This window comes from Vibrio sp. 03_296, assembly GCF_002265885.1.
In genome coordinates this window covers 1-45,118 of sequence record NZ_NPKW01000112.1, presented here as the reverse complement: position 1 = coordinate 45,118, position 45,118 = coordinate 1, and the positions used below count along the sequence as shown (strand labels likewise).

Here is a 45,118-nt window from a genome sequence, read left to right as displayed (position 1 = left end):
GGCAGCGGCAGCCCAAAACATCAAGAAGATAGCGTTGGTGGTGAACTATCTACGAAAAATGGGCTTAAATATGGCAGAAATAAGGCAGATACTTGCTTCTGTATACCCGTGTAATGAATGGAAACTTCATGCGCACGATATAACAAAAAAAATCACGATCGCGACCTACGGTCGCTTCCAAAAAAGAACCCCACTTAAAAAGCGGGGTTCGTCATCAATCTGACACCCCGCAAGCGCGGGGTGTTTTTTGAAGCTTCAATCTAAGCGATTAATTCAATGAAGAATTAAGCTTGGCCTTTCACTTCTTTAAGACCGTTGAAAGGAGCACGACCAGCTAGAGCTTCCTCGATACGGATTCGTTGGTTGCTTTCTTTTAGGCATAGCAGCAACACGGTCAGAACGGCTCATCGCTCTTTAACTCTATTCTCTAAAAACAAAACCCCCGCCGTAGCGAGGGTTTTACAGTTAGATAACCAACGTTAATTCTGTTGCGAATTAAGCTTGGCCTTTCACTTCTTTAAGACCGTTGAAAGGAGCACGACCAGCTAGAGCTTCCTCGATACGGATTAGTTGGTTGTACTTAGCAACACGGTCAGAACGGCTCATAGAACCAGTCTTGATTTGACCTGCTGCAGTACCTACCGCTAGGTCAGCGATAGTTGCATCTTCAGTTTCGCCAGAACGGTGAGAGATTACTGCTGTGTAACCTGCGTCTTTAGCCATCTTGATTGCAGCTAGAGTCTCAGTTAGAGAACCGATTTGGTTGAACTTGATTAGGATAGAGTTAGCGATGCCTTTCTCGATACCTTCAGCTAGGATCTTAGTGTTTGTAACGAATAGATCGTCACCAACTAGTTGGATCTTGTCGCCTAGAAGTTGAGTTTGGTGTGCGAAACCAGCCCAATCAGACTCGTCTAGACCATCTTCGATAGATACGATTGGGAATTGCTCAACTAGACCAGCTAGGTAGTGGTTGAACTCTTCAGAAGTGAACGTTTTGCCTTCACCTTTCAAGTTGTAGATACCAGCTTCTTTGTCGAAGAACTCAGATGCTGCACAGTCCATAGCTAGAGTAACGTCTTTACCTAGTACGTAACCTGCTGCTGCAACTGCTTCTGCGATAACTTCTAGCGCTTCAGCGTTAGACTTAAGGTTAGGAGCGAAACCACCTTCGTCACCAACTGCAGTGTTGTAACCTTTAGACTTAAGAACTTTAGCTAGGTTGTGGAATACTTCCGCACCCATGCGAACTGCTTCTTTCAGAGTTTTTGCGCCAACTGGTTGGATCATGAACTCTTGGATGTCAACGTTGTTGTCTGCGTGCTCACCACCGTTGATGATGTTCATCATTGGTAGAGGCATAGAGAACTGACCAGCAGTACCGTTTAGCTCAGCGATGTGCTCGTATAGAGGCATGCCTTTAGAAGCAGCAGCAGCTTTAGCGTTAGCTAGAGAAACAGCTAGGATAGCGTTCGCACCAAACTTAGATTTGTTTTCAGTGCCGTCTAGCTCGATCATGATAGCGTCGATTGCTGCTTGATCTTTCGCATCTTTACCAACTAGAGCGTCAGCGATTGCACCGTTTACCGCTTCAATAGCTTTAAGAACACCTTTACCTAGGAAACGTGCTTTGTCACCGTCACGTAGCTCAAGCGCTTCGCGAGAACCAGTAGATGCGCCAGATGGAGCTGCTGCCATACCTACGAAACCGCCTTCTAGGTGTACTTCAGCTTCAACAGTTGGGTTACCACGTGAGTCGATGATTTCACGACCTAGAACTTTAACGATCTTAGACATTAATGTTTCCTCTCGTTCAAATATAAATGTCAAATTTAAAGGGCGGCAGCACAACCTTTGCAACCGCCCGTATCCTTTTACTTCAGTTCGCCGCGCGCGTTTTCACCCGCTGCTTTAATAAAGCCAGAGAACAGTGGGTGACCGTCACGTGGCGTAGAAGTGAACTCTGGGTGGAACTGAGCTGCCACAAACCATGGGTGGTTCGGGTTTTCGATCATCTCAACCAGTTTCTTGTCCGCAGACAGACCTGATACTTTTAGGCCTGCTTTTTCAATTTGTGGACGAAGATTATTGTTCACTTCGTAACGGTGGCGGTGACGTTCATGAATCGTATCGCTACCGTATAGCTCACGAGCTTTAGTGCCTTTCGCTAGGTGACAGAGTTGCGAACCTAGACGCATAGTACCACCAAGATTCGATGATTCAGTACGTTCTTCAACGTTACCTTCACTATCCACCCATTCAGTGATCAAACCTACCACAGGGTACTTGGTGTCTTTGTTAAATTCTGTTGAATGTGCACCTTCCATACCCGCAACGTTGCGCGCGTATTCAATCAGTGCCACTTGCATACCTAAGCAAATACCTAGGTAAGGAACTTTGTTCTCACGAGCGTATTTCGCCGCAAGAATCTTGCCTTCGATACCACGGTCGCCAAAGCCACCAGGTACAAGGATTGCGTCAAGCCCTTGAAGAACTTCAACGCCTTTGGTTTCTACGTCCTGAGAGTCTACATATTTAATGTTAACGCTCAAGCGATTTTTCAAACCTGCATGTTTAAGCGCTTCGTTTACTGATTTATACGCATCAGGTAGTTCGATGTATTTACCCACCATACCGATAGTAACCTCGCCAGTTGGGTTCGCTTCTTCGTAAATCACCTGTTCCCATTCAGACAGGTCCGCTTCAGGAGCAGAAATGCCGAAACGCGCACAAACGAGATCATCAAGACCTTGAGATTTGATCAGTTGAGGGATCTTGTAGATAGAGTCTACATCCTTCATTGAGATTACCGCTTTCTCAGGAACGTTACAGAACAGCGCAATCTTCTTACGCTCGTTCGCTGGGATCATGCGATCTGAGCGGCAAACTAGAATATCTGGTTGGATACCAATTGATAGCAGCTCTTTAACAGAGTGCTGAGTCGGTTTTGTTTTCACTTCGCCTGCAGCTGCAAGGTAAGGAACGAGTGTTAGGTGCATGAACATAGCGCGTTCACGGCCGATTTCAACGGCTAGCTGACGAATCGCTTCCATAAATGGTAGAGATTCGATATCACCAACAGTACCACCGACTTCAACGATCGCAACGTCGTGGCCTTGAGAACCATTGATCACGCGGTCTTTGATATCGTTTGTGATATGAGGGATAACTTGGATAGTTGCACCTAGGTAGTCACCGCGACGCTCTTTCGCGAGAACGTCTGAGTAAACACGACCTGCAGTGAAGTTGTTGCGCTTAGTCATCTTAGTGCGGATGAAACGCTCGTAGTGACCAAGGTCTAGGTCTGTTTCGGCGCCATCTTCTGTAACGAACACTTCACCATGTTGAGTTGGGCTCATTGTGCCTGGATCAACGTTGATGTAAGGGTCAAGCTTCATCATAGTCACTTTAAGACCACGAGCTTCTAAAATCGCTGCAAGAGATGCTGCTGCAATACCTTTACCTAGAGAGGATACAACCCCGCCAGTAACAAAAATGTAATTTGTCGTCATGTTTAACCTGAAATTGGTTGAATGAGGGAAACGGATTTCTTCTGGACGGGACGAAAATATACCAGAAGACCCTAACCGCCACAACGTGAAATCTATCACACGCCAATTTTTTATTTTTTGCTTCAAATCAAAGTGGATAAACACCAATCGAGTTGAATAAAAAATAGTTGAGTCAAATGTGTCTCAAATTTCTACTCGGCCACTTGACCGCGTTCCGCGCGTTTCACTTGCTCCCAAATGGCATCTAACTCTGCTAAATCACACTCTTCAAGCTTCTTACCCTTCGCGTGCACACCTTGCTCTACTTGTTTGAATCGATTAGAAAACTTGAGATTTGCCTTACTCAATGCGGCTTCTGGATTGACCTGTAAATGGCGCGCTAAGTTGACGGTGGCGAACAGTAGATCCCCCAGCTCAAGCTCCACTTTTTCCTCATCGACATCGACTTGAAGCGCCTCTTCCACCACTTCATCAATTTCTTCTTTGGCTTTGTCGACCACAGGCCCAAGTGAATCCCAATCAAAACCATAATGGGCGCATTTTTTCTGGATCTTTGTAGCACGCATTAATGCAGGTAGAGAGTTTGGTATTGAGTCTAGAATACTTTGCTCATTTTTGCCTATTTGCGCTTTCTCTTTGGCCTTTTCCGCTTCCCAATTGGCATTTATTTCTGCTTCTGTCTCAAATTCGACTTGGCCGAACACATGGGGATGACGGCGGGTAAGTTTTTCGTTCACGGTTTCGACCACGGCGGAAAAATCAAACAACCCCTGCTCTTTTGCTAACTGGCTGTAGAAAATCACCTGGAACAACAGATCGCCCAACTCTTCCTGCAAATTAGGCCAATCGCGATTATGAATCGCATCCACCACTTCGTACGTTTCTTCGATAGTGTGAGGAACAATGGTGTCGAAGCTCTGCTTTAAATCCCAAGGACAACCACTTTTCGGGTCGCGTAGCTTCGCCATGATTTGCTCTAATTGTTCAATTGGATGACTCATTTCTTGTCCCTTAAACACAAGTTTTCTCACTAGGAGCTCTTTTAAACAAAAAGGTGAGCAGCATAACCACTCACCTTTATTTCTCATTCTTCCCGTACGTTAGGGAAAGAGTACTTTTATTTTTACTAAGTAGTTGGCTCTTTTAACAAGGCGGTAATCTTGTAAGTCTCCTGAGCATAGCTCGCCTATGTGATGGAGCGAAACAAGTGAAACCAACGCAGTTAGAAAGCCAAATACGACGTAAAAATTAGCCTAGGCGTTTCACCGACATCACATCCTTGATCTGCTCAACACGCTTCATGATGCGAGTCAGCACCTCGATGTTGGTCACTTCGAGTTCGAAATCCATCACATTGAGATGGGTGCGGTAATCAAGCCTACTCTTCATGCTGATGACTTTGATTTTCTCATTCGCCAACATGGTGGTGATGTCTTTTAGCAAACCACTTCGCTCCATCGCCTCAACGCGCACGGTCAGCATGTAAGAGCCCACAACATCACTTCCCCAAACAGTATCTATGATACGTTCTGGGGCGTGGTGGCGCAGTTCTTCAAGCTGTTCACAGTCGGCTCGGTGTACTGAAATGCCACGACCTTGCGTAATGTAACCACAGATCTCATCACCCGGTATTGGTTGACAGCAGCGGGCTAAGTGAGACATCAGGTTATCAACCCCTTGCACAACCACGGCATCTTTGCGTGGACGTGTTGGGCTAACTGCGGCTTTATTGCCTGCTTCTTGCAGTCTTTCGAGCGCTTGACGATCTTCTTCTTCAGCCGTTGGTTTGTTCACCAGGGCATTAATGTGATTCAAGATTTGGTTAATACGCAAATCACCACTGCCGACCCCCACGTACAACTCATCGGCTGACTTCACGTTAAAACGTTTGACGGCGTATTGCTCTGCGTCTTTTAACGTTGCACCAATTTTCGCCAGTTCGTTTTCAAGGATCTCACGGCCAGCTTCGAGGTTTTTCTCACGGCTTTGTTTGCGGAACCAAGCGTTGATTTTCGCCCGAGCACGACCTGAAGTCACAAACCCCAATGAGGGGTTTAACCAATCGCGGGACGGGTTCGGCTCTTTCTGGGTGATGATTTCAACTTGATCACCCATGTTGAGTTTGTGGGTGAATGGAACGATGCGCCCTGCCACCTTGGCACCGATACAGCGATGACCCACCTCTGAGTGAATATGGTAAGCAAAATCGAGTGGCGTTGCGCCCATTGGCAAATCGACGACATCACCACGCGGGGTAAAGGCGTAAACGCGGTCATCAAACACTTGGCTGCGCAGCTCGTCGAGCATTTCGCCCGAGTCTGACATCTCTTCTTGCCAATCCAGCAGTTTACGTAGCCAAGTGATTTTCTCATCGTAACCACTGCGGCCACTGCTGCTGCCTTCTTTGTATTTCCAGTGCGCGGCTACCCCGAGTTCCGAATCTTCATGCATCTGCTTGGTGCGGATTTGAATCTCGATGGTTTTGCCTTCTGGGCCGAGCACCACGGTGTGAATCGACTGATAACCATTCGGTTTTGGGTTGGCGACATAGTCGTCGAACTCGCTTGGCAGATGCTTATATTTGGTGTGCACCACACCTAATGCGGCGTAACAATCTTGCAGTTTATCGGCAATAATCCGCACCGCACGCACGTCAAACAGCTCATCAAACTCTAAGCTCTTCTTCTGCATTTTGCGCCAAATACTATAGATATGTTTAGGGCGCCCACTGACTTCGGCGTTAATGCCGCACTCTTTCATTTCTTCAGAAAGGTCATCGACAAAGTCTTTGATGTATTGTTCGCGCACAATACGACGCTCAGACAACTGCTTAGCAATTTGCTTGTAGGTATCTGGCTGTTGATAGCGGAAAGCGTAATCTTCAATTTCCCACTTTAACTGACCAATGCCTAAACGGTTGGCCAGCGGCGCATAGATATTGGCACACTCTTTGGCTGCGGCGCGGCGCACTTCATCTGGTGCTTTTTTCACTTCAATCAGGTTGCAGATACGCTCAGCCAATTTGATGACCACGCAGCGGAAATCATCCACCATCGCCAGCAACATACGACGTACATTGTCAACTTGCGCCGAAGCCGCACTGCCTTCAAGAGTGATGTTTAGCTGGCCAATCGCCGCCATCTCATCCACGCCATCAATCAGCTTGATGATCTCTTTACTGTAGTGCTCTTCTAATGGCTCGCGTGCAAAAGCGCCACTTGAGACTAATGGGAACAGTTGCGCGGCAACCAAGGTGGCCTTATCCATGGATAAGGTGACGAGAATTTCAATCATTTCTCGCCCCCGCCACAACAGAAGTTCGGCGTGTTCGTGACCTTGCAGAATGGTCTGACAGTGGCGATAGACTTCAATAAGACGCTTGGAGACGCCCGCGTCTTGTTTCAGGCTTGCCACCCAGCTTTCCAGCTCAAACTGTTCGTTTTGATTCAAATGTGCGCTTCTTACCGCAACCATCTTATTATCCTAATATTGCTTTTTCAGTTTCGACTAACAACATCCCAGTTAGTTCGTTTTGTCCCAATCAAACGATGGCTTTCTCACCATATGGTTTATTTTTCAAACAGCGCCATCGATTCGAGGTGACTGGTATAAGGGAACATGTCCAACATACCTAATTTGGTTAAGCGATAACCTTGCTCCAACAGGCTTTGGCTATCCCTTGCAAGGGTAGCAGGATTACACGAAACATAAACCACTCTTTTCGCACCGAGTGCTGAAACCTGCTCGATGATACCACTTGCTCCAGCCCTTGCTGGATCAAGTAAAATCTTATCAAACTTCTCGCTCGCCCAAGGCTGCCCGACAAAATCCTGTTCCAGATTAGCGTGGAAAAATTGCGCGTTATTGATTTGGTTCAAAGACGCGTTGATTGCTGCTTTTTGCACCATTTCATCCACCCCTTCCACCCCGGTCACCGAGTTAGCTTTACTGGCGATCGGCAAGCTAAAATTTCCTAGACCACAGAAGAGATCTAACACACGGTCGCTGCTTTGCGGGTCTAACCACTCAAGCGCTTGAACCACCATCTGTTGGTTTACCTTTTGGTTCACCTGAATAAAGTTGTTGGGCTCAAATGGCACTTTAAAGCCAATTTCTTGGTAGTACGGTGCTTCGCCAGAAATACGCTCGAGCTGATCGCTTGCGGGCATAAGGTAAAGCGTGGCTTGATGTTGTTCTGCGCATTGACGCAACTTAGCCACGTCTTCATCCAACAATGGGCCTGTATGTCGCAGCGTGATGACCGCACCGTTGTCTGCCGCCACCAGTTCAACATGGCCTAAGTGCTCAGGATGATGGAAATCGCTCAAGATCGCTTTAAGCTCTGGCAGCAAGCACTCAAGCTCAGCAACTAATACCGGGCACTGAGTGATATTTTCGATTTGCTTGCTCTGTTTACGGCGAAATCCAAACTGCAACTGACGCGATTTTTTGTCCCACAACAGGCTGACGCGCGCACGACGACGATACGCCTTCTCAAGCCCCGTTACTGGTGGTGATAAAAGGATCTCACTGCCGGAAAATTTCTTCATTAATTGCTGCAGAGTGCGCTGCTTATAAGCCAGTTGGGCTTGGTAATCCATGTGCTGCATGTCGCAACCACCACACTGATTAAAATGAGGACAGAATGGTTCAACACGCTCCGCCGCCGGTTTGAGCAATTTGATCAATTTGCCGCGCGCAAACTTACTCTTGCTCTCCGTAAGCTGTGTCACCACCTCTTCCCCTGGCAAAGTGCCATCAATAAAAAGCGGCTTTTTGTTGAGATAGGCGATCCCCGCCCCTTGATGGTCGAGTTTTTCCACCAACACCTGCTGATGTTTGCTTTCGGGTTGAAGTTTCTTTTTCGGTTGGAAAAAACGTGCCATGCTCAATTACCTGAATGATTTACTCAAATTTGTTTTACCGCTTCACTATTCTGCTGCGCAATCGTTGTGCCGGTGAGCGGTTGTGATTATGCTTAGCGACTATCCGGCTGGGTCACTGACATACTAGTGGCGCCTATTTTCCCATATCCAGACCTTGATGTAATTAGATAACATGACCAGATATGGCTTACGAGCACGTGTAATTACGCTCACCCTAGCGCCAACCTTGATCATAGGGTTGTTGCTCAGTAGTTTTTTCTCTTTCAATCGCTATCAAGATCTGGAACGTCAGGTGATCACCACTGGCAACAGCATTATTGAGCCGATCGCCATCGCCAGCGAGCCTCATCTGCTTTCTGAAAGCCGAGAGGCCGTGAGACGCTTAGTCAGCTATGCCCACCGCAAAAACTCCAATTTGGTGCGCAGTATTGCGGTCTTTGATGGCAAACACGAACTGTTCGTTACCTCTAACTTTCATCCTGATTTTGAGTCGTTAACCTACCCGAAAGACCAACCGATCCCGCTTTTGGGCAACGCAGAAATCCGCAGCGACACCATGATTTTGCGTGTTCCTGTCCTCTCCGAAGGCCACTATTTGAGTGATTTGGCCGAACCAGGTGAAGCCACCCGAGCCATTGGTTACATTGCCGTTGAGTTAGACCTCTCTTCGCTGCGCCTACAACAGTACCAAGAAGTCTTCTCTGCTTTCCTCGTGCTAATCCTTGGTTTGGGCTTAGCGAGCGTGTTTGCTTCGCGACTAATGCAGGATGTGACCCAACCGATTACGCACATGAAGAACGTGGTCGATCGCATTCGCCGTGGTCAATTAGATGTGCGAATTGAAGGCAAAATGCACGGCGAATTGGATTCGTTGAAAAACGGTATCAACGCGATGGCGATTTCGTTGTCGGAATATCACGTTGAGATGCAGCACAGCATTGACCAAGCCACCTCCGACTTACGAGAAACACTCGAGCAGCTCGAGATTCAAAACGTTGAGCTGGATATCGCCAAAAAACGCGCCCAAGAAGCGGCAAGAGTGAAATCCGAGTTTCTTGCCAATATGTCACACGAGCTTCGTACGCCACTCAATGGCGTGATTGGCTTTACTCGTCAGATGCTCAAAACGCAGCTGACTAACAGCCAAACCGACTATTTGCAGACGATTGAAAAGTCGGCCAACAACCTGCTCAATATCATCAATGACATTCTAGACTTCTCGAAACTGGAAGCAGGCAAGTTAGCACTGGAAAACATTCCATTCGATTTCCGTGAAAGCCTAGAAGAGGTTATCAGCCTTCAAGCCACCAGTGCACATGAAAAAGGTCTGGAGATTACCCTTAAGATTGATCCGAGAATCCCTGAAGGTGTCGTGGGCGATCCACTGCGTATTCAGCAAGTGCTGACAAACTTGGTGGGTAACTCGATTAAGTTTACAGAGCGCGGCAATATCGATGTCAGTGTGGAAATGCGTGCTCAATCGGGCGACAGTATTGACCTGCAATTTATGGTGAAAGATACGGGTATCGGTATTTCTGAGCGACAGCAAGCGCAGCTTTTCCAAGCCTTTAGTCAGGCCGACGCCAGTATTTCTCGTCGCTACGGTGGCACTGGGCTTGGGTTGGTTATTACCCAGAAACTGGTCAGTCAAATGGGCGGTGAGATCAGCCTTACCAGCCGACTTCACCAAGGTTCAACCTTCTGGTTCACCTTGCGTCTGCACTCCACACAAATGCCGATGAGCGATTCGATAGAAGCCGACTATCTGCAAGGCAAAGAACTGCTGTTGATTGAGCCAAACATGCAAGCGGCGGCGGTCACCCAGCAAGTCCTAACGCAAGAAGGCATCAATGTCACCTACCGCTCGCTCTTACCAGACAATGCCAAAGGCTACGATTTTGTCCTGCTGAGTTTAGCGGTAAACCAAGTGTACGAATTAGAAACCATTGAAAACTGGTTAAGCCGAGCACTGCACATCTCTGCCAACACCATTTTGGCTATCCCTAGCACTGAGTTAGCTCTGGCGGATCAATTGACCGAACGTTTTGGCATTCAATGCTTAACCAAGCCGCTAGGTCGAAGAAAACTGCTGCAAAGCCTCGCGGCAAAACAAACCTTACAACCTTTGCTTCCGGCGCCTGAAAACACGCAAGCAGAACGTTCTTCCCTGTCGGTACTGGCCGTGGATGATAACCCGGCCAACCTAAAACTGATCACCGCGCTCCTCGCAGAACGAGTGGTTTCGGTCACCTCTTGCAGTTCAGGTCAAGACGCCGTCGATATTGCCACCAGCCGCCAATTTGATCTGATCTTTATGGATATTCAAATGCCGAAAATGGATGGGGTGACGGCTTGTAAGTTGATTAAACAAACCGAACTCAATGCCAACACGCCAGTCATCGCGGTAACGGCACACGCCATGAGCGGTGAGCGTGACCGCCTACTCAAGGCTGGCATGGATGATTACCTCACCAAACCCATCGAAGAACATATTTTGCAGCAAGTGCTGATCCACTGGAATCCCAACACCTGCGATAGCCAAGTTGAAAAGATCTCTCCAAGCTATATTGCGGCCGAAGAGAGCAGTGTGGATCAGAACATCGCACGCAGCAGCGACATCATCATTGATTGGCAAGCAGCACTGAAGCAATCTGCTAACAAGGAAGATTTGGCAAAAGATATGCTGAGAATGTTGGTGGAATTCATTCCTGAAGTGGAGAGCGTTGTCGAGCTCGCGTTAGAGCAGGAAGACTACCCGCGTGACGAACTGATTCATGTCATCCATAAGCTGCATGGCAGCAGCTCTTACTGTGGTGTGCCACGCTTAAAGGCGCTCTGCGCCACCATAGAACAATCTTTACGCAGTAATGCAGAGCTGATGGATGTCGAGCCAGAACTGTTTGAACTGCAAGATGAGATGCTCAAGGTATCCACCACCGCGCAGTTGTATCTCGCCTAATGCCATTAAAAGAAAACCGCCGTCATGGCGGTTTTCTTTTCTTTCTCAACAACCACTCTATTCACGGCCTTGCGACAAACCATTTAACGGATCAGTTGCCTACCGACTGGCTAACCGGTCGGCGAAAAAAACGCGCAGTGTTTTTCCCATCCTGTTTGGCAAGGTACATTGCATTATCAGCTTGAAGCAGCAACTTCTCCATATCGGCTTTTGCGGCCGTTGCCGTCGCAATGCCGATACTGCAACCAACATGTACTTGCAGTTGTTTCACTTCAATCGGCGTATTGCTCGACTCAATTAACTGCTCCGCAAACGCCAATAAAAAGGCTTCCATTTTTTCTGGCCCATCACGATGTGGCAAGTAGATAACAAACTCATCCCCACCAATCCGACCCACGACACTTTGATTAAAATGCTCTTGGGTCAGATGAAGGTAACGATTCGCAATGGTGGATAACACGGCATCACCCACTGCATGCCCATGGCTGTCATTGACGGCTTTAAAACCATCCAAATCAATGAGTAACAGTGACAAATAAGCCTCACTGTGTTTCATGTGTGAAAAGTATTTTTCACAACCCAAACGGTTTTTGAGACCGGTTAAGGTATCTTGCTCCGCCATACCACGGTAGTAGATTTCCCAACGTTCAATCTGAGAGCGTAGCTCTTTCTCTCGGATCAGTGCCTGGTGCGAGTTTTCAATAAAGGTGTTGATGCTATTGGCCACCAAACCAATTTCGTTATTGCGATTAATATCATCCACTTCAACGGTTTTCACCTGCCCAGGAGTGGCACGAGACACCGCAATAGAGAGTGCTCTCAATGGCTTACCGATGATGCGTTTTACCACCAACGCAATGACCACAAACGTCATCAAAAACTGCAGCAAAACAAACAAAATCTGGTAAAGCACTTTGTCGAGAGTTTTACGTTGAATCACCAAATGATTGTCGTGCACATACAGAATCCCCAATGGTTTGGCATCCACTGGTGAGAGTAAAGGGTATTGATTCGCGTGCAGCCACATGTCTTTTTCAAACTGCCCCGGTTTGATTTTGTCAAACGTCACGCCCTCTAAACTTTCAAGACGTACAGCATTGATTTCATCATGCAGCAGCAAAGAGTCAATCACCTCTTCAGCAATCTCATGGTTATTGACATACAACGCGATGGCCGCCGAGTTAGAGAGAGACAACACCAATTTTTGTTCTAACTCCGTATGCGTTTGCATCGCATTTTTAAAGCCAAACGGAATCATCAGCGCCAGCAAAAGCACTAGATAGACAATCGCGCATATCGAGACAAATCTCAGCAGGCGATTCGCTAATGAATGTCTCGGCAAGTTATTCATAAATTGTGGCAACCACCTTTAACTCCTTAGGAGGCGAAGTTTGCATATAGCCAATGGCATTTGGGTTGGCAAGCAAGTGCTCAACCAGTTCAATGTCGGTTTCAATCACATCAGGCGCTCGCATCCGTCCTGAAAACTTAAGCTTAGCCCAATACGCGTTAATCTGACTGGTGCGCATATTGGCCACTTTGCCAAAAAAACGCGCTCGAACCTCATCACTGCGGTCAAAAACTTGCGTAATGTCTACGCGGCCAAAAGAGCGTTTTCTGCCTAAATACACATCCGCCACTTCACTTTCGTGCATTTGATGAATGGCGCTCTCATGGCTAACGACCACAAAAATTTCGCCGTAAACGGGCATCATCACTAAACTGGCTAGGAGGGAAACTAGATATCTCATCTTCACCTCCCCTAAAAAATAAAGTTCACACTAAGGGTGTAAAGCTGAACGTCGCGCCCTTGAGTTGATGAACGACCGTCAGCCGCCCAAAGGCCATACCCCACATCTTGAATCTGGATGTAGTCAAATTGCCCTTTGATCGCGACTTGCGGGTGAATATCCCAGCGTATGCCTAAGGAGTAGGTATTCTGATCGATGTAAGTGGAATTGATGCCGCTAATGATGAGTTGTTGAAATTGCCCTAACTGAGGAGAGATGCCCCCCCAATCGCTTTGTGCTTTAACGATGTCTCTTGCTGGCTCAAAAAACGATACGGTTGCATAAGGCGTAACGCGATGAATGCTTCGCCCTAACATCAGATAGCCACCGCTACCTTGCGGGATGGCTTGTTTCATACCCGCCACATAAAAAAGCTCGGACTGCATCTGCCACTCGCCATCAAAGTAACCAAGCCCGACCTGCCAGTACTTTACCGATTCTCCATTAATGTTGGATTGGGCGTAAATCTCAGCCGCTTCCAAACTGGCCGCCCCCAATCCTGCCTGCGCTAACTGGGCAATACCCAGTTGTGCTTGTTGGCTGTTTGGACCAAGTGAGACCGTTAAATCCGCCACATCAACAAAAGAAAAACGCCCACTCCACTCGTGGTAATCAAACATCAGTGCAATGGCTAACGTATGATCTGAGCTGGCCTCTGAATGATCTTTTGTTCGCTCATCTTCGATCACTTGAGAAATGACGCCATATTGTAAGCTGGCAGACCAGTTCACCTCGTTAATGGAAGAGCGGTACGTAACATCAAGACCATCAATTGAGTCATAAAAAATACTGCCGTAAAGCTCTTGAGGAGGGCGAACCCAGAGGTGGGCGTAGTCAATTCGTCGGCTGTCTGCTGCAGTATAGGCATTTAAGCCAAAACGGCCGATGCGCAAATCCCAGTTGGCATTGGGTAAATAGCGAACAAACGCCAGCTCGGTGACGTTATTAAAGTCTTGCTCAACGCGATCTTCTAGCACCCACTGCGCAGTGAGCGACCATTGATAATTCAGCGCCCAATCAACCTGTACACCAAAATTTGAATCTGGAAGGAATGAGCCATTGCGTTCAACATCAGGCGGCTGAGAAATATTACGCAAATAGCCGATATCGGGCTCATTTTCGTAGCTATAGCCCACAGTGCCGAAACCTGAAATTGCCACTTCATTCGTTGAAGCAGTACATGAACTGCTGAGTAAAAGACCCAACATGGCGAGAAAAGAGAGCCTAAAAGGCCAAAAAGCAACACTCAACATGGCACCGCCTTTCTTAATGAAATCATCGCTATACTGCTTTTAAACCGACCCATTCAAGTTAAAAATTAGCGAATAAAAAAGGATAAACTGGCCAACCTTGCATTTATAATTTTTATATTTAACAACCCTGCACCATTAGAGTATATGCAATTTAATCAACAATCGACATGCTCATTTGGAACAAAGATCACTTACTAAAAGAGTATTTTTGGAATTTGTGAAAAGACAGACAAATATGAAAAGTTTATAAAGGCGCTTTATCTCGCTGAAATATCGATAAAGCGCTTCTAATTAAGATTCGAAGATGACCGTTGCGACAGCGTAGTGACGCTCATCGGAAAGAGAAAGGTGTGTGTGGCAAACCCCCATTTGATGGGCCAGTTCTGCTGCTCGACCAGCAAGCTGCAGATAGGGTTTACCATTGTCATCATTCTTGATGGTAAAGTCTTGGAAAGAGACGCCGTGAGCAATCCCGGTTCCTAACGCTTTAGAAGCCGCTTCTTTCGCCGCAAAACGCTTAGCAAGAAAACGTCCTTGCTGCTTTAAGCTGACAAACGTTTCCATCTCTTGCACAGAGAGGATCCGTTCTGCAAACGCCACACCACTGCGAGCAAGTGCCTTTTCCACTCGCTCGATTTCAGCAATGTCGGTACCCAGTCCAACAATGGCCATTTACTGACGAGCCGCAACCATAATGGCTTTCATGTCCGCTACCGCTTTATGGAGACCATCAAATACCGCTCGACCAATGATCGCATGACCGATGTTCAGCTCGTAAATCTCAGGCAATGCCGCAATTGGTGCGACGTTGTGGTAAGTCAAACCATGGCCAGCGTTCACCGTAATACCCAAATCCGCTGCGTAACTTGCGCCTGCAGCAATCTTCTTCAGCTCATCCAGTTGGTCTGCTTCGGTCGCAGCATCCGCGTAATGCCCCGTATGGAGCTCAATAAAAGGCGCGCCACACGCTTTGGCGGCATCAATTTGCTCACGGTCTGCATCAATGAACAGGGAAACTTTAATACCCGCTGCGGTTAATTTTTCCGTCGCAGCTTTGATTTTGTCTAAATGGCCTGCGACATCCAATCCGCCTTCGGTGGTAAGTTCTTCACGCTTTTCAGGGACTAAGCAAACATATTCAGGTTGCGTTTTGAGGGCTATCTCGATCATTTCATCGGTGACAGCCATTTCCAAATTCATACGTGTTTGCAGGGTTTCACGCAGAATACGAACATCACGGTCAGTAATGTGGCGACGGTCTTCGCGTAAATGAATGGTAATGCCATCCGCGCCCGCTCGCTCTGCCACTTCTGCGGCGTGGACAGGATCAGGATACTTAGTACCGCGGGCATTGCGTAAAGTGGCGACGTGGTCGATGTTAACACCCAGGTAAATTGAACTCATTTTTCCATACTCCGTGTTCGGGGAATCCTCATCTGTATAAACAATTCCCGACTTTTTAAAGGTTTGCCGCCAAGATACGGCTTTAAGGCTATTCGTGTAAAGCGTTTTGCCGCTTGAAGTTGCTCTTTCGTGAGAAAGCGACGCTCACTGATGGCAATTAATTCATTGCCCAAAAACGTCAGGTTGTCTCGCCGCACTGAAGCAATAAACCCTTTTTGCTCTCGGTAACGATAAGTCATTTGCGGATCAATCGGCTCGCCAGTGCCAGCACAATGCAAAAAATCCACGCCGTATCCCATCGCGGCCAGCAACGCGAGCTCAAAACGGCGCAAAGCCGGTTCAGGATTGTCCGCTTGGGCAAGCTCCGTTAAGGCAAATAGATAGTCATGGAACAATCCCGGCATCGGCACTTCTTGCATCAAAACGCGACCAACCAACTCATTCACATACATCGCGGAATAGAGGTAGATACCCGTTAGAGGCAGGCCTAAGCTGATCGGCTCAGCTTGACGTAACGTCTTCATTGAGCCTTTACCAGACCACTTCAATAACAGCGGTGTAAAAGGCTGTAATGCACCCTTTAAATTGGAACGCTTACTGCGTGCCCCTTTCGACATTAAGGTAATGCGACCAAATTCTTCGCTGAATACGTCCAAGATCAGGCTGGATTCGCTATAAGGGCGACGATGGAGAACAAAACATCGCTGTAAACCGTCAGGCGCGTTCATGCTGTGCTTCTATTCCACAAAAAATAAGGAGCCACTTGGGCTCCTTAACAAGATACGATCGGAGCGATAACTCTCGCTAACCGAGTTAGAGGTCGTCAATGTAACCCAGTGAGCGCAACGCACGTTCGTCGTCTGCCCAACCTGATTTCACTTTCACCCAAGTTTCTAGGTAAACCTTGCGACCAAACAATTCTTCCATATCGAGGCGTGCCTCGCGTCCGATGGTTTTGATTTTCTCACCACCTTTACCAATCACCATTTTCTTCTGGCCGCTACGCTCAACCAAAATTAACGCGTTGATGTGGAAACCATCGGTTTCCGGGTTGTAGTCAAAACGTTCGATCTCCACGGTCACTGAGTATGGCAGTTCGTCACCGGTGAAACGCATCAGCTTTTCACGCACGATTTCAGACGCCATGAAGCGCTGCGAACGGTCCGTCACATACTCTTCAGGGAAATGGTGCACTGCTTTTGGCAAGTGGTCACGAACGTGCTTACGCAGCACATCGATGTTTTTACCCTGTTTAGCAGAAATAGGCACCACATCGACGAAGTTCATTTTCTTCGACATTTCCATCATGTGCTGCATGACTTCATTGCGATCTTGTACGTTGTCTACTTTGTTGACACACAATACGACTGGGAAATTCGCTTTCTGCAGTTTATTGAGCACCATTTCATCGTCGTTGGTCCAATGGGTCCCATCGACCAAGAAAAACACCAAGTTCACATCACTAAGTGATGAGTTGGCTGCGCGGTTCATCAAACGGTTGATGGCGCGTTTCTCCTCGATGTGTAATCCCGGAGTATCGACGTAAATCGCTTGGTAATCGCCATCAGTATCCACGCCCATAATGCGGTGACGCGTGGTTTGTGGTTTGCGCGAGGTAATCGAGATTTTCTGACCAAGAATTTTGTTCAGTAGGGTCGATTTGCCCACATTAGGACGACCAACAATGGCGATAAAACCACAGTGCTGGTTTTCAGAAGACGTGCTTTTCTTCTCTGTAGAGAAAAACGCATCGATATCAAATTCATTATCAGCCATTGGTTAACTGCTCCAGAGCCAATTCCGCAGCCGCTTGTTCTGCCTTGCGGCGGCTGGTACCTCTACCGACAACGGGCTTATCCATACCCGCGATATCACACTCAACCGTGAATTCCTGATTGTGTGCTTCACCTTTAATATTAGTCACTGTGTAAACAGGCAGCGGTTTTCTTCTGCCTTGCAAGAACTCTTGCAAACGTGTCTTGGGATCTTTCTGTGAAACACCAGGCTTGATGGCTTCCAAACGAGAGGTGTACCAATTGAGCACAATACCGCGCACCACTTCTAGATCGCTATCTAGATAAACGGCACCGATAATGGCTTCAACGGCATCAGCCAGAATCGAATCGCGACGGAAACCGCCACTTTTCAGCTCGCCTGGACCTAATTTTAAGTAATCTCCCAAACCGAATTCACGGCCTAGCTCTGCCAATGTATTACCGCGCACTAACGTCGCTCGCATGCGGCTCATGTCTCCCTCATTCACTTTCGGGAAACGATGATAAAGTTCATCAGCAATGACAAAACTTAAAATTGAATCGCCCAGAAATTCAAGACGTTCATTATGTTTGCTGTTGGCGCTGCGATGAGTCAGCGCCAAATTGAGCAGCTCGTCATCTTGAAATTGATAGCCGAGCTGTCTGGTTAGTTTCTCAATTGGAGAATTCATACTTTTCCGATAATCATCAAAGTTAGTGAATACCGCCGATGCGGTTAAAACGCACGCCAGTAGGGATCCAAGAAGGCAGTACGCTATCTGAACCACGATCAAACTCGAAGCTGATCCAAATCGCCACGGCCTTACCTACTAGGTTAGCTTCTGGTACAAAGCCCCAGTAACGGCTATCAGCACTGTTGTCACGGTTGTCACCCATCACAAAATACTGACCTTGTGGTACCACCCATTCACTCACACCAGCACGAGGCGCATACGCTTCTACGCGGTCTTGACGCAGTGGGTTAACCAAAATTTGGTGTTTTACTTCGCCCAATTGTTCATCTGTCTGCGTCAGGTTGATGCCGTCTTGAATAAATTCGCTTTCCACAACGTTATTGCGGATCGCCATATGACAGACGCTCTCACCTTTTGGCTGGATACAGATTTCTTTTTGGCGGTTATAACGTACCGTATCACCAGGCAAACCGACCACTCGTTTGATGTAGTCGATGTTAGGTGACGGTGGGTATTTGAAGACAACAATATCGCCACGCTCTGGCTTACCCGTTTCCACTAACTGGGTACGCCAAACCGGATCTTTCAGGCCATAAGCGTATTTCTCTACCAGAATAAAATCGCCTACAAGCAGAGTCGGCATCATTGAGCCTGAAGGGATCTGAAACGGTTCATAGATAAACGAGCGTAACACCAAAACAAAGGCGATAACTGGGAAGATAGAGACACTGTTTTCCACCCACCAAGGCTGCATTTTCGCCTTTGCGAGAGTTTGTGCATCTAACCCATTAACCGTTTGACTTTCAATCTCCGCCACTTTTTGTTGGCGTTTCTTGGCCCAAACCAGTTTTTCGAGCAACCAAACCACACCTGTGATCAGCGTGACGATGACCAAAATCAGTGAGAATGTATTCGCCATGGACTTCCCTTATCTAAAAAATACGAAAGTGAAAGAGCCGTAACCCTTTCACTTATTTGGATATCTACCGTCTTATGACTGGTAAGCAAGATGTAAGTTCAAACTGTTAATCTTTACCTACATGGAGAATCGCTAGGAAAGCTTCTTGCGGTAGCTCAACGTTACCGATTTGCTTCATGCGTTTCTTACCTTCTTTCTGCTTCTTCAGTAGTTTCTTCTTACGGCTGACGTCACCACCGTAACACTTCGCTAATACGTTTTTACGTAGCTGTTTTACGGTAGAGCGCGCAATAATGTGGTTACCAATTGCGGCTTGAATCGCGATGTCGAACATCTGGCGAGGAATGAATTCTTTCATTTTCTCAACCAATTGACGGCCACGAGTCTGGGACTGATCTTTGTGAGTAATGATCGCCAAAGCATCGACTTTGTCGCCGTTTAGCAACACGTCTACACGCACCATGTTCGACTCTTCAAAACGTTGGAATCCGTAATCAAGCGACGCATAACCACGCGAGGTCGATTTCAAACGGTCGAAGAAATCCAGCACCACTTCCGCCATTGGAATATCGTACGTCAATGCGACTTGGTTGCCGTGGTAAACCATGTCTACCTGAGTACCACGCTTCTCAATACACAAGGTAATCACGTTACCTAGGTAATCCGCTGGCACAAGAATATTACAGCGTGCGATTGGCTCACGAATTTCTGCCACGTCATTCACCGCAGGCAATTTCGCTGGGCTATCAACATAGATAGTCTGCTTGCTGGTGGTCAGCACTTCGTAAACTACCGTTGGCGCAGTGGTGATCAGGTCGAGATCGTATTCACGCTCTAAACGCTCTTGAATGATCTCCATGTGCAGCATACCAAGGAAGCCACAACGGAAACCAAAACCGAGTGCAGCCGAGTTCTCTGGCTCATAGAAAAGTGACGCGTCGTTTAGGCTGAGTTTGCCTAGTGCATCGCGAAACGCTTCATAATCGTCAGAGGAAACCGGGAACAGACCTGCGTATACCTGAGGTTTCACTTTCTTAAAACCTGGCAGCGCTTTCTCTGCACCATTTTTCGCCAGAGTTAACGTATCACCAACAGGTGCGCCAAGAATGTCTTTGATACCACAAACCACCCAGCCTACTTCGCCAGTGTTGAGCTCTGTTGTATCGATCTGTTTTGGTGTGAAGATACCTAAACGGTCTACACCCCAAACTTGGCCCGTACTCATCACTTTGATCTTGTCGTTTTTCTTTAACTTGCCGTGTTTAATGCGCACAAGAGAGACAACGCCAAGGTAGTTGTCAAACCACGAGTCAATGATCAGTGCTTGCAGTGGCGCTTCAGGATCGCCTTCTGGTGCTGGGATCGCAGAAACGATCTTCTCTAGCACGTCATCAACGCCAAGACCAGTTTTGGCTGAACAGCGAACCGCATCAATCGCATCGATACCAACGATGTCTTCAATCTCTTCCGCCACACGCTCAGGCTCTGCCGCCGGAAGATCAATCTTGTTTAGGATTGGAACAACTTCCAAATCCATTTCAATTGCGGTGTAACAGTTTGCAAGCGTTTGAGCTTCAACACCCTGACCTGCATCCACCACCAACAAAGCACCTTCACACGCGGCCAGCGAGCGAGATACTTCGTAAGAAAAGTCAACGTGTCCCGGAGTATCGATAAAGTTAAGCTGGTAAGTTTCACCATCTTGGGCTTTATAGTCGAGGGTCACACTCTGAGCTTTAATGGTAATTCCACGCTCACGCTCTAGCTCCATGGAGTCTAGAACTTGTTCTGCCATTTCACGGTCGCTCAATCCACCACAAACTTGGATTAAACGGTCTGATAGGGTCGATTTGCCGTGGTCAATATGGGCGATAATCGAAAAATTACGAATGTGCTTCATAGATTTGGGGTGACTAAACTCTGTTATTCTGGGACATAGAAACGCCGCTCGTTGGCGGCATTTCAGTTAAGTTGGCAGATTCTACCCAATTTCAACTCTGGGCGCATCATAATTTAGGCGATAGGTTCACCAAACACTCTCATCAGTTCAACTTGAGCAGCACTTTTCTGCTCAAGCGGCTGAGCCAGTTTTTTGGCGAAGAGGATGCCGATAAACGCAAAAAGCATCGAGGTCAGTACCACCGCCCCTTCTCCCATCTCTAGCCATGGAGAAAGCACCAAATGGCCAAACAAAGCCCCCAGCAGCATCGCAACGATAGGCAGCAGATAAACCAACATCGCCGATTGAAGAAGGCTTTGCTCTGGAATACCTATTTCAACCACTTGACCAACGTGAAGTCGTCGCTGGGTCTCTAAATGCCAAAGTAAACTTTTGTTACCAAACGCTTTACTGACAACCCCTGTTCCGCAGCTTTTTTGTGAAGAACAACTGCTGCAACTGGTTTGTTGCTCACAACTCAACGCCACCTCAAACCCATGGTCATTCGGTGTCACTTGGGTGACGGTGGCGAGTGCGGTCATCATTGCGGTTTTGCCTTATTCTGGTTAAGTTCAGCCGTGAAGGTGACCGATTGAGCGATACGCTGCGCAGTGGCTGGCGGAATGTCTCCTACCACAGAAATCTCATGATCACCCACCACCACACTATGTAAAGTACGGCGGCCTTGACGTACCAATTGGCCTTTCAATGAATGATCGTCTTTCTCTGCGACATAAACAGAGAAACTAAACAAGCCATCAGTGAAAAGCTGGCTTTCCACCAATTGATCCGTCAATGCCAAGCGATAACGGCTTAGATCGTTGGCAACAAATCCTTCCGGAGTCCATGACACACGCCAGTTGCTCTTCTCCACTTCCCCTTTCGGTAAAGTCAGAACAGCAGGTAGCTGCACGTCTTCAAGACCACTCATTAGGTCGGCAATTTTCTGATTCACAGTGTATGTAATGGCACGATACTGCTCAATCACCTCACCGTCACGATCCACTAGATCGGCGCGTAAGGGCAGCTTGCTCTGCTCATCAATCCAAACCACGTAGGAATAACGTAACCCATCTTTCGGCACAATACGGATCACTTGCGTAGGAGAGCCGGCTTCACGTGCTCGGCCGACTTGCACGTAATCATAAAACTTGTGCAGTTGATCAATGTCACTGCCTAACATAGGCATGACCGGGGCCACCATTTCTCCGGCTTGAATGGTAAACGGCTCCACACCAGGTTCTATATAGCTGACTTCATGGCCACGTTTAATCACTTCGCGCACAGGACCACTAAGATAAATCAAATGCGCATACTGCTGCGCTTCTTTACTGGCATGACGATACAGTAAAGGCTCTATGCTGTTTTTCTTGATAAGAATATAAGCTAACTCGTAGCTCAAATTTTGGCTGGCTTCGCTCATTTGATGCAATAAAGCCTCCGCCGGCTTATCGCTGGCAAAGGCTTGGGGAGTCATCACACTGAACAGAGCACAGACACTGAACAGGAATTTCTTCATTCAATTTCCGATGTAGATTGCTCACCTGCAATATGAGATGAGTCACTATTTAATCTTAGCTGGAGCTCATAATCACGTAACATAGCATGAACGCGTTTACGCTGCTCTTGAATTGACGATTCGCTCATCGATTTTTCGACCGATTCACGCGTCAAACTCACTGGCTCAGCACTGCCGGCAAACGGAATTGTCTGCAACACAGGTAATTGATCCGCTTGAGGCGCCGCGGGATCACTGCCACCGTATTGTTGCACGCCAAGGATGACCGCAAGGGACACACACGCCGCAACCGCGACTTGGCCAAACTGAGACAACCACGCTGGTAACTGCCTTCTTGCCTGTTGTGGCAAAGGTTGTGACTCTGGAGGCATCTGAGTAAGCTCAATGACTTTTTGCTGATGTAAACTGTGCGCGGGTTCGTTTTCCAACGCTAATGCGACACTTTCAGCAATATTCCACTCGGGCTGTTGCGGTGCTTCACCACGCATAACATCACCAATTAAGTGGTAATTGCGCCAAGAGGCCAAAACGTCATCGTCTTGAGCGATCTCTTTGATCAAAGCCTTATCGACAATTTCGCCATCCATGAGCGCCGAAAGCTTTTCTTTGTCAGCCATTCTAATTCACCATTGTTGTTACTGGTACTAGCGTTGCAAAAGAGGTTGAATTTTCTTTTCCACCGCCTCACGAGCACGGAAGATACGCGAACGTACCGTTCCTACAGGGCAATCCATTACTTCTGCAATTTCCTCATAGCTCAAGCCATCAAGCTCTCGCAGAGTCATTGCTGTTTTTAAATCTTCTGGTAACGCATTGATCGCACTAAAAACCACTTGCTTCAACTCATTGGACAACGTGAGGTTCTCAGGGTTCGAAATTTCTTTCAAAGCGTTACCTGTCTCATATAATTCAGCTTCATCAGCATCCACATCACTGGCGGGTGGCCTACGGCTCTGGGCAACAATGTGGTTTTTCGCCGTATTCACTGCGATGCGATACAACCAAGTATAGAAGGCACTTTCGCCACGAAAACTTGGAATAGCTCGGTAAGCTTTAATAAAAGCCTCCTGTGCTACATCAGGGACATCACCAGGATTACTAACGTATCGGGAAATAAGATTGCAGACTTTGTTTTGGTACTTCACCACCAAAAGATTGAATGCTTGCTTATCGCCACTCTGAACTCGCTCAATCAATACTTGATCGGTCAACTGCTCGTTCATTCGAGCGGATACTCCTATTCGTTATGCTCCACATATCTCAGATATGGGCAATAATTATGCAAAATGTAGTATTGACACCACTGCTTACTTGAGCACTATTGTGACTCGCGCCAATCAAGAAAGTTCCCACTTAAGTGAAATTTTTTGTCAATTATTGAGGCGCAATGTGATGTAATAAACACTCTCTGTCGCTGATTTTGGAGGGACGGAGTGAGAAAAGCAATGGCATTAATCTCAGATTGCCTTTCTAGCCGATGTAAATCGGCGTTTTTGCGTGTACTGGAAGCACATGATGTGCGGATTTATACAAAGTGAACTCATTCACTTTAGACCGGGATTTTGAAAATTTTATGAACGCAAACCGTGAACATGAATGTGATGTGTTAGTGGTGGGCAGCGGAGCTGCTGGCTTGTCGTTGGCCTTGCGCGTCGCCAATCACTGCAAAGTTATCGTGTTAAGTAAAGGACCTCGTAGCGAGGGAGCAACCTACTATGCTCAAGGTGGTATCGCTGCGGTATTCGATGAATCAGACAGTATTGAGTCACACGTTCAAGACACTCTGATCGCCGGAGACGGCATCTGTGAAGAAGCAACGGTGAAGTTTATCGCTGAAAACGCCAAAGAGTGTGTGCAATGGTTAATTGATGGCGGTGTGCCCTTTGATCGTGAAGAGGACGACTCTGACGACGAACCGCGTTATCACTTAACCCGCGAAGGCGGCCATAGCCATCGCCGTATTTTGCACGCAGCTGATGCCACAGGCATGGCGATGCAAACCTCGCTGCAAGACAATGCTCACAACCATCCTAATATTCATGTTTTAGAGCGTCATAATGCCCTCGACTTGATCACCGAAGACAAAATTGGCGGCGATAAAAATAAAGTGATCGGCGCGTATGTCTGGAACCGAAACCAAGAGCATGTAGAAACCGTTAAAGCGAAGTTTGTCGTGCTCGCGACCGGTGGCGCATCAAAAGTTTATCAGTACACCTCCAACCCAGATGTTTCTTCTGGTGATGGTATTGCGATTGCTTGGCGCGCAGGATGTCGCGTGGCCAATATGGAATTTAACCAATTCCACCCAACCTGTTTATACCACCCAGAAGCTCGCAACTTCCTCCTGACAGAAGCATTACGTGGTGAAGGCGCTTATTTACGTCGTCCGGATGGATCACGCTTCATGCCCGATTTTGACCCGCGTGAAGAACTGGCTCCTCGTGATGTCGTGGCACGTGCAATTGACTTCGAAATGAAACGCTTGGGTGCGGATTGCATGTACTTAGACATCAGTCACAAGCCCGCGGAGTTCATTACCAAACACTTCCCAATGATCCACTCACGTCTGATGGATTTGGGTATTGATATGACCAAAGAGCCGATCCCCATCGTTCCAGCCGCACATTACACCTGTGGCGGTGTCATGGTCGATACCAAAGGGCAAACAGATTTGCACAATCTCTATGCTATCGGCGAAGTGAGCTACACTGGCCTACACGGAGCAAACCGTATGGCTTCAAATTCCTTGTTGGAGTGTGTGGTTTATGCATGGGCGGCAGCAAAAGACATTTTGAAAAAGCACAAACAAGTAGACTTAGCGTCCAGCTTACCAAGCTGGGACGAAAGCCAAGTGACCTGCAGTGATGAAGAAGTGATCATCCAACACAACTGGCATGAGCTGAGACTGTTTATGTGGGATTACATGGGCATTGTACGCACTGACAAGCGCCTTGAGCGCGCACTGCGTCGCATTCAAATGTTGCAACAAGAGACGCATGAATACTACAGTAACTTCCGCGTATCCAATAACTTATTGGAGCTGCGTAACTTACTGCAAGTCGCAGAGCTGATGGTGCGTTGTGCGATGCAAAGGAAAGAGAGTCGCGGTTTACACTACACTCTCGATTACCCTGAGCAACTTGAAAACAGTGGCCCGACGATTTTGCGCCCAGAAGAGTAAACCACTTTTATCGCTGTTTATCTTTTTTATGACTTGGGGGACGAATTCAGTTCCCCTTTTTGTTGCCACTGTTTTAGCACTATCATCAACTGTCGATAGTCCGAATCCTGACAACTATCTCGCCAAATCAAATAGCGCCGCCCATTGGCCAGCTTTATTGAAACGAACCACCAATAAAACAACAAACTCAATGACTGGATATGCTCAACCTGCTGTTGATATTTAATGGCCCCAGACGCGTTTACCGACACCGCACCTTGCCATGAGGGATAGCAGAAACCATGTATGGTTTGAAATTGATAGAGGGGGTAAAACAGGGCGACTGCGACAATAAGCGGAAAGGGAGAAAAAAGTAACGCCCAGATGATGCAGATAGCAATCAAGCCATCAACCATCCGAGCGCCACGAGAGTCATTGAGATTAAGGTTAACGAACCTTACTGAGGTTGTGCGCGACAATTTTATCTACCATTGACGCATGACCAAGATTCTCACTTCGTCCATGCCCCATCACCCAAGTAAACAAATCGGGATCATCGCACTCCAATAAAGAGACGAAGTCACGTTGTTCTTGTTCGCTGAGCTTCTCAAAACACTCTTCAAAGAAAGGCATAACAACCACGTCCAACTCTAACATGCCACGGCGACACGCCCAGCGGATACGTGCTTTTTCTTCTGTAGTGTACATCGGCTATTCCTCACCAAAGTATTTATAATTTAGCGCGGAGTGTAACAAGGCTACCGATTTGCCACTAGTAGATATGTCACAAACTGAGTAGCAATCGCATCTCAACAAAGGGAAGTCCCTACATTTCCTCTGCTGACAAATGGTCACTTGCAGATTAACATACCTCAATAAATCGACTTTATGGATAGCGAATAACATGCAATCGACTCAACCAATCCAACGATGCGCACTTGGCAGCCAACAAGCGTTACCAGAGCTCGCCGTCAGCTTATTAGATAATCTTGGTCTGATTACCATGACAGGTAACGATAAAAAATCGTACCTTCAAGGTCAGGTGACTTGTGACGTTGTTTCCTTAGAAGCCGATCAAGTGACTTGGGGTGGCCACTGCGATGCAAAAGGCAAGCTGTGGAGTGCCTTTCGTCTGTTTCATTACGCCGATGGCTACGCGATGTTACAAGATAAGTCAGCCATTGACGTGGAGTTGCGTGAACTCAAAAAATACGCCATCTTTGCCAAAGTTGAAATCAATGTTAGCGATGCCATCTTGCTGGGCGTTTGCGGTGTACAAGCGGAGCAAGCCATCGCGAAACTGACCAACAATGCAGAGGCGGCAGTGGTAAGCTTTGCCCAAGGGACAGCAGTAAAGATCTCACCACAGCGCTGGTTATTGGTCGTAGACGCAAACCAACAAGATGAAGTGCTTACCATGTTGGCGACAGCACAGTTGTGTGACCACTCTCTTTGGGATCTTTACGATATCCTAGAAGTCTCTCCACGCATCCCTGCTTTTGCCCAAAATGAGCACATTCCTCAAGCGGTAAATTTGCAGGCGGTAAATGGCATTAGCTTTAAAAAGGGCTGCTACACAGGCCAAGAGACCGTTGCACGAGCCAAATATCGTGGCATCAACAAGCGAGCTCTGTATCGACTCTCCGGCGCCATAGCACCATCAGCCACAGAGACAACGATCAGCTTGGAACGCAGTGTGGGTGATAACTGGCGCGCGGCTGGTGAAGCATTGGTGAGTTATCACTTTGATGATGGACGAGCGACCGGACTTTTTGTGCTACCCAATGACCTAGAGCCCGAAACGCAATTTCGCCTGGCAGGTCAAAGCGAGCAACTGTGGCAACGAGAGCCCCTACCGTATTCCCTCGATGACGAATAGTGATTTGTCGACAGCATTGACCCGCTATCTTGATGAGCAACAGGTGCCCTATCGTCTGTTGCCTCATCAAACACCAGCCACCACCATCGAAGATGCAGCCAAACAGCGGGGGATTCGTCCTGCGCAAATGGTCAAATGCATTTTGCTGCGTGATATGAGTGATCGCTATGTACTGGCGTGTGCACCAGGCGATCGCTCTGTTGATCCTAAAAAAGTCAGAGCATTAATGGATTATCGGCGCATGACATGCGTCGACAGTTCGCAAATTTATGCAATTACAGGATATCAACTGGGCACTGTTACTCCCCTCTTACTCAAAAAAGCCATGCCGATTGTCTTCGACCATGCACTTCAAGCGGAGTCGATGGTCACCATCAGCAGTGGAAACAATATGGCAGGACTGGCTTTATCGTTAACACACCTAGCCCAACTCACCTCTCCCATCTGGGCTGACATTTGTCGTTCTAGTGAACTAGGCACATTATTGACTCATCAAAAGTAATCGATTGCGCTCACAAATTGTGATCAACCTCAAATCAACAGAAAAATTCCATCGGAATTTTTAGTCACATTAAAAACATAAATAGTCAATGCGGTTATTTTAGGATAACCTGAATTTGTTGATTGACCGCTCAATGAGTGTTCAGTTGACCCAAGTGAATCCACTGACCTTGGTCAGGAAATCCACTTTTGTGTAATGCATCTGTGACTATTCGCCCGCTGTTGCGGGCTTTTTTTTAGGCACCAACCTATTCGAGTGAATCTTTTCCCCATAAATAGCCACCTCATAGTGCGTAACAAATAATTACCAACTATTCTTATTCTTGTAACAAAACTATTGCTTAATGCGTCACGTAAAACATGAGTGACCATGATTCGAAAAGAGACAGATAACATTAAGGTTCCGTTTGCATGACCATTTTGAGCTTAACCTCACTAAATTGAGGGCAATTATCAGGAAATTTGTCTAGCTCAGCACAATTATCTAAACACGAAAGACATAGCTCTATTTTAATCCAGAGATGTCACACATTTAAGTCACAGTAACTGTTAGACTAGCGGAGCTGATTGAGAAAAAAGGAAAGTAAGTATGAGACTGTTTAAGCGCTATACACCAGGTATGATTGCTAAACACGTGAGTCGACTATTTAAGGGAAGAATTTACATTTACGGCGTAGGAAAATTTGAGTTTGATAATGGTAAATTGATCCTGCCAGCAAAAGCTGAGCAAAAGCATTTTCAAACAGTGAAAGAAGTCAATCAGGAGATCATGAAGCTGCGCTGTGCTTACGCTTAATTGTCTTGTCGATAAAACAAGATAACCCGCTGAATTCGAAAAAAGAAAGGGCTGATTTTCAGCCCTTTCTCTTTTATTCTCACGATGAGCGAATCTGCTCTGGTTGACGACGTTTCGCCAACTCAGGAAGCTCGCCATCCAACCCCAACGCACGTCTCATGATTTGCTCTTTAGCACCCGGAAGGTGCCCTGCCATTGTCAAACCAACGCCACGTAAGAACTTTTTCAACGGATTAGAGCCGGCAAACAACTCTCGAAAACCTTGCATCGCGGCAATCATTTGCGCCGCTTCCGCTTTACGCCAACGCTCGAAACGACGCAGGTTTCGCTTGGTACCAATGTCTTCACCACGTTGCCAAAGTGCGAGAATCTCTTGCGCCAGACTGGCTGCGTCCAGCAAGCCCAAATTCACGCCTTGCCCCGCCAATGGATGGATTGTGTGTGCAGCGTCACCGATAAGGGCGACACGCTCTTTGACAAAATCTCGAGCAAAACGCATTTTCAGGGGTACGCTAAAGCGCTCCCCAACGACTTCACACAACCCCAAACGCATATCAAATTCGGCACTCAGCGCCTTATTGAACTCACTGTCTGACATCGCCATCAAACTCGTTGCACGCAGTGATTCAGTCGACCACACAATCGAGGTCATGTTCTCTTCAGACATTGGCAGGAAGGCCAACGGTCCTTGAGGAGTAAAAATTTGACGTGCAACGGAGCAATGTGGCTCGACGGTGCGAACATTGGCTACAATCGCAGAATGGCCATAATCCCAATGGGTCAGCGGGACATCCTGCTGACGTCGAACCCAAGAATTAGCGCCATCTGCACCAACCACCAACTTGGCCGTGAGCGCCTGACCATTGTCGAGCGATAGCCACACTTCGCTCTCTCCTACACTCATCGATTGACACTGACACGGCATCAGTACCATCACATTATCCAGCTTGTTAACCTGTTCCAACAGTGCCAGCTGAATGACGCGATTTTCAACAATATGGCCAAGATCCGGCTGCGCCATCGCATCCGCACTAAAGGCAATGTGGCCAAAACTGTCTTGATCCCACACTTCCATCGCCACATAAGGAGAGGCTCGTTTTTCCACAATGGATTGCCAAGCACCCAGATTTTTTAAGATGTGCTCACTGGAACGACTGAGCGCGGAAACTCTCACATCTGGCAGTTCATTCATTTGCAGATTTGGAGCCTGCCCTTCAATCACTGCGACACGCAAATCGCTCTCTTTAAATGCCGCGGCCAACGCCAGTCCGACCATGCCACCGCCAACGATCGCCACATCCACACTTTGTATCATTTTGTTTTACTCGCTATCGGCTCACCAGACCTAATGTCTGGCGTAATAGTGGCTGTTTCAGCCCAGAAAGATTATCCATCATCACTAACCCGAGGTTGCGAGCCACTCTGAGTGCAAGGTAATCATTAGAGAAAAGGTGTACCAAACTGGTCGTCATCCATATGGTGTTCTGTCGGTCACCACAACGGCGCTGCTTAAAGCGCATAAGAGAAGAATACGCCCCAACATCATCAAGCTGCTTGGTGATCTCTTCGGCCAGTGAGGCCACATCACGAATGCCAAGATTAAACCCTTGTCCAGCAATCGGATGTAGGGTTTGCGCCGCGTTACCTACCACCGCGAAGCGATGAGAGATGTTCTGCTCTCGATGGCGTAATATCAGCGGATAACTCGCCCTCATGCCCACTTTTTGCATTTGACCTAGCCGCCAACCAAATTCTTGCTGTAAGCGTTCCAAAAATTGCTCGTCAGATAACAACATCACCTGCTCGGCTAAATCCGGAGGCAGACACCATACCAAAGACATGCGATTGTCAGACATCGGCAGCAACGCTACTGGGCCATGTTCAGTAAAGCGTTCAAACGCACGCCCACGATGCGCCTGTTCTGTCACAACATTGGTAATGACAGCGGTTTGTTCAAAATCGTGCTGCGCTAGGGTCATGCCCAGTTGCTGGCAACAGTTAGAGACTGCCCCATCGGCGGCCACCAGCAACTTCGCTTGCAGCGTTTCTCCATTATTCAAATGCACCGAAACGCTATCGGTGAATCGCTCAACGCGGTCGACTGCGGCAGGGGTGTAGAGAGAAATGGACTCACAACGCTGCAATAACGACTGATAGATACGCCCAACATCCGCCAGCTCCACCACATAACCCAGTGCTTCAACGCCAACTTGTTGCGCAGAAATATCGGTCATTGCCAGATGAGAGCGATCAGATACGTGAATATCCGTAATCGGCGTGGCACAAGGTGCTATCGATGGCCAAAGCTGGAAACGACGCAAAATATCCACGGTGCCATATGAGAGTGCTATTGAGCGAGAATCAAACCCTGGGTGACTGGTATCCACCTGATAAGGCTCGACAACTGCGACCTTCAATTGGTTGTCCGTCAGGTGCGAAAGTGCCAAAGCAAGCGTCGCCCCAGCCATTGCTCCTCCAGCAATTACAACATCATATTGCGTCATTTCCGCCCCTCAGATTAATGAATGGTCGGGGTTTCAGAGGAAGACGTTTTGGCGCCAAACTCCGCATGGATCAGCAACGCACATGCTTTAACATGCTCAATAACGTGTTCCAGCAGCTCTGCTTGCTCTTGCAAATCGTCGTCTTCATCAACACCGAGACGAGCCATCTCTTCGAGATCCGCCAGTGCTTCTTTCGCCTCTTCTGACGCCTTGTTGAGTGCGGCTCCCGCTAAGCCCAAACCAGAAATATAATGATTAATCCAATCAGAAAGAGCGTCCGCCAGCGCAAAAATGGCGTCTTCACCTTCGGCGTTTGGCAACAACAGGTTTAACACCATCTCATCACTGGTTAACTGAGCTGAAGTCACGTTAAACAACGCGTGCGCCTGTTCCAACGCCGCGCTCGGCCAACCCATGCCATCATTGGTATAATCAAACAACATTGGCTGCCAACTGTGATCTTGCTGTGACAAACCACCACTGATCATGCCTGCAAGTAATCCATGCAATTCCGCTGGAGTTACCGCCAGAGTGGCCATTTTCATTTCATCAGCAACGACTTGGTAGCTTGGAAGTTGATTTTTACTCATTGTCTTTCTTCATAGTGATCATCTGTGGGGAGTAATCCTACCATTTAGCGCCTTGAGCGAAAACGATGATAAACGCGTTTTCTGCATAGCAAATGAGCAAATTGTCCAATAACTGACTTCTTGTTGTCACATTTATCTCAAGACGTTGTGAAATGCTTGAATCTTGATAGCGCTTTACCTATAGTTTGTTCCTCAGTCGTTGTTGAGTACAGCATCTCAGTTCGCGCGTTATAGAGTTAATCCATCATGAGCAACCAAGCGGTAGACGTTGAAATTCTTGGCAAAATCACCCGTGTTAACTGTCCTTCAGGGCAGGAAGAGGCGTTGGTCGCAGCCGCTCAAGATCTCGATGCTCGTTTGAAAGAGATGAGCGAACGTACTAAGGTAACTAATGAGATCCAGTTACTGACTTTCGCGGCACTGAACATCTGTTATGAGCTCAACAGCAAGAGCAGTGCTAGCAATGAACAGCAACAACTGATGGTAGAGCGAATGGAACAGCTCACCGATTCGCTTGATAAAGCGCTAATGAAAGTCACGCAAGGATCGGCGCAATAACAGCATTTACCCTAGAGTGTTTGTCAGCCGGATTAAAGTCCCTGAGCCGATAAGCAACACCAAAGGGTTGGTACTTGATCGCTATTGAGCAAGCTTGGCCCGTACCGAGAAGCCTACGGTAATCATTGCCGATCCGCCTTGAACCAGCTGGTTCAAGGGCCACAATCCGCGACGGCACTCTGGGGTATCCTCTATGCAAAATCTTTCCCGGCAAGACATCCGCACACTTATCCGTCAAAGACGCAATCAATTATGCAGTGATACTCAATATCAAGCTGCGCTGGATTTGACTGCCCACTTTGCCCAGCTCAATGAACTCACTGACGCGCAACACATCGCCCTCTATCTTTCTGCTGACGGAGAGCTCGATACCAAACCGTTGATTGAATGGCTTTGGGAGCTGGGTAAGCAAGTGTACCTCCCAGTGATACATCCTTTTTCCAAAGGGCAACTTCTTTTTCTTCACTACCATCACCACACCGACTTGATCTACAACCGCTACGGTATCCTTGAGCCGAAGCTTGATAAACGTCATATCATCCCACTCGCAGAGCTTGATTTAATTTGTACGCCACTGGTCGCCTTTGACAGCACGGGGCAAAGGCTTGGTATGGGCGGCGGCTACTATGACCGCACCTTAGAGCGTTGGTTTCGCACTGGCTTAGGTGCCAAGCCTATCGGTATCGCCCATGATTGCCAGCATGTTGAGCAGCTACCTTGCGAAGTTTGGGATATTCCTTTGCCTAAGATCGTGACCCCAAGCCAAATCTGGCAATGGGAAAACGACGTTTAACTCGTTATAATCGCGCGGCACGAACTATCCTTCATCAATTCAGGAGATGAGCATGACTCAAGATGAAATGAAAAAAGCCGCTGGTTGGGCAGCGCTCAAATATGTGGAAAAAGGCAGCATTGTTGGCGTAGGAACAGGCTCAACGGTTAATCACTTCATCGATGCTCTTGGAACCATGAGTGAAGAGATCAAAGGTGCGGTATCCAGCTCTGTTGCATCAACAGAGAAACTTGAAGCGCTAGGCATCAAAATTTTTGACTGCAATGAAGTCGCCTCTTTAGACATTTACGTTGATGGCGCGGACGAAATCAACGCAGATCGTGAAATGATCAAAGGCGGTGGCGCGGCGCTCACTCGCGAGAAGATCGTTGCGGCGATTGCGGACAAATTTATCTGTATTGTTGATGGTACAAAGGCTGTCGATGTTCTTGGAACCTTTCCTCTTCCTGTTGAAGTCATCCCAATGGCTCGCTCATACGTTGCGCGTCAATTGGTTAAACTTGGTGGCGATCCTTGTTACCGCGAAGGAGTGATTACTGACAACGGTAACGTCATCCTTGATGTTTACGGTATGAAGATCACCAATCCAAAACAACTGGAAGATCAGATCAACGGCATCCCTGGTGTCGTCACTGTCGGCCTATTTGCTCATCGCGGTGCTGACGTGGTCATTACCGGCACTCCAGAAGGTGCAAAAATTGAGGAATAAATAGCTGGTTTTGCGCTATTTTCCGTTATTTGATTACAGACGGCGCCTAAGGGCGCCGTTTTTTATGACTTTCTTGAAGAAAATTATCTCTTATTCCGTAATTTTCTTACCCAAAACAAAAATTTTTTGTTACTTTATTGAGCAGAAGACGCACAAGGAAACGTTTGTCCTCCGCCAAAACTGTTAATTTCACTGCTCTTAACGATTTTGTTTAACGTGCGCCAAATTAGCCCACCCTTCCATTTTAAGGACGAAAACAATGGCCAAAGTTTCACTGGAAAAAGAGAAAATAAAAATCTTACTTCTTGAAGGCCTCCACCCTTCTTCGGTAGAAGTGCTGCAAGCTGCGGGTTACACCAATATCGAATACCACAAAGGCTCACTTTCTGACGATGCTCTTCTTGAAGCGGTTAAAGACGCGCACTTCATTGGCATTCGTTCTCGTACCAACTTAACTGAAGAAGTGATCAATGCGGCACAAAAACTGGTTGCGATCGGTTGTTTCTGCATTGGTACCAACCAAGTGGATCTAAATGCAGCATCCAAACGTGGTATTCCTGTCTTTAACGCGCCTTTCTCAAACACTCGCAGTGTGGCGGAGCTGGTTCTTGGCCAAATCCTGCTGCTTCTACGTGGTATTCCAGAAAAGAACGCTTTGGCTCATCGCGGAATTTGGAAAAAAAGTGCCGACAACTCTTACGAAGCTCGTGGGAAACGTCTAGGCATTATTGGTTACGGTCATATCGGTACTCAGCTTGGTATTATTGCTGAAAACCTAGGTATGCGTGTTTACTTCTACGATATCGAGAACAAGCTCTCGCTAGGTAATGCAACTCAAATCCCAACCATGAGCGAACTGCTCAACAAGTGTGACGTGATTTCTCTACACGTACCAGAAACGCCAGAAACCAAAAATATGATGGGTGCAGAAGAGTTTGCTCGCATGAAGCCGGGTTCTATCTTCATCAACGCAGCTCGTGGCACCGTGGTCGATATTGAAGCGCTATGCCATTCACTCGAATCAGGTCATATTGCTGGTGCAGCGATTGACGTTTTCCCGGTTGAACCGGCCACCAATGCTGAAGCATTCGAATCTCCACTGCAAAAATTTGACAATGTGATTCTTACTCCACACGTTGGCGGCTCAACTCAAGAAGCACAAGAGAACATTGGTGTTGAAGTGGCTGGCAAACTGGCGAAATACTCAGACAATGGCTCAACGCTATCCAGTGTTAACTTCCCAGAAGTCTCACTGCCAGAACATCGTAGCTGCTCACGCTTGCTCCACATTCACCAAAACCGTCCGGGCATTCTGACGCAAATCAACACCATTTTTGCTGAAGAAGGCATCAACATTGCGGGTCAATACCTGCAGACCTCAGCCGATATTGGTTATGTGGTGATTGACGTAGAAACTGAGCGCTCCGAAGAAGCACTGGTCAAACTTAAAGAGATCGAAGGCACAATTCGAGCTCGAATCCTTCACTAATAGAAACAACAAAGGGCAGGTTATCCTGCCCTTTGTTTTATTCATCATGTTGCTAAAATTTAATTAAGCTTGTACGTCACATAGACTTGGTCACGAATGATTAAGCTTGAGTCTTGATAGCTGTTACTTTCCGATTTTGCGTCCATCATCATAGTGCGCATCAGCACAGGTTGCACATTAGGTTGGTTGTAGTTGATCTGCCATACTTCCCCTAGCGACTTACCAAACCCTTTCGCCAAGAATCCCGCCTTCTGCTGCGCATCTTTAATCGCTTCAAGGCGAGCTTGCTGCTGATATTCCGCCTCGTTGCTAACCAACAACTGAATATTATCTACCTGATTGATCCCCGCATTCAACGCAAGATCGAGATAGGCATTAAGGTTTGCTAAGTTGGCGACTTTCACCGTAACACTACGAGAAGCGCGATAACCAACGAGGTCTGGCTTTTCATTTTTCGGGTAATGATATTGAGGAGCAAGATAGAGATTGGTACTGGTTATTTGCTGTTTATCTACACCCGCCTTGGTTAAAGCCGCTAAAAAAGCATCCACTGTGGTATCAACTGACTGTTTGGCGGATTCTGCGGTCATGGTCGAATCCACCACTTTCACCGTAAATATCGCCATATCCGGTTTTGCAACTACTTCACCATAACCCGTGGTTGACAGGTGAGCGAAGCTGGGGGCCTCTGCCATTGCATAACCCGCGACCAAACTTGCCGAAAGCACCACACTTGTAGGAAACCATTTCATGCCATAAACCTTCTGTAAAGAAACTGTCTTGATAATAGAAGGTTTAGCAGATTAACCAATATCTCATGAACACTTCTTACACAACTTTGACTCTGTTATCCCTGTACTAATGAGCTCCCGAGTCGCCTCTACTGGGGTAAATGAGCTTGTGCGTATTCAACAATCGCTTGCGAAATTTCCTTCAACACCCCGCTTTCTAGCTGCCAATGATGCCAATAGATACGATAAGACAATAAAAATCCTGGCGTGATGTCCATCAGTGCGCCCGACGCCAACTCTTGTTCGATTTGCAGCTTGGGAATTAAACAGTAAGCAATTCCTGAAACGGCAAGGCGGACAAACGCTTCTGAGCTTCCAACATTATGATTGATGATGGAATCGCGAGAGATGTTGAAATGGTCGTGCAAAAAACGGTTATGAAGATCATCATATTGGTCATAGGACACCGCTGGCGCTTTACGCAAGGTTTGGTAATTCACCCCTGCAGAAAAATAACGTTGATAAAAATCCGGACTGGCGACACACACATAGTCCATGCGCCCAAGGTAGTCGGCTTTACACCCCGCAATAGGTTGCGACTCAAGGCTGATCGCGCCAGCCACTTCACCGCTCTTTAGCTTTTCAATGGAACGGGATTCTCCATAGATGGCTAAATTTAGTTCTACTTGTCGCTGTGTCATCACCTCTTTGAGTGCTGGCAATAACCACGTGGCCAAACTATCCGCGTTAGTTGCCAACGCCAGTTGAATGGGCTTTACTGTGTCATCGTTCATGAGCTCAGGAATGAGCTCATGTTCAAGAATGCGTACGCGTCGATACAAGCCCAACAGCTTCTTTCCCACAGGTGTTGGTTTGGGTGGTTGTTCACGTATTAGCACTGGTTGCGCCAAAAAGCGCTCTAGTTGTTTAATTCTCTGTGATACCGCCGATTGAGAGATGTACAGCTCTTCCGCGGCTCGCTCAAATCCACCTTGTGCAACGACCGCATCTAACGCCTCTATCCATTTGTAATCTAAACCACGCATCGCAACCCTCCCAACAAATCAGATTTTCTTATATAGGATTAAAATCATTAATTATACTTATACCAGTTAAAACGATACCTTGCTCACATTCTCTTTATCATTAGATCATTGTTACCGAGGTTTATCGTGAATTTTTGGGTGTTACTGCAAGGCTTTGGTTTAGGTGCCACCATGATTATTCCCATTGGGGCTCAAAATGCCTTCGTACTCAATCAGGGCATCAAACGTAACCACCATTTAACGACTGCAGCTGTTTGCAGTGTCTTAGATATGGTGTTTATTTCTCTGGGTATTTTTGGCGGTGGTGCCATTCTCTCGCAAAATGAGCTACTGCTTACCGCGGTGACATTGGGCGGCATTGCCTTTCTCAGTGTGTACGGTTTGATGTCGCTCAAAAGCGCTTTTAAACCCATAGAACAAGTTGAGAAGCATCACGAAGTGATTGCTCGTGGACGCAGAACGGTCATTTTGGGAGCTTTGGCTGTTACGGTATTAAATCCACATCTGTATCTGGATACGGTGGTGATTTTAGGCTCGATTGGCGGCCAATTTGAGGGGCATGATCGCATTGCCTTTGCGATTGGAACCACGCTGGCATCGTTCACTTGGTTCTACGCACTCTCCATGGGCGCCGCAAAACTAGGGCCAACATTATCAAAGCCCAAAGTGAAGAGAGGGATAGACATTGCGGTGGCGGCTATGATGTTTACTATCGCTGCGCTCCTTACTAGGTCTCTTTTGGCATAACTGCAATAAACCGTGGTTTGACGGAAACAAAAAGCGAGGTCGTAACCTCGCTTTTTTCGATTTGGATTTAGTCCACCTTGTTTAGGTGTACATCCATTTGTGGGAATGGGATCTCGATACCATTTGCATCCAATGCTTCTTTAATAGCCTGCATCGAATCAAAATATACTGCCCAGTAATCTTCGGTTTTACACCATGGGCGTACCACGAAGTTCACCGATGAATCAGCCAGAGCAACAACACCGATTGTCATGTCTGGATCTTTCAAAATACGCGTATCTTTTTCTAGCGTCTCACGGATCACTTGTTTGGTTTTCTTCAGATCCGATTTGTATGAAACACCGATCATGAGATCGACACGGCGTGTGGCATGGCGAGAATAGTTAGTGATCGCACCACCAATCACACCTGAGTTAGGCACAACCACCATCTTATTGTCAGGGGTTTTCAAGACCGTTTGGAAAATCTGAATTGCTTCAACAGAGCCCGCTACACCACCGATTTCCACGTAGTCACCCGATTTAAACGGACGGAATGCAACGATCAAAACACCAGCAGCAAAGTTTGATAGAGAACCCTGTAGAGCAAGGCCAACAGCAAGACCCGCCGCACCGATCACTGCAACAACAGAGGCGGTTTCAACACCAACACGGCCTAAAGCGGCAATCAATACGATAACAAACAGCAAGTAACGAACTAAACCGTGGATAAACTCCACCACCGCTTTGTCCATTTCTTTCTTATTAAGAACTTTCGATACGCTGTTCGCAACGGCTTTCACAATGATGTTACCAATGAACAGAATGACGATCGCAGAAATAATGTTCACACCGTACTGAATCAGTAGATCTGAATTGTTGGTTAGCCAAGTTTCAGCCTGATTTAGACCATCCACTAATGAGGTATCAATCCCCACTGTTTCACCTGCCATAATGTTATTCCTCAAGTTATGACTTTAAAAATGGTACTGGCGTTATATATACGCCCGTTCTTGTTAGTCATCTGAATATGCGTCAGAATTTTGGCACGATATCTCATTTTTGACATTTTGCAAAGTCAGGTTTTTGCAAAAGCTGTCAAAACAGAGATTTACACTCCGTTCAATATCGCTGATCAAGATTAAGCAATTATTTCAAACTGTGCCAGAGTTTTTCTATCCGTCAGCAAGTGGTATAAAAAAACCCGCTCAGAGAGCGGGTTTTGTCTGCAAATCATTCTGTTCAGAATTACAGTACGTCAACTGCGTTAAGGTCAGCGAATGCTTTCTCTAGACGAGCAACCATTGACTCTTGGCCAGCACGTAGCCATACACGTGGATCGTAGTATTTCTTGTTTGGCGCAGATTCGCCAGTTGGGTTACCGATTTGACCTTGTAGGTAATCGTGGTTCTTCGCTTCGTACTGACGAATACCGTCCCAAGTTGCCCACTGAGTATCAGTATCGATGTTCATTTTGATAACACCGTAGCTGATAGACTCTTTGATTTCTGCTTCAGAAGAACCAGAACCACCGTGGAATACGAAGTTTAGTGCGTTTGGAGCGATACCAAATTTCTCAGAACAGTAAGCTTGAGAATCACGTAGGATAGTTGGAGTTAGAACAACGTTACCTGCTTGGTAAACACCGTGCACGTTACCGAAAGATGCTGCGATAGTGAAACGGTGGCTGATTGGGATCAGTTTCTCGTACGCGTAAGCAACGTCTTCTGGAGAAGTGTAAAGCTCAGACTGATCCATGTGAGAGTTGTCTACGCCGTCTTCTTCACCACCAGTACAACCTAGTTCAAACTCTAGAGTCATACCCATTTTTTCCATACGAGCTAGGTACTTAGCACAGATTTCGATGTTCTCTTCTAGCGACTCTTCAGAAAGGTCGATCATGTGAGAAGAGAATAGAGGTTTACCAGTTTGAGCGAAGAACTCTTCACCTGCGTCTAGTAGACCGTCGATCCATGGAAGTAGTTTCTTAGCAGCATGGTCAGTGTGTAGGATTACTGGCACACCGTAAGCTTCAGCAACTGCGTGTACGTATTTCGCACCAGCGATAGCACCAAGGATTTGAGCACCTTGACCTTCAAGTTTCACGCCTTTACCAGCGAAGAAAGCAGCACCGCCGTTAGAGAACTGAACAACAACTGGCGCTTTCACTTTAGAAGCTGCTTCAAGAACACCGTTGATTGAATCAGTGTTTACTACGTTTACAGCTGGAAGAGCGAAGTTGTTTTCTTTTGCTACTTCAAATACTTTCTGAACGTCATCACCAGAGATAACACCTGGTTTTACGAAATCGAAGATCTTAGACATGGATGTAATCCTATTTATCTGTCGTTTTAAAAATAAAACTCGTTAAGTTTAAATTCTTGCAAACGTTTGCTCACAACTCGCGCTATTCTAGCAAAAATGAGATGTGCCGCAAACAAGAAAGCGGGAGAGTAACCCCCGCCTTCGTTTAATTACTTAGCGCGTGCTTCTAGCATTTCAACAGCTGGAAGTACTTTACCTTCTACAAACTCAAGGAACGCACCGCCGCCAGTCGAGATGTAAGATACGTCCGCTTTGATACCGAACTTGTCGATAGCCGCTAGAGTATCGCCACCGCCTGCTACAGAGAATGCAGGAGACTGAGCGATCGCTTCAGAAATACCTTTAGTACCCGCTTCAAAGTTCTTGAACTCGAATACACCTACAGGGCCATTCCAAAGGATGGTTTTCGCGTTTGCGATAATTTCAGCTAGTGCTGCCGTTGATTCTGGACCAAGGTCGAAGATCATGTCATCGTCTTGTACTTCAGAAACATGTTTGATTTCCGCTTCTGCGTTTTCGTCGAATGCTTTCGCACACGCTACGTCAGTAGCAACAGGAATTGCACACTCTTTCATTAGCTTTTGAGCCGTTTCAACTAGGTCAGCTTCGTATAGAGACTTACCTACGTTGTGACCTTCAGCGGCGATGAATGTGTTCGCGATACCACCACCAACAACAAGTTGGTCAGCGATTTTAGATAGTGACTCAAGAACCGTTAGTTTAGTAGACACTTTTGAACCACCAACGATAGCAACTAGAGGACGCTCTGGGTTGCTCATTGCTTTGCCGAGTGCTTCTAGTTCAGCAGCAAGTAGAGGGCCCGCACACGCTACTTCAGCAAACATACCCACACCGTGAGTTGACGCTTGTGCACGGTGAGCTGTACCGAATGCATCCATTACGAATACGTCACATAGTGCCGCGTATTTTTTAGAAAGTGCTTCGTCGTTTTTCTTCTCGCCTTTGTTAAAGCGAACGTTTTCAAGAACAACAAGTTCACCAGCGTTTAGCTCAAGACCATCTAGGTAATCTTTAGCCAATTTCACTTCGCAATCTAGCGCGTCGTTTAGGTAGTTAACCACTGGTTGTAGAGAGAACTCTTCTGCATATTCACCTTCAGTAGGACGACCTAGGTGAGAAGTGACCATTACTTTCGCGCCAGCTTCTAGACATAGCTTGATAGTAGGAAGAGATGCGATGATACGTGCATCAGAAGTTACTTTACCGTCTTTTACTGGCACGTTTAGGTCAGCACGGATGAATACACGTTTACCTGCTAGATCCAGGTCAGTCATCTTGATTACAGACATGATGTGTCCTCTCAAATATTAAAAATAAAGTTTTTGAAAACTCGGCAACCCTGCCAAGCCTGTTAATTCTTCAAACTGGTTATTGATATGGAGTCATTACAAATTTATTTCAAGGCTAAAAATAAATTTTCTCCGACGCTGCCGATACGACTATTTGGCAGCTTGCATTGCGAGCGCAGTATCCAGCATACGGTTCGCAAAGCCCCATTCGTTATCGCACCAAACCAGCATTTTCACTAAATGCCCGTTACTGACTCGAGTTTGGCTACCATCGACAATCGCGCTATGGGGATCATGATTAAAGTCGATGGAAACGAGCGGCGCTTCAGTATAGTCAACAATGCCACGTAATGTACACTGAGATGCGTTAACAATGGTTTGATTTACGTCATTAACTTTCACATTTGTATTAATCGTGACACTTAAATCCATTGCAGTGACGTTTACTGTCGGCACTCTCACTGAAATAGCTTCAAATTTGTTGGAAAATTTCGGGAAGATTCTTTCAATTCCCTTATGCAACTTGGTATCCACCGGAATAATGGATTGGCTGGCGGCTCGAGTGCGGCGTAAGTCGCTGTGATAGGCATCAATCACTTGTTGATCATTCATCGAAGAGTGAATGGTGGTAATGGTGCCAGATTCAATGCCAAATGCCTCGTCCAACACTTTAATGATCGGCACAATACAGTTAGTGGTACACGAACCGTTGGAAACGACGTTGTGCTCGGCTGTCAAGGTTTCATGGTTAACACCATAGATGATGGTGTTGTCGAGATCACTGGCACCTGGATGCGAAAACAGCACTTTCTTCGCTCCGGCTTTGATGTGCTCTAACCCATCAGCTTGGCAACCAAACACGCCCGTACAATCGAGGACCAGATCGACCTCGAGGTCACGCCAAGGCAGAAGATTGATTTCGGAAAGGTGCAGAATACGGATAGAATCGAACTCGCCCTTACCTTGAGGGCAAGCGTCATGGTGAACGTAGAGATGTTCTTGATCGTGGGAGATTCTCTTGCCAAAACGTCCATGACTGGTGTCATATTGCAGCAAGTGAGCCATGGCTTCTGGCTGAGCAAGCTCATTAACCGCGACCACTTTAATTTGTTGATGCTTACCGCTTTCATACACGGCGCGCAGAACATTACGACCGATACGTCCAAATCCATTGATCGCAACTTTTAGCATCTATCCTTCGCCTCACCAAAAATTTCGTGTCACAGATAGTACCCGATACGCAGGCTAAACGCATTAAGTAAGTGATCTCAGTCGCGGTAAACTCTCTTTTCACTTCACGAAACATTCACTTCGCCAATATATTTAATTGAGGCGTCGCGTATTTCACTTGGCACTTTAGTTCCTTGTTTGATCACCAAAAGGAAACGCGTATGTCTGGTTTTCCCGCAGCTCACTTTTGCAAGCGATGCAATAAAGAAACACCGCACTCAGAAGTGCTGGTCCGTAAGCCAAGTCGCTACGATACGGATAAAACGATTCTTGGAACGTTAAAGCTTTGGGCTCATACCCTGATAAATGGCGGTCACTATTACGATATGGATCGCTATGTCACCTGCAAGGAATGTGGGCACAAAGAGAAAGACAACTGGGGAAAAGAATTTGAATAGGCACAAAAAAACCGAGCATTAACGCTCGGTTTTTCTTTTATCTTCGTAAGCTTACGCTAGCAGTTCTTTTGCTGTGTTCACTACGTTTTCTACAGTGAAACCAAACATTTCGAACAGCTGGTCAGCAGGTGCTGATTCACCGAAAGTCGTCATACCGATGATGCGACCGTCGAAACCAACGTACTTGTACCAGAAATCCGCGATGCCCGCTTCGATAGCGATACGTGCGGTGACGTCTGATGGCAATACAGATTCACGGTAAGCCGCATCTTGCTTGTCGAAAGTATCAGTAGCAGGCATTGAAACCACACGCACTTTCTTACCTTCAGCGGTCAGTTGTTCTGCCGCTTTCACTGCTAGCTCAACTTCAGAACCCGTCGCGATTAGGATCAGCTCAGGCTTACCATCGCTGTCTTTCAGGATATAACCACCTTTGGCGATGTCTGCCACTTGCTCAGCACTGCGTGGTTGCTGTGCTAGGTTTTGACGAGAGAAAATCAGTGCCGATGGACCATCTTTACGTTCAATCGCCAGTTTCCATGCAACTGCCGATTCCACTTGGTCACATGGACGCCATGTGCTCATGTTTGGCGTTAGACGCAGCGATGCGATTTGCTCAACCGGTTGGTGAGTTGGACCATCTTCGCCAAGACCGATAGAATCGTGCGTGTAAACTTGGATGTTTTGCACTTTCATCAGAGCGGCCATACGCATTGCGTTACGTGCGTATTCCATGAACATCAGGAAGGTTGCGCCGTAAGGTACGAAACCGCCGTGTAGCGCGATACCGTTCATGATCGCAGTCATACCAAATTCACGTACACCGTAGTGGATGTAGTTACCAGAGAAGTCGTTTGCTTCTAGCGATTTAGAACCCGACCACATGGTGAGGTTAGAAGGCGCTAGGTCAGCAGAGCCGCCCATGAATTCTGGCAGCATTTTACCAAACGCTTCTAGCGCGTTTTGTGATGCTTTACGTGATGCGATGTTCGCTGGGTTTGCTTGAAGATCTGCAATGATTTGGTTTGCTTTCTCTTCCCACTGAGCTGGAAGCTCGCCATTTACGCGGCGTTTGAACTCTGCGGCTTCGACTGGGTACGCTGCTGCGTACGCATCAAACTTCGCATTCCAAGCGGCTTCTTTTGCAGCGCCAGCTGCTTTTGCATCCCACTCTGCGTAAACGTCAGCAGGGATTTCAAATGCTGGGTGTTCCCAACCTAGGAATTCACGAGCTGCGGCAATTTCTTCCGCACCTAGTGGTGCACCGTGACAGTCGTGTGAACCCGATTTGTTTGGTGAACCAAAACCGATGATAGTTTTAGTACAGATTAGAGTTGGGCGAGGATCCGCTTTAGCGGCTTCAATTGCTGCGTTGATCGCTTCAGCATTGTGACCATCCACTGCTGGGATAACGTGCCAGCCGTAAGCTTCGAAACGCTTAGGCGTATCGTCAGAAAACCAGCCTTCAACGTGACCGTCGATAGAGATGCCGTTGTCATCCCAGAATGCAATCAGTTTACCAAGACCTAGCGTACCCGCTAGAGAACATGCCTCGTGCGAGATACCTTCCATCAGACAGCCATCACCCATGAACACGTAAGTGAAGTGGTCAACGATGTCGTGGCCAGGTTTGTTGAACTGCGCTGCGAGCGCTTTCTCAGCCATTGCCATACCAACCGCGTTGGTGATGCCTTGACCTAGAGGGCCCGTTGTTGTTTCGATACCAGGCGCGTAGCCGTATTCT

At 47.1% G+C, this 45,118-nt stretch carries 43 protein-coding genes and 1 other RNA gene; 13 read left to right on the top strand and 31 right to left on the bottom strand.

Annotated features, from left to right (window positions below; translation table 11 throughout):
* Positions 1-223, top strand: a 223-nt coding sequence (locus tag CIK04_RS33325) for a hypothetical protein (protein ID WP_142994994.1), incomplete at its 5' end; no start/stop codon positions are given.
* Positions 224-495: 272 nt separating this feature from the next.
* On the opposite strand, the gene eno is transcribed toward CIK04_RS33325, so the two are convergent.
* The 5 genes from eno to rlmD form a co-directional block, all read right to left on the bottom strand.
* Positions 496-1,797, bottom strand: a complete 1,302-nt coding sequence (gene eno / locus CIK04_RS13870; RefSeq protein WP_026130622.1) for a phosphopyruvate hydratase — start codon at positions 1,795-1,797, stop codon at positions 496-498.
* 77 nt (positions 1,798-1,874) lie between these two features.
* Positions 1,875-3,512 carry a CTP synthase gene (locus CIK04_RS13865; RefSeq protein WP_017422607.1) on the bottom strand — a complete coding sequence of 546 codons (1,638 nt, stop codon included), beginning with the start codon at positions 3,510-3,512 and terminating at the stop codon, positions 1,875-1,877.
* 191 nt (positions 3,513-3,703) lie between these two features.
* Positions 3,704-4,513: a nucleoside triphosphate pyrophosphohydrolase gene (gene mazG, locus CIK04_RS13860; RefSeq protein WP_097353413.1), complete on the bottom strand. Its 810-nt coding sequence runs from the start codon at positions 4,511-4,513 to the stop codon at positions 3,704-3,706.
* Between the two features lie 247 nt (positions 4,514-4,760).
* Positions 4,761-6,986: a GTP diphosphokinase gene (gene relA / locus CIK04_RS13855; RefSeq protein WP_017422609.1), complete on the bottom strand. Its 2,226-nt coding sequence runs from the start codon at positions 6,984-6,986 to the stop codon at positions 4,761-4,763.
* 95 nt (positions 6,987-7,081) lie between these two features.
* The gene (gene rlmD, locus CIK04_RS13850; protein WP_038941450.1) at positions 7,082-8,398 is read right to left on the bottom strand and encodes a 23S rRNA (uracil(1939)-C(5))-methyltransferase RlmD; all 1,317 of its coding nucleotides are present in this window, start codon (positions 8,396-8,398) and stop codon (positions 7,082-7,084) included.
* 172 nt (positions 8,399-8,570) lie between these two features.
* Between rlmD and barA the strand changes: the two genes are divergently transcribed.
* Complete coding sequence (barA, locus tag CIK04_RS13845; RefSeq protein ID WP_039540537.1) at positions 8,571-11,357, top strand: two-component sensor histidine kinase BarA; 2,787 nt, start codon at positions 8,571-8,573, stop codon at positions 11,355-11,357.
* 91 nt (positions 11,358-11,448) lie between these two features.
* On the opposite strand, the gene CIK04_RS13840 is transcribed toward barA, so the two are convergent.
* From CIK04_RS13840 to rpoE, 14 genes are all read right to left on the bottom strand, one after another.
* Positions 11,449-12,720 (bottom strand): GGDEF domain-containing protein, encoded by a 1,272-nt coding sequence (locus tag CIK04_RS13840; protein ID WP_017422612.1) that lies wholly within the window; start codon positions 12,718-12,720, stop codon positions 11,449-11,451.
* The gene (locus tag CIK04_RS13835; RefSeq protein ID WP_097353412.1) at positions 12,701-13,114 is read right to left on the bottom strand and encodes a hypothetical protein; all 414 of its coding nucleotides are present in this window, start codon (positions 13,112-13,114) and stop codon (positions 12,701-12,703) included. Before CIK04_RS13835 ends, CIK04_RS13840 begins: the two co-directional genes overlap by 20 nt.
* Positions 13,115-13,119: 5 nt before the next feature.
* Entirely contained in the window at positions 13,120-14,400 is a 1,281-nt protein-coding gene (locus CIK04_RS13830) for a hypothetical protein (protein WP_039540525.1), read from the bottom strand.
* A 291-nt stretch (positions 14,401-14,691) separates the two neighbouring features.
* Positions 14,692-15,072: a holo-ACP synthase gene (gene acpS, locus CIK04_RS13825; RefSeq protein ID WP_011151162.1), complete on the bottom strand. Its 381-nt coding sequence runs from the start codon at positions 15,070-15,072 to the stop codon at positions 14,692-14,694.
* Positions 15,073-15,804, bottom strand: a complete 732-nt coding sequence (gene pdxJ / locus CIK04_RS13820; protein ID WP_011079503.1) for a pyridoxine 5'-phosphate synthase — start codon at positions 15,802-15,804, stop codon at positions 15,073-15,075.
* Complete coding sequence (gene recO, locus CIK04_RS13815; RefSeq protein WP_038941455.1) at positions 15,801-16,532, bottom strand: DNA repair protein RecO; 732 nt, start codon at positions 16,530-16,532, stop codon at positions 15,801-15,803. Before recO ends, pdxJ begins: the two co-directional genes overlap by 4 nt.
* An 85-nt stretch (positions 16,533-16,617) precedes the next feature.
* Positions 16,618-17,580, bottom strand: a complete 963-nt coding sequence (gene era, locus CIK04_RS13810; RefSeq protein ID WP_011079501.1) for a GTPase Era — start codon at positions 17,578-17,580, stop codon at positions 16,618-16,620.
* Positions 17,573-18,250, bottom strand: a complete 678-nt coding sequence (rnc, locus tag CIK04_RS13805) for a ribonuclease III (protein ID WP_011079500.1) — start codon at positions 18,248-18,250, stop codon at positions 17,573-17,575. The genes era and rnc overlap by 8 nt, the downstream gene beginning before the upstream one ends.
* A 22-nt stretch (positions 18,251-18,272) precedes the next feature.
* On the bottom strand, positions 18,273-19,172 hold the full coding sequence (lepB, locus tag CIK04_RS13800) for a signal peptidase I (protein WP_011079499.1): 900 nt from the start codon (positions 19,170-19,172) through the stop codon (positions 18,273-18,275).
* A 106-nt stretch (positions 19,173-19,278) separates the two neighbouring features.
* Positions 19,279-21,072: a translation elongation factor 4 gene (gene lepA / locus CIK04_RS13795; RefSeq protein WP_011079498.1), complete on the bottom strand. Its 1,794-nt coding sequence runs from the start codon at positions 21,070-21,072 to the stop codon at positions 19,279-19,281.
* Positions 21,073-21,185: 113 nt separating this feature from the next.
* The gene (locus tag CIK04_RS13790; RefSeq protein ID WP_097353411.1) at positions 21,186-21,656 is read right to left on the bottom strand and encodes a SoxR reducing system RseC family protein; all 471 of its coding nucleotides are present in this window, start codon (positions 21,654-21,656) and stop codon (positions 21,186-21,188) included.
* The gene (rseB, locus tag CIK04_RS13785; RefSeq protein WP_039469937.1) at positions 21,653-22,630 is read right to left on the bottom strand and encodes a sigma-E factor regulatory protein RseB; all 978 of its coding nucleotides are present in this window, start codon (positions 22,628-22,630) and stop codon (positions 21,653-21,655) included. Before rseB ends, CIK04_RS13790 begins: the two co-directional genes overlap by 4 nt.
* Complete coding sequence (locus CIK04_RS13780; protein ID WP_013571110.1) at positions 22,627-23,247, bottom strand: sigma-E factor negative regulatory protein; 621 nt, start codon at positions 23,245-23,247, stop codon at positions 22,627-22,629. Before CIK04_RS13780 ends, rseB begins: the two co-directional genes overlap by 4 nt.
* A 27-nt stretch (positions 23,248-23,274) precedes the next feature.
* A complete protein-coding gene (gene rpoE, locus CIK04_RS13775; protein ID WP_011079494.1) occupies positions 23,275-23,853 on the bottom strand; it encodes an RNA polymerase sigma factor RpoE in 579 nt (192 codons plus the stop codon).
* Between the two features lie 350 nt (positions 23,854-24,203).
* On the opposite strand from rpoE, the gene nadB reads away from it, so the two are divergent.
* Positions 24,204-25,811: an L-aspartate oxidase gene (gene nadB, locus CIK04_RS13770; protein WP_026050351.1), complete on the top strand. Its 1,608-nt coding sequence runs from the start codon at positions 24,204-24,206 to the stop codon at positions 25,809-25,811.
* Positions 25,812-25,837: 26 nt separating this feature from the next.
* On the opposite strand, the gene CIK04_RS13765 is transcribed toward nadB, so the two are convergent.
* Together CIK04_RS13765 and CIK04_RS13760 are read right to left on the bottom strand one after the other, a co-directional pair.
* Positions 25,838-26,206: a protein YgfX gene (locus tag CIK04_RS13765; RefSeq protein WP_017422618.1), complete on the bottom strand. Its 369-nt coding sequence runs from the start codon at positions 26,204-26,206 to the stop codon at positions 25,838-25,840.
* Positions 26,207-26,237: 31 nt separating this feature from the next.
* On the bottom strand, positions 26,238-26,498 hold the full coding sequence (locus tag CIK04_RS13760) for a succinate dehydrogenase assembly factor 2 (RefSeq protein WP_011079492.1): 261 nt from the start codon (positions 26,496-26,498) through the stop codon (positions 26,238-26,240).
* Positions 26,499-26,694: 196 nt separating this feature from the next.
* Here CIK04_RS13760 and ygfZ point away from each other — a divergent pair, with 196 nt between their 5' ends.
* The 3 genes from ygfZ (at position 26,695) to CIK04_RS13745 (ending at position 28,966) form a co-directional block, all read left to right on the top strand.
* The gene (gene ygfZ, locus CIK04_RS13755) at positions 26,695-27,669 is read left to right on the top strand and encodes a tRNA-modifying protein YgfZ (RefSeq protein WP_045611385.1); all 975 of its coding nucleotides are present in this window, start codon (positions 26,695-26,697) and stop codon (positions 27,667-27,669) included.
* Entirely contained in the window at positions 27,659-28,171 is a 513-nt protein-coding gene (locus CIK04_RS13750; protein WP_097353410.1) for an aminoacyl-tRNA deacylase, read from the top strand. Before ygfZ ends, CIK04_RS13750 begins: the two co-directional genes overlap by 11 nt.
* A gap of 588 nt (positions 28,172-28,759) precedes the next feature.
* Positions 28,760-28,966, top strand: a complete 207-nt coding sequence (locus CIK04_RS13745) for a DUF1107 domain-containing protein (protein WP_011079489.1) — start codon at positions 28,760-28,762, stop codon at positions 28,964-28,966.
* A 79-nt stretch (positions 28,967-29,045) separates the two neighbouring features.
* Here CIK04_RS13745 and CIK04_RS13740 read toward each other — a convergent pair whose 3' ends face one another.
* From CIK04_RS13740 to CIK04_RS13730, 3 genes are read right to left on the bottom strand one after another with little or no spacing between them, the layout of a single operon-like run.
* Positions 29,046-30,281: an FAD-dependent 2-octaprenylphenol hydroxylase gene (locus CIK04_RS13740; protein WP_080526814.1), complete on the bottom strand. Its 1,236-nt coding sequence runs from the start codon at positions 30,279-30,281 to the stop codon at positions 29,046-29,048.
* 13 nt (positions 30,282-30,294) lie between these two features.
* Positions 30,295-31,470, bottom strand: a complete 1,176-nt coding sequence (gene ubiH, locus CIK04_RS13735; RefSeq protein ID WP_097353409.1) for a 2-octaprenyl-6-methoxyphenyl hydroxylase — start codon at positions 31,468-31,470, stop codon at positions 30,295-30,297.
* Positions 31,471-31,484: 14 nt separating this feature from the next.
* Entirely contained in the window at positions 31,485-32,060 is a 576-nt protein-coding gene (locus tag CIK04_RS13730) for a YecA family protein (RefSeq protein ID WP_045593945.1), read from the bottom strand.
* Between the two features lie 246 nt (positions 32,061-32,306).
* On the opposite strand from CIK04_RS13730, the gene zapA reads away from it, so the two are divergent.
* From zapA to serA, 5 genes are all read left to right on the top strand, one after another.
* The gene (gene zapA, locus CIK04_RS13725) at positions 32,307-32,618 is read left to right on the top strand and encodes a cell division protein ZapA (RefSeq protein ID WP_011151176.1); all 312 of its coding nucleotides are present in this window, start codon (positions 32,307-32,309) and stop codon (positions 32,616-32,618) included.
* 5 nt (positions 32,619-32,623) lie between these two features.
* Positions 32,624-32,808, top strand: a non-coding RNA gene (gene ssrS / locus CIK04_RS13720) — 6S RNA.
* A gap of 3 nt (positions 32,809-32,811) precedes the next feature.
* Entirely contained in the window at positions 32,812-33,411 is a 600-nt protein-coding gene (locus CIK04_RS13715) for a 5-formyltetrahydrofolate cyclo-ligase (RefSeq protein WP_039469945.1), read from the top strand.
* A 52-nt stretch (positions 33,412-33,463) separates the two neighbouring features.
* Positions 33,464-34,120, top strand: a complete 657-nt coding sequence (rpiA, locus tag CIK04_RS13710) for a ribose-5-phosphate isomerase RpiA (RefSeq protein WP_011079483.1) — start codon at positions 33,464-33,466, stop codon at positions 34,118-34,120.
* A 259-nt stretch (positions 34,121-34,379) separates the two neighbouring features.
* Positions 34,380-35,609, top strand: a complete 1,230-nt coding sequence (gene serA / locus CIK04_RS13705; RefSeq protein ID WP_017422627.1) for a phosphoglycerate dehydrogenase — start codon at positions 34,380-34,382, stop codon at positions 35,607-35,609.
* A gap of 59 nt (positions 35,610-35,668) precedes the next feature.
* On the opposite strand, the gene CIK04_RS13700 is transcribed toward serA, so the two are convergent.
* Positions 35,669-36,361, bottom strand: coding sequence for an oxidative stress defense protein (locus tag CIK04_RS13700; RefSeq protein ID WP_097353408.1), 693 nt, complete (start codon positions 36,359-36,361; stop codon positions 35,669-35,671).
* A 128-nt stretch (positions 36,362-36,489) separates the two neighbouring features.
* A complete protein-coding gene (locus CIK04_RS13695) occupies positions 36,490-37,386 on the bottom strand; it encodes a LysR family transcriptional regulator ArgP (RefSeq protein ID WP_045589555.1) in 897 nt (298 codons plus the stop codon).
* A gap of 126 nt (positions 37,387-37,512) precedes the next feature.
* Between CIK04_RS13695 and CIK04_RS13690 the strand changes: the two genes are divergently transcribed.
* Positions 37,513-38,133: a LysE/ArgO family amino acid transporter gene (locus CIK04_RS13690; protein ID WP_038963174.1), complete on the top strand. Its 621-nt coding sequence runs from the start codon at positions 37,513-37,515 to the stop codon at positions 38,131-38,133.
* A 67-nt stretch (positions 38,134-38,200) separates the two neighbouring features.
* Here CIK04_RS13690 and mscS read toward each other — a convergent pair whose 3' ends face one another.
* From mscS to epd, 4 genes are all read right to left on the bottom strand, one after another.
* Positions 38,201-39,064, bottom strand: a complete 864-nt coding sequence (gene mscS, locus CIK04_RS13685) for a small-conductance mechanosensitive channel MscS (RefSeq protein WP_026050354.1) — start codon at positions 39,062-39,064, stop codon at positions 38,201-38,203.
* A gap of 295 nt (positions 39,065-39,359) precedes the next feature.
* Positions 39,360-40,436, bottom strand: coding sequence for a class II fructose-bisphosphate aldolase (gene fbaA / locus CIK04_RS13680; protein WP_011079477.1), 1,077 nt, complete (start codon positions 40,434-40,436; stop codon positions 39,360-39,362).
* Positions 40,437-40,585: 149 nt separating this feature from the next.
* On the bottom strand, positions 40,586-41,746 hold the full coding sequence (locus CIK04_RS13675; protein WP_026050355.1) for a phosphoglycerate kinase: 1,161 nt from the start codon (positions 41,744-41,746) through the stop codon (positions 40,586-40,588).
* Between the two features lie 150 nt (positions 41,747-41,896).
* Positions 41,897-42,937: an erythrose-4-phosphate dehydrogenase gene (gene epd, locus CIK04_RS13670; protein WP_097353407.1), complete on the bottom strand. Its 1,041-nt coding sequence runs from the start codon at positions 42,935-42,937 to the stop codon at positions 41,897-41,899.
* Between the two features lie 200 nt (positions 42,938-43,137).
* Between epd and CIK04_RS13665 the strand changes: the two genes are divergently transcribed.
* A complete protein-coding gene (locus CIK04_RS13665; protein ID WP_013571101.1) occupies positions 43,138-43,374 on the top strand; it encodes a hypothetical protein in 237 nt (78 codons plus the stop codon).
* A gap of 51 nt (positions 43,375-43,425) precedes the next feature.
* On the opposite strand, the gene tkt is transcribed toward CIK04_RS13665, so the two are convergent.
* Positions 43,426-45,118, bottom strand: a 1,693-nt coding sequence (gene tkt, locus CIK04_RS13660) for a transketolase (protein WP_128824622.1), incomplete at its 5' end; no start/stop codon positions are given.

What these genes read in the sequence shown, in the direction of transcription:
- eno (WP_026130622.1), bottom strand. Translation starts at nt 1,797, where the DNA reads ATGTCTAAGATCGTTAAAGTTCTAGGTCGTGAAATCATCGACTCACGT.
- CIK04_RS13865 (WP_017422607.1), bottom strand. Translation starts at nt 3,512, where the DNA reads ATGACGACAAATTACATTTTTGTTACTGGCGGGGTTGTATCCTCTCTA.
- mazG (WP_097353413.1), bottom strand. Translation starts at nt 4,513, where the DNA reads ATGAGTCATCCAATTGAACAATTAGAGCAAATCATGGCGAAGCTACGC.
- relA (WP_017422609.1), bottom strand. Translation starts at nt 6,986, where the DNA reads ATGGTTGCGGTAAGAAGCGCACATTTGAATCAAAACGAACAGTTTGAG.
- rlmD (WP_038941450.1), bottom strand. Translation starts at nt 8,398, where the DNA reads ATGGCACGTTTTTTCCAACCGAAAAAGAAACTTCAACCCGAAAGCAAA.
- barA (WP_039540537.1), top strand. Translation starts at nt 8,571, where the DNA reads ATGACCAGATATGGCTTACGAGCACGTGTAATTACGCTCACCCTAGCG.
- CIK04_RS13830 (WP_039540525.1), bottom strand. Translation starts at nt 14,400, where the DNA reads ATGTTGAGTGTTGCTTTTTGGCCTTTTAGGCTCTCTTTTCTCGCCATG.
- acpS (WP_011151162.1), bottom strand. Translation starts at nt 15,072, where the DNA reads ATGGCCATTGTTGGACTGGGTACCGACATTGCTGAAATCGAGCGAGTG.
- pdxJ (WP_011079503.1), bottom strand. Translation starts at nt 15,804, where the DNA reads ATGAGTTCAATTTACCTGGGTGTTAACATCGACCACGTCGCCACTTTA.
- recO (WP_038941455.1), bottom strand. Translation starts at nt 16,532, where the DNA reads ATGAACGCGCCTGACGGTTTACAGCGATGTTTTGTTCTCCATCGTCGC.
- era (WP_011079501.1), bottom strand. Translation starts at nt 17,580, where the DNA reads ATGGCTGATAATGAATTTGATATCGATGCGTTTTTCTCTACAGAGAAG.
- rnc (WP_011079500.1), bottom strand. Translation starts at nt 18,250, where the DNA reads ATGAATTCTCCAATTGAGAAACTAACCAGACAGCTCGGCTATCAATTT.
- lepB (WP_011079499.1), bottom strand. Translation starts at nt 19,172, where the DNA reads ATGGCGAATACATTCTCACTGATTTTGGTCATCGTCACGCTGATCACA.
- lepA (WP_011079498.1), bottom strand. Translation starts at nt 21,072, where the DNA reads ATGAAGCACATTCGTAATTTTTCGATTATCGCCCATATTGACCACGGC.
- CIK04_RS13790 (WP_097353411.1), bottom strand. Translation starts at nt 21,656, where the DNA reads ATGATGACCGCACTCGCCACCGTCACCCAAGTGACACCGAATGACCAT.
- rseB (WP_039469937.1), bottom strand. Translation starts at nt 22,630, where the DNA reads ATGAAGAAATTCCTGTTCAGTGTCTGTGCTCTGTTCAGTGTGATGACT.
- CIK04_RS13780 (WP_013571110.1), bottom strand. Translation starts at nt 23,247, where the DNA reads ATGGCTGACAAAGAAAAGCTTTCGGCGCTCATGGATGGCGAAATTGTC.
- rpoE (WP_011079494.1), bottom strand. Translation starts at nt 23,853, where the DNA reads ATGAACGAGCAGTTGACCGATCAAGTATTGATTGAGCGAGTTCAGAGT.
- nadB (WP_026050351.1), top strand. Translation starts at nt 24,204, where the DNA reads ATGAACGCAAACCGTGAACATGAATGTGATGTGTTAGTGGTGGGCAGC.
- CIK04_RS13765 (WP_017422618.1), bottom strand. Translation starts at nt 26,206, where the DNA reads ATGGTTGATGGCTTGATTGCTATCTGCATCATCTGGGCGTTACTTTTT.
- CIK04_RS13760 (WP_011079492.1), bottom strand. Translation starts at nt 26,498, where the DNA reads ATGTACACTACAGAAGAAAAAGCACGTATCCGCTGGGCGTGTCGCCGT.
- ygfZ (WP_045611385.1), top strand. Translation starts at nt 26,695, where the DNA reads ATGCAATCGACTCAACCAATCCAACGATGCGCACTTGGCAGCCAACAA.
- CIK04_RS13750 (WP_097353410.1), top strand. Translation starts at nt 27,659, where the DNA reads ATGACGAATAGTGATTTGTCGACAGCATTGACCCGCTATCTTGATGAG.
- CIK04_RS13745 (WP_011079489.1), top strand. Translation starts at nt 28,760, where the DNA reads ATGAGACTGTTTAAGCGCTATACACCAGGTATGATTGCTAAACACGTG.
- CIK04_RS13740 (WP_080526814.1), bottom strand. Translation starts at nt 30,281, where the DNA reads ATGATACAAAGTGTGGATGTGGCGATCGTTGGCGGTGGCATGGTCGGA.
- ubiH (WP_097353409.1), bottom strand. Translation starts at nt 31,470, where the DNA reads ATGACGCAATATGATGTTGTAATTGCTGGAGGAGCAATGGCTGGGGCG.
- CIK04_RS13730 (WP_045593945.1), bottom strand. Translation starts at nt 32,060, where the DNA reads ATGAGTAAAAATCAACTTCCAAGCTACCAAGTCGTTGCTGATGAAATG.
- zapA (WP_011151176.1), top strand. Translation starts at nt 32,307, where the DNA reads ATGAGCAACCAAGCGGTAGACGTTGAAATTCTTGGCAAAATCACCCGT.
- CIK04_RS13715 (WP_039469945.1), top strand. Translation starts at nt 32,812, where the DNA reads ATGCAAAATCTTTCCCGGCAAGACATCCGCACACTTATCCGTCAAAGA.
- rpiA (WP_011079483.1), top strand. Translation starts at nt 33,464, where the DNA reads ATGACTCAAGATGAAATGAAAAAAGCCGCTGGTTGGGCAGCGCTCAAA.
- serA (WP_017422627.1), top strand. Translation starts at nt 34,380, where the DNA reads ATGGCCAAAGTTTCACTGGAAAAAGAGAAAATAAAAATCTTACTTCTT.
- CIK04_RS13700 (WP_097353408.1), bottom strand. Translation starts at nt 36,361, where the DNA reads ATGAAATGGTTTCCTACAAGTGTGGTGCTTTCGGCAAGTTTGGTCGCG.
- CIK04_RS13695 (WP_045589555.1), bottom strand. Translation starts at nt 37,386, where the DNA reads ATGCGTGGTTTAGATTACAAATGGATAGAGGCGTTAGATGCGGTCGTT.
- mscS (WP_026050354.1), bottom strand. Translation starts at nt 39,064, where the DNA reads ATGGCAGGTGAAACAGTGGGGATTGATACCTCATTAGTGGATGGTCTA.
- fbaA (WP_011079477.1), bottom strand. Translation starts at nt 40,436, where the DNA reads ATGTCTAAGATCTTCGATTTCGTAAAACCAGGTGTTATCTCTGGTGAT.
- CIK04_RS13675 (WP_026050355.1), bottom strand. Translation starts at nt 41,746, where the DNA reads ATGTCTGTAATCAAGATGACTGACCTGGATCTAGCAGGTAAACGTGTA.
- epd (WP_097353407.1), bottom strand. Translation starts at nt 42,937, where the DNA reads ATGCTAAAAGTTGCGATCAATGGATTTGGACGTATCGGTCGTAATGTT.
- CIK04_RS13665 (WP_013571101.1), top strand. Translation starts at nt 43,138, where the DNA reads ATGTCTGGTTTTCCCGCAGCTCACTTTTGCAAGCGATGCAATAAAGAA.